The organism is Pseudarthrobacter sp. O4, from assembly GCF_050157025.1.
Classification (GTDB): Bacteria; Actinomycetota; Actinomycetes; order Actinomycetales; family Micrococcaceae; genus Arthrobacter.
On the sequence record NZ_CP189591.1, the window covers coordinates 2,270,161 to 2,325,682 of the forward strand.

At 67.0% G+C, this 55,522-nt stretch carries 54 protein-coding genes (2 of these 54 running past the window's edge); 26 read left to right on the plus strand and 28 right to left on the minus strand.

Annotated features, from left to right (window positions below):
* The 5 genes from ACQCSU_RS10445 to menE form a co-directional block, all read left to right on the plus strand.
* Positions 1-26, plus strand: partial view of an amidohydrolase family protein gene (locus tag ACQCSU_RS10445; protein WP_426979638.1) — the end only. It extends 868 nt beyond the left edge of the window; 26 of the gene's 894 nt are visible here — the last part of the coding sequence; its start codon lies off the left edge, out of view; it ends in the stop codon at positions 24-26.
* A 1-nt stretch (position 27) separates the two neighbouring features.
* Complete coding sequence (locus tag ACQCSU_RS10450; protein ID WP_426979639.1) at positions 28-1,275, plus strand: acyl-CoA dehydrogenase family protein; 1,248 nt, start codon at positions 28-30, stop codon at positions 1,273-1,275.
* A 91-nt stretch (positions 1,276-1,366) separates the two neighbouring features.
* Positions 1,367-1,822 carry a MaoC family dehydratase gene (locus ACQCSU_RS10455; protein WP_426979640.1) on the plus strand — a complete coding sequence of 152 codons (456 nt, stop codon included), beginning with the start codon at positions 1,367-1,369 and terminating at the stop codon, positions 1,820-1,822.
* A 47-nt stretch (positions 1,823-1,869) separates the two neighbouring features.
* On the plus strand, positions 1,870-3,234 hold the full coding sequence (locus ACQCSU_RS10460; RefSeq protein WP_426979641.1) for an MFS transporter: 1,365 nt from the start codon (positions 1,870-1,872) through the stop codon (positions 3,232-3,234).
* A 33-nt stretch (positions 3,235-3,267) separates the two neighbouring features.
* Positions 3,268-4,866, plus strand: coding sequence for an o-succinylbenzoate--CoA ligase (gene menE, locus ACQCSU_RS10465; protein ID WP_426979642.1), 1,599 nt, complete (start codon positions 3,268-3,270; stop codon positions 4,864-4,866).
* On the opposite strand, the gene gluQRS is transcribed toward menE, so the two are convergent.
* Positions 4,852-5,757 (minus strand): tRNA glutamyl-Q(34) synthetase GluQRS, encoded by a 906-nt coding sequence (gene gluQRS, locus ACQCSU_RS10470; RefSeq protein WP_426979643.1) that lies wholly within the window; start codon positions 5,755-5,757, stop codon positions 4,852-4,854. The two genes, menE and gluQRS, sit on opposite strands and share 15 nt — an antisense overlap.
* Before the next feature lie 399 nt (positions 5,758-6,156).
* Here gluQRS and ACQCSU_RS10475 point away from each other — a divergent pair, with 399 nt between their 5' ends.
* On the plus strand, positions 6,157-6,615 hold the full coding sequence (locus ACQCSU_RS10475; protein ID WP_354239288.1) for an Lrp/AsnC family transcriptional regulator: 459 nt from the start codon (positions 6,157-6,159) through the stop codon (positions 6,613-6,615).
* A gap of 25 nt (positions 6,616-6,640) precedes the next feature.
* Here the strand turns inward: ACQCSU_RS10475 and ACQCSU_RS10480 are convergent, their stop codons facing one another.
* Positions 6,641-7,096 carry an Lrp/AsnC family transcriptional regulator gene (locus tag ACQCSU_RS10480; RefSeq protein WP_426979644.1) on the minus strand — a complete coding sequence of 152 codons (456 nt, stop codon included), beginning with the start codon at positions 7,094-7,096 and terminating at the stop codon, positions 6,641-6,643.
* A 104-nt stretch (positions 7,097-7,200) separates the two neighbouring features.
* Between ACQCSU_RS10480 and ACQCSU_RS10485 the strand changes: the two genes are divergently transcribed.
* Positions 7,201-7,857 carry a LysE family translocator gene (locus ACQCSU_RS10485; RefSeq protein ID WP_426979645.1) on the plus strand — a complete coding sequence of 219 codons (657 nt, stop codon included), beginning with the start codon at positions 7,201-7,203 and terminating at the stop codon, positions 7,855-7,857.
* A gap of 11 nt (positions 7,858-7,868) precedes the next feature.
* Here ACQCSU_RS10485 and ACQCSU_RS10490 read toward each other — a convergent pair whose 3' ends face one another.
* The 5 genes from ACQCSU_RS10490 to ACQCSU_RS10510 all read right to left on the minus strand — a co-directional run bounded on the left by ACQCSU_RS10490 (position 7,869) and on the right by ACQCSU_RS10510 (position 12,744).
* A complete protein-coding gene (locus tag ACQCSU_RS10490; RefSeq protein WP_426979646.1) occupies positions 7,869-8,225 on the minus strand; it encodes a nuclear transport factor 2 family protein in 357 nt (118 codons plus the stop codon).
* Positions 8,226-8,341: 116 nt separating this feature from the next.
* Positions 8,342-8,842: a DUF456 domain-containing protein gene (locus tag ACQCSU_RS10495; protein WP_426979647.1), complete on the minus strand. Its 501-nt coding sequence runs from the start codon at positions 8,840-8,842 to the stop codon at positions 8,342-8,344.
* A 146-nt stretch (positions 8,843-8,988) separates the two neighbouring features.
* A complete protein-coding gene (locus ACQCSU_RS10500; protein ID WP_426979648.1) occupies positions 8,989-10,200 on the minus strand; it encodes an NAD(P)-dependent malic enzyme in 1,212 nt (403 codons plus the stop codon).
* 293 nt (positions 10,201-10,493) lie between these two features.
* Positions 10,494-11,228: a helix-turn-helix domain-containing protein gene (locus ACQCSU_RS10505; protein WP_426979649.1), complete on the minus strand. Its 735-nt coding sequence runs from the start codon at positions 11,226-11,228 to the stop codon at positions 10,494-10,496.
* Between the two features lie 151 nt (positions 11,229-11,379).
* On the minus strand, positions 11,380-12,744 hold the full coding sequence (locus tag ACQCSU_RS10510; protein WP_426979650.1) for an MFS transporter: 1,365 nt from the start codon (positions 12,742-12,744) through the stop codon (positions 11,380-11,382).
* Positions 12,745-12,846: 102 nt separating this feature from the next.
* Between ACQCSU_RS10510 and rraA the strand changes: the two genes are divergently transcribed.
* From rraA to ACQCSU_RS10525, 3 genes are all read left to right on the plus strand, one after another.
* Positions 12,847-13,323: a ribonuclease E activity regulator RraA gene (gene rraA / locus ACQCSU_RS10515; RefSeq protein ID WP_426979651.1), complete on the plus strand. Its 477-nt coding sequence runs from the start codon at positions 12,847-12,849 to the stop codon at positions 13,321-13,323.
* A gap of 165 nt (positions 13,324-13,488) precedes the next feature.
* Positions 13,489-15,150, plus strand: coding sequence for an MDR family MFS transporter (locus ACQCSU_RS10520; RefSeq protein WP_426979652.1), 1,662 nt, complete (start codon positions 13,489-13,491; stop codon positions 15,148-15,150).
* Between the two features lie 340 nt (positions 15,151-15,490).
* The gene (locus ACQCSU_RS10525; protein WP_426979653.1) at positions 15,491-16,930 is read left to right on the plus strand and encodes a sugar porter family MFS transporter; all 1,440 of its coding nucleotides are present in this window, start codon (positions 15,491-15,493) and stop codon (positions 16,928-16,930) included.
* A 76-nt stretch (positions 16,931-17,006) separates the two neighbouring features.
* Here the strand turns inward: ACQCSU_RS10525 and ACQCSU_RS10530 are convergent, their stop codons facing one another.
* Complete coding sequence (locus ACQCSU_RS10530) at positions 17,007-17,996, minus strand: NAD(P)-dependent alcohol dehydrogenase (protein WP_426979654.1); 990 nt, start codon at positions 17,994-17,996, stop codon at positions 17,007-17,009.
* Positions 17,993-18,724 (minus strand): DUF4386 domain-containing protein, encoded by a 732-nt coding sequence (locus ACQCSU_RS10535; RefSeq protein ID WP_426979655.1) that lies wholly within the window; start codon positions 18,722-18,724, stop codon positions 17,993-17,995. The genes ACQCSU_RS10530 and ACQCSU_RS10535 overlap by 4 nt, the downstream gene beginning before the upstream one ends.
* Before the next feature lie 129 nt (positions 18,725-18,853).
* Between ACQCSU_RS10535 and ACQCSU_RS10540 the strand changes: the two genes are divergently transcribed.
* Positions 18,854-19,573, plus strand: a complete 720-nt coding sequence (locus ACQCSU_RS10540; protein WP_426979762.1) for a TetR/AcrR family transcriptional regulator — start codon at positions 18,854-18,856, stop codon at positions 19,571-19,573.
* A gap of 246 nt (positions 19,574-19,819) precedes the next feature.
* On the opposite strand, the gene ACQCSU_RS10545 is transcribed toward ACQCSU_RS10540, so the two are convergent.
* Complete coding sequence (locus ACQCSU_RS10545; RefSeq protein WP_426979656.1) at positions 19,820-20,353, minus strand: N-acetyltransferase family protein; 534 nt, start codon at positions 20,351-20,353, stop codon at positions 19,820-19,822.
* Between the two features lie 106 nt (positions 20,354-20,459).
* Here ACQCSU_RS10545 and ACQCSU_RS10550 point away from each other — a divergent pair, with 106 nt between their 5' ends.
* Positions 20,460-20,627, plus strand: coding sequence for a hypothetical protein (locus ACQCSU_RS10550; RefSeq protein WP_426979657.1), 168 nt, complete (start codon positions 20,460-20,462; stop codon positions 20,625-20,627).
* Between the two features lie 90 nt (positions 20,628-20,717).
* Here the strand turns inward: ACQCSU_RS10550 and ACQCSU_RS10555 are convergent, their stop codons facing one another.
* The 3 genes from ACQCSU_RS10555 to ACQCSU_RS10565 are packed head-to-tail and all read right to left on the minus strand — an operon-like array spanning position 20,718 to position 24,689.
* Positions 20,718-21,866, minus strand: coding sequence for a mannitol-1-phosphate 5-dehydrogenase (locus ACQCSU_RS10555; RefSeq protein WP_426979658.1), 1,149 nt, complete (start codon positions 21,864-21,866; stop codon positions 20,718-20,720).
* Positions 21,866-23,902 (minus strand): PTS mannitol transporter subunit IICBA, encoded by a 2,037-nt coding sequence (locus ACQCSU_RS10560; RefSeq protein ID WP_426979659.1) that lies wholly within the window; start codon positions 23,900-23,902, stop codon positions 21,866-21,868. The genes ACQCSU_RS10555 and ACQCSU_RS10560 overlap by 1 nt, the downstream gene beginning before the upstream one ends.
* A gap of 58 nt (positions 23,903-23,960) precedes the next feature.
* The gene (locus tag ACQCSU_RS10565; protein ID WP_426979660.1) at positions 23,961-24,689 is read right to left on the minus strand and encodes a TetR/AcrR family transcriptional regulator; all 729 of its coding nucleotides are present in this window, start codon (positions 24,687-24,689) and stop codon (positions 23,961-23,963) included.
* Positions 24,690-24,862: 173 nt separating this feature from the next.
* Here ACQCSU_RS10565 and ptsP point away from each other — a divergent pair, with 173 nt between their 5' ends.
* The 3 genes from ptsP (at position 24,863) to ACQCSU_RS10580 (ending at position 27,387) form a co-directional block, all read left to right on the plus strand.
* Complete coding sequence (ptsP, locus tag ACQCSU_RS10570; RefSeq protein WP_426979661.1) at positions 24,863-26,548, plus strand: phosphoenolpyruvate--protein phosphotransferase; 1,686 nt, start codon at positions 24,863-24,865, stop codon at positions 26,546-26,548.
* A gap of 57 nt (positions 26,549-26,605) precedes the next feature.
* Positions 26,606-27,028, plus strand: coding sequence for a helix-turn-helix domain-containing protein (locus tag ACQCSU_RS10575; protein WP_426979662.1), 423 nt, complete (start codon positions 26,606-26,608; stop codon positions 27,026-27,028).
* Between the two features lie 74 nt (positions 27,029-27,102).
* The gene (locus ACQCSU_RS10580; protein WP_426979663.1) at positions 27,103-27,387 is read left to right on the plus strand and encodes a hypothetical protein; all 285 of its coding nucleotides are present in this window, start codon (positions 27,103-27,105) and stop codon (positions 27,385-27,387) included.
* A gap of 13 nt (positions 27,388-27,400) precedes the next feature.
* Here the strand turns inward: ACQCSU_RS10580 and ACQCSU_RS10585 are convergent, their stop codons facing one another.
* Entirely contained in the window at positions 27,401-28,621 is a 1,221-nt protein-coding gene (locus ACQCSU_RS10585) for a PucR family transcriptional regulator (protein WP_426979664.1), read from the minus strand.
* A gap of 257 nt (positions 28,622-28,878) precedes the next feature.
* On the opposite strand from ACQCSU_RS10585, the gene ald reads away from it, so the two are divergent.
* Complete coding sequence (gene ald / locus ACQCSU_RS10590; protein WP_426979665.1) at positions 28,879-29,997, plus strand: alanine dehydrogenase; 1,119 nt, start codon at positions 28,879-28,881, stop codon at positions 29,995-29,997.
* 84 nt (positions 29,998-30,081) lie between these two features.
* Here ald and ACQCSU_RS10595 read toward each other — a convergent pair whose 3' ends face one another.
* The 7 genes from ACQCSU_RS10595 to ACQCSU_RS10625 all read right to left on the minus strand — a co-directional run bounded on the left by ACQCSU_RS10595 (position 30,082) and on the right by ACQCSU_RS10625 (position 39,990).
* Positions 30,082-31,593, minus strand: a complete 1,512-nt coding sequence (locus ACQCSU_RS10595) for a S8 family serine peptidase (RefSeq protein ID WP_426979666.1) — start codon at positions 31,591-31,593, stop codon at positions 30,082-30,084.
* 206 nt (positions 31,594-31,799) lie between these two features.
* Complete coding sequence (locus ACQCSU_RS10600; RefSeq protein ID WP_426979667.1) at positions 31,800-32,855, minus strand: Gfo/Idh/MocA family protein; 1,056 nt, start codon at positions 32,853-32,855, stop codon at positions 31,800-31,802.
* Between the two features lie 119 nt (positions 32,856-32,974).
* Entirely contained in the window at positions 32,975-34,690 is a 1,716-nt protein-coding gene (locus ACQCSU_RS10605; RefSeq protein WP_426979669.1) for an ABC transporter family substrate-binding protein, read from the minus strand.
* Positions 34,691-34,742: 52 nt separating this feature from the next.
* Entirely contained in the window at positions 34,743-36,980 is a 2,238-nt protein-coding gene (locus ACQCSU_RS10610) for a dipeptide ABC transporter ATP-binding protein (RefSeq protein ID WP_426979670.1), read from the minus strand.
* Positions 36,977-37,993, minus strand: a complete 1,017-nt coding sequence (locus ACQCSU_RS10615; protein ID WP_426979671.1) for an ABC transporter permease — start codon at positions 37,991-37,993, stop codon at positions 36,977-36,979. The genes ACQCSU_RS10610 and ACQCSU_RS10615 overlap by 4 nt, the downstream gene beginning before the upstream one ends.
* Positions 37,994-37,995: 2 nt before the next feature.
* Positions 37,996-38,982: an ABC transporter permease gene (locus tag ACQCSU_RS10620; RefSeq protein WP_354239109.1), complete on the minus strand. Its 987-nt coding sequence runs from the start codon at positions 38,980-38,982 to the stop codon at positions 37,996-37,998.
* 363 nt (positions 38,983-39,345) lie between these two features.
* Positions 39,346-39,990: a TetR/AcrR family transcriptional regulator gene (locus ACQCSU_RS10625; RefSeq protein WP_426979672.1), complete on the minus strand. Its 645-nt coding sequence runs from the start codon at positions 39,988-39,990 to the stop codon at positions 39,346-39,348.
* A 123-nt stretch (positions 39,991-40,113) separates the two neighbouring features.
* Between ACQCSU_RS10625 and ACQCSU_RS10630 the strand changes: the two genes are divergently transcribed.
* The 3 genes from ACQCSU_RS10630 (at position 40,114) to ACQCSU_RS10640 (ending at position 42,586) form a co-directional block, all read left to right on the plus strand.
* On the plus strand, positions 40,114-40,677 hold the full coding sequence (locus ACQCSU_RS10630) for an NAD(P)H-dependent oxidoreductase (protein ID WP_426979673.1): 564 nt from the start codon (positions 40,114-40,116) through the stop codon (positions 40,675-40,677).
* Positions 40,678-40,804: 127 nt separating this feature from the next.
* Positions 40,805-42,097: a PLP-dependent aminotransferase family protein gene (locus ACQCSU_RS10635; RefSeq protein ID WP_426979674.1), complete on the plus strand. Its 1,293-nt coding sequence runs from the start codon at positions 40,805-40,807 to the stop codon at positions 42,095-42,097.
* A gap of 57 nt (positions 42,098-42,154) precedes the next feature.
* On the plus strand, positions 42,155-42,586 hold the full coding sequence (locus ACQCSU_RS10640) for a universal stress protein (protein ID WP_426979675.1): 432 nt from the start codon (positions 42,155-42,157) through the stop codon (positions 42,584-42,586).
* 26 nt (positions 42,587-42,612) lie between these two features.
* On the opposite strand, the gene ACQCSU_RS10645 is transcribed toward ACQCSU_RS10640, so the two are convergent.
* The 5 genes from ACQCSU_RS10645 to ACQCSU_RS10665 all read right to left on the minus strand — a co-directional run bounded on the left by ACQCSU_RS10645 (position 42,613) and on the right by ACQCSU_RS10665 (position 49,430).
* A complete protein-coding gene (locus tag ACQCSU_RS10645; protein WP_426979676.1) occupies positions 42,613-44,220 on the minus strand; it encodes an AMP-binding protein in 1,608 nt (535 codons plus the stop codon).
* A 142-nt stretch (positions 44,221-44,362) separates the two neighbouring features.
* Positions 44,363-45,868 carry a dihydrolipoamide acetyltransferase family protein gene (locus ACQCSU_RS10650; RefSeq protein WP_426979677.1) on the minus strand — a complete coding sequence of 502 codons (1,506 nt, stop codon included), beginning with the start codon at positions 45,866-45,868 and terminating at the stop codon, positions 44,363-44,365.
* Positions 45,869-45,918: 50 nt separating this feature from the next.
* The gene (locus ACQCSU_RS10655) at positions 45,919-46,899 is read right to left on the minus strand and encodes an alpha-ketoacid dehydrogenase subunit beta (protein ID WP_426979678.1); all 981 of its coding nucleotides are present in this window, start codon (positions 46,897-46,899) and stop codon (positions 45,919-45,921) included.
* Positions 46,899-48,164 (minus strand): pyruvate dehydrogenase (acetyl-transferring) E1 component subunit alpha, encoded by a 1,266-nt coding sequence (gene pdhA / locus ACQCSU_RS10660; RefSeq protein WP_426979679.1) that lies wholly within the window; start codon positions 48,162-48,164, stop codon positions 46,899-46,901. Before pdhA ends, ACQCSU_RS10655 begins: the two co-directional genes overlap by 1 nt.
* Before the next feature lie 147 nt (positions 48,165-48,311).
* The gene (locus ACQCSU_RS10665) at positions 48,312-49,430 is read right to left on the minus strand and encodes a histidinol-phosphate transaminase (RefSeq protein ID WP_426979680.1); all 1,119 of its coding nucleotides are present in this window, start codon (positions 49,428-49,430) and stop codon (positions 48,312-48,314) included.
* A 60-nt stretch (positions 49,431-49,490) separates the two neighbouring features.
* Here ACQCSU_RS10665 and ACQCSU_RS10670 point away from each other — a divergent pair, with 60 nt between their 5' ends.
* A complete protein-coding gene (locus ACQCSU_RS10670) occupies positions 49,491-49,919 on the plus strand; it encodes a phage holin family protein (RefSeq protein ID WP_426979681.1) in 429 nt (142 codons plus the stop codon).
* Between the two features lie 12 nt (positions 49,920-49,931).
* On the opposite strand, the gene ACQCSU_RS10675 is transcribed toward ACQCSU_RS10670, so the two are convergent.
* Together ACQCSU_RS10675 and ACQCSU_RS10680 are read right to left on the minus strand one after the other, a co-directional pair.
* Positions 49,932-51,425 (minus strand): hypothetical protein, encoded by a 1,494-nt coding sequence (locus ACQCSU_RS10675; protein ID WP_426979682.1) that lies wholly within the window; start codon positions 51,423-51,425, stop codon positions 49,932-49,934.
* Positions 51,425-51,721 (minus strand): hypothetical protein, encoded by a 297-nt coding sequence (locus tag ACQCSU_RS10680; RefSeq protein WP_426979683.1) that lies wholly within the window; start codon positions 51,719-51,721, stop codon positions 51,425-51,427. The genes ACQCSU_RS10675 and ACQCSU_RS10680 overlap by 1 nt, the downstream gene beginning before the upstream one ends.
* 188 nt (positions 51,722-51,909) lie before the next feature.
* On the opposite strand from ACQCSU_RS10680, the gene purB reads away from it, so the two are divergent.
* The 6 genes from purB to ACQCSU_RS10710 all read left to right on the plus strand — a co-directional run.
* Positions 51,910-53,352, plus strand: coding sequence for an adenylosuccinate lyase (gene purB, locus ACQCSU_RS10685; RefSeq protein WP_426979684.1), 1,443 nt, complete (start codon positions 51,910-51,912; stop codon positions 53,350-53,352).
* Positions 53,349-54,020 carry a histidine phosphatase family protein gene (locus tag ACQCSU_RS10690; RefSeq protein ID WP_426979685.1) on the plus strand — a complete coding sequence of 224 codons (672 nt, stop codon included), beginning with the start codon at positions 53,349-53,351 and terminating at the stop codon, positions 54,018-54,020. Before purB ends, ACQCSU_RS10690 begins: the two co-directional genes overlap by 4 nt.
* Before the next feature lie 94 nt (positions 54,021-54,114).
* Positions 54,115-54,618 (plus strand): GNAT family N-acetyltransferase, encoded by a 504-nt coding sequence (locus ACQCSU_RS10695; RefSeq protein WP_426979686.1) that lies wholly within the window; start codon positions 54,115-54,117, stop codon positions 54,616-54,618.
* Between the two features lie 102 nt (positions 54,619-54,720).
* On the plus strand, positions 54,721-54,996 hold the full coding sequence (locus tag ACQCSU_RS10700) for a type II toxin-antitoxin system Phd/YefM family antitoxin (RefSeq protein WP_426979687.1): 276 nt from the start codon (positions 54,721-54,723) through the stop codon (positions 54,994-54,996).
* Positions 54,993-55,271 carry a type II toxin-antitoxin system RelE family toxin gene (locus ACQCSU_RS10705; RefSeq protein WP_426979688.1) on the plus strand — a complete coding sequence of 93 codons (279 nt, stop codon included), beginning with the start codon at positions 54,993-54,995 and terminating at the stop codon, positions 55,269-55,271. The genes ACQCSU_RS10700 and ACQCSU_RS10705 overlap by 4 nt, the downstream gene beginning before the upstream one ends.
* Positions 55,272-55,349: 78 nt before the next feature.
* Positions 55,350-55,522: the 5' portion of a hypothetical protein gene (locus ACQCSU_RS10710; protein WP_426979689.1), read on the plus strand. It continues 19 nt past the right edge of the window; 173 of the gene's 192 nt are visible here — the first part of the coding sequence; it begins with the start codon at positions 55,350-55,352; its stop codon lies beyond the right edge, outside the window.

Here is a 55,522-nt window from a genome sequence, read left to right on the forward strand (position 1 = left end):
TCCGCCTGCTCGGGCTGGGTGGCTGAGATGAGCACGGACACCGGGCTCGCGGAGACAACTGACGCCCCGGCTCAGGAGCGGCTCTACGGCGTCTGCGACTACTACGACGCCGAATCCCTGCTCACCGCGGACGAGCGCCGCGTGCTCGGCAGGCTCCGGGCCTTCCTCGATGAGAAGGCTCGGCCGCTGCTGGCCGAGTACTGGGAACGCGGCGAGTTCCCGGGTCAGCTCGCCCAGCCGCTGATCGACCTGGACCTGATGGAACCCGCCGAGCTGAGGGGCCCGGGCCCGGAGAGCAGCCCGGCCCGGGGGATCTATCAGGGCTTCCGGGTCTTCGAACTCGCCCGCACCGACGCCTCCCTGGCCACGTACTACACGGCGCAGGCCGGGCTGTTCCGCACCGCGATCCGGGTGGGCGCCTCGGCAGAACAACAGCGCGAGTGGATGCCGAAGGTCATCGACTTCTCACTCAAGGGCGTCTTTTCCCTGACCGAACCGGACTCCGGCTCGGACATCGCCGGCGGCCTTTCGACTACAGCCCGCAGGGAAAAAGACGGCGAGGGTGACACCTGGATCCTTGACGGTGCCAAGCGCTGGATCGGCGGTGCCTCCACCGCCGACGTGCTGGCTGTTTTCGCCCGCGACGTCGCCGACGGCCAGGTCAAGGCCTTCCTCGTGGACCGCGAGGCTGCCGGCGTGACGCTGGAGAAGATCCACGGCAAAACGGCGCTGCGGATGATGCAGAACGCGCACATCACGCTCGACGGCGTCCGTGTCGATGAGTCCATGCGGCTGCACAACGTGAACTCCTTCCGGGACGTGGCCGCGATGCTGAAGGCCATGCGCTCGGATGTCGCCTGGATCGCGACCGGCATCCAGGCCGGCGCGTTCGAGGCGGCCCTGCGCTACGTCACGGAACGCCAGCAGTTCGGCCGCCCGCTGGGGTCCTTCCAGCTGGTCCAGGAGAAGCTCGCCCGGATGCTCGGCAACGTCACCGCCTCCCTGTCCCTGGTGGTCCGGCTGACCGAGCAGCAGGCCAGGGGCATCTACCGGGACCAGGACTCGGCCCTGGCCAAGATGCAGACGTCCCTGCTGATGCGCGAAACCGTGGCCCTGGCCCGCGAAGTGGTGGGCGGCAACGGCATCACGCTCGCCACCGACGTCGCCCGCTTCCACGCCGACGCCGAAGCCGTCTACTCCTACGAAGGCACCCACGAAATCAACGCCCTGATCATCGGCCGGGCCCTGACCGGCGAAAGCGCCTTCACCCGCTGACTCCCCCACCACCCAACTGAGACAGCACGACCCCGCTCCGGCGCCGCCGTCGGACAGTTCCCTACCTCACCAATCCCTCCAGGAGGACACCATGCCCAATCTCGTCGTCGACTTCGACAAACTGCTCACCCTCGCCGGCACCGACCTCGGTGCCACCGAATACCGCGAAATCACCCAGGAACAGATCAACAAGTTCGCCGATGCCACCGGTGACGACCAGTGGATCCACGTGGACCCGGAACGCGCCAAGGACGGCCCGTTCGGCGCCCCGATCGCCCACGGCTTCCTCACGCTCTCGCTCATCATCCCGTTCTGGGGCGAGCTGTTCGACGTCGACGGCGTCACCACCAAGGTCAACTACGGGCTCGACAAGGTCCGCTTCACCTCCCCGGTCAAGGTCGGTTCGCGGATCCGCATGCAGTCCACCATCGCAGAGGTCACGGAGGTCAAGGGCGGCGCCCAGATCAAGGTGGCCAACGTCATCGAGATCGAAGGCCAGGAACGCCCCGCCGTCGTGGCTGAGTTCCTCGCTCGCTTCTACAAGTAACGCCCCTACCAGCACCCCTTTTTCTCCTCCGATCAAAAGGAACAACCATGTCCGGACTCACCCAGCTTCAAGCCATGGGCACCGCCGAGCGTCGCAAGGAAGCGCGCACCGTCATCGCTTCCAGCTACCTGGGCAGCACCATCGAATTCTACGACTTCCTCCTTTACGCCACCGCGTCGGCCGTGGTCTTCCCAAAGGTCTTCTTCTCCGGCATGGACGACTGGGTGGGCGTTGTGGCCGCCTACGCCACGTTCGCCGCCGGCTACGTGGCCCGCCCGCTCGGCGGGATCATCTTCGGCCACTTCGGCGACCGGATGGGCCGCAAGGGCATGCTGATCATCTCCATGCTGGTCATGGGTGTGGCGTCCACCCTGATCGGCCTGGTACCGGGAGCCTCGGTCATTGGCCCCTGGGGCGCGGTGCTGCTCGTGATTCTGCGCGTCTTCCAGGGCATCGCCGTGGGCGGAGAGTGGGGCGGAGCTGCCCTGATGGCGCTCGAGCACTCGGAATCGGGGAAACGCGGCTTTGCGGCCTCGTTCGTCAATGCCGGCGCCCCCACCGGCGCCGTCCTGGGCACGCTCATCATGGGCACCTTTTCCGCCCTGCCGAACGACCAGTTCCTCGCGTGGGGCTGGCGCGTGCCGTTCCTGCTCTCGTTCGTGCTGCTCGGGGTGGGCATGTTCGTCCGGCTGAAGGTTTCCGAAAGCCCCATCTTCAAAGCTGCCCTGGAACAGGAAAAGGCAGAGCAGGAAAAGGCAGCGCGCGAAACGAGCGGGACCGGCAGAGACAAGCCGGTGATGCCGTTGCTGCAGGTGCTGCGTCGGCCCAAGACCCTCATCTTCACCATGCTCGCCGGCGCCGCGGGTTTCGGACTTCAGGTGGTCCTGGCCACCTTCGCCGTAACTTACACCGTCTCCAAGGGCGCCGACCGGCAGGGCGTACTGTATGCGTTTGCCGCGGCCTCCCTGGTCTCAATCGTGTTCGTGCTCTTGGGCGGCAAGCTGTCCGACAAGGTGGGCCGGCGGCCGGTGATGATCGGCGGACTTGTGCTCTTCGTCATCTACCTCATGCCGATGTTCGCGCTGCTCTCCTCCAACAACATCGTGCTGATCTTCGTGGCCTTCGCCATCGGCCTGATGATCCACTCCACCCTCTTCGGTCCGTTGGCGGCGTTCGTGTCCGAGCAGTTCGGCACCACCTCCCGCTACACCGGCGCATCCCTGGGCTACCAGCTGGCAACCCTGCTGGGTGCCGGATTCACCCCTGGCATCGTGGCGCAGATTTTCAAGGACTCCGGCCAGCAGACGTCGTCCGTGGTCTGGTTCCTGGCAATCATGTCGGCCGTGTCTATCGTGTTCATCCTCCTGACCCGGGAACCGAAGGACAACGACCTCCAGACGGTCCAGGCCTGACCCTTATCAACCTCTTCTTAGAAAGGACTCGCCGTGGAGAATTTTGGCATCGGCTCGTGGCTGCAACGTCGCCGCCCGAAGTCGGGCAGCAAGACTGCGCTGATCAGCGGGAACCACGAACTCAGTTATGACCAGCTCGCGGCCCGAAGCGCCCGCCTGGCCAACGCCCTGCGGGACCGCGGAGTAGCCAAAGGCGACAGGGTTGCGTACCTGGGCGAGAACCACCCCGCTTTCCTGGAAACCCTGTTCGCCTGCGGGAGCCTGGGTGCGGTCTTCGTCCCGCTCAACACCCGGCTGGCGCCGCCGGAAATCCAATTCCAGCTGCAGGACTGCGGGGCCAAGGCCCTGATCCATGCGGACAGCCTCGGCGAGCTGGCAGCCCGCGGTTCGGCCGGAACAGCGGTGGCGAGGCTCGTCGCCGTCGACGATTCCGTTGACGGTTCCCCGGACGGCGCGGACGGCGGCGGGCTGGCCGCCCGCGGGGCAGCCAGCGGCGGAGAGCAGGGGCCGACGGCGGTGGAGGACTTTGAGGATGTGCTGGCCTCCGGCGCGGACCGGCCCATCGATGAATCGGTCACGCTGGACGACGGCGCCATGATCCTTTACACCTCGGGCACCACCGGGCGCCCCAAGGGTGCCCTGCTGACCCACGGGAACATCACCTGGAACTGCATCAACGTGATCGTCGACTTCGATTTTTCCTCCGCGGATGTGGCCCTGATGATTTCGCCGATGTTCCACGTGGCGTCGCTGGACATGGGGGTGCTGCCGACGCTCCTCAAGGGCGGCACCGTGGTTCTCGAGCCGAAGTTCAATGCCGGGCGGACCCTGGAGCTCATCGAAAAGCACCGGGCCACCACCATCAGCGGGGTGCCGACCACATACCAGATGCTGTGCGAGGACCCGGCCTGGGAGACCACAGAGCTGGGCTCCCTGAACAAGCTGACGTGCGGCGGCTCGGCGGTGCCCATGCGGGTCCTGGAAGCGTATGAAGCGCGCGGCCTGCGGTTCTCCAACGGCTACGGAATGACCGAAACAGCCCCCGGGGCTACCACGCTTCCGGCCGCCCGGTCCCGGGAGAAGGCGGGATCCTCAGGGCTCCCGCAGTTCTTCACCGATGTCCGGATAGCCGACTTTGACGGCCACCCGGCGGCGCCGGGCACGGTCGGGGAGATCCAGATCAAGGGTCCCAATGTGATCCCTGAATACTGGAACCGGCCCGAGGCCACGGCCGAATCCTATGCACCCGGCGGCTGGTTCAAGTCGGGCGACATGGGCTACAAGGACGAGGACGGCTTTGTCTTCGTCTCGGACCGGCTCAAGGACATGATCATTTCCGGCGGGGAAAACATCTATCCGGCTGAAATCGAACAGGCAATCGCCGAACTTGAGGCGGTGGGAAGCGTCGCAGTGATTGGCGTTCCCGATGAGAAATGGGGCGAGGTCCCCCGGGCTGTGGTGCTGCTGCGTGAGGGTGCCCAGCTCACCGAAGATCAGCTCCGGACCCATCTGGACGGCCGGCTGGCCCGCTACAAGATCCCCAAGTCGGTGGTGTTCGTCGACGAGATGCCACGGACCGCCAGCGGCAAGATCCGAAAGGCGGAGCTCCGCGCGCGGTCAGGCCAGCTCTGAGCCCGCGCGTTTGAGCCCCGGCCACACCCATGGCTCCCGCGGCAGCGCATCGGGGTCGAAGACGGCGAGCGCGTTCTCCAGCGGTCCGGCCGGGAGTCCGAGGGAGGCCAGCAGGGCGTCCCGCACCTCGTCCGCAGAAATTCCGCTGAGGGCGAGGTCGGCGAGCGTGACGGCGCCGTCGCGCTTGGCCAGCCGGGCGCCGTCGGCGTTCACGACCAGCGGCACATGAACATATTCCGGAACGGGCATATTCAGCAGCGACGCGAGGTAGGCCTGCCGGGGCGTGGACGGCAGCAGGTCATCGCCGCGGACCACCTGGTCGATGCCCTGCGCGGCGTCGTCCACCACCACGGCCAGGTTGTACGCGGTGACGCCGTCGTTGCGCCTGAGCACGAAGTCATCCACGACGCCGGTGTAGCTGCCGTGCAGCACGTCCTGCACCGTGGCTTCGGTGGCGGCGGAACGGAGCCGGACCGCGGCGGGCCGGGCAGCCCGTTTCTCCTCGCGCTCGGCGGCGGTCAGGTTCCGGCAGGTGCCCGGATAGGCGCCCTGCGGGGCATGCGGCGCGGACGGGGCCTCCTGGATCTCGCGTCGCGTGCAGAAGCACTCATACGTCAGGCCCGCCGCACTGAGCCGGGCGATCGCCTCCGCATAGTGGGCACCGCGGTCCGTCTGGCGGACGACGCCGCCATCCCAGCTCACGCCGATCGCCGCCAGATCGCGGAGCTGCTCCGCCTCGGCGCCGGCGCGGGCCCGGTCCAGGTCCTCCACGCGCATCAGGAACCGCCGGCCGGTGGAGCGGGCGAAGAGCCACGCCAGGATGGAAGTCCGGAGGTTTCCCACATGCAGCTCGCCGGAGGGGCTGGGGGCGAAGCGGCCGGCAGACGTCATGGCACCAGCCTAGGCGCAGCAGCCACAAGAGCCCCCCACAGCAACACAAGAGCCCCTCAGCTACCGATGACTTCGGGAAAACCGACGTCGGTGGCTCAGGGGCTCTTGCCGTGCTGGGCCCGGGGCGTTGCTCCGGGCCGTGGCACTGCGAATGCGGAGATTTGTGCGGAGTGACGATGGTGTGAACAAGAGTCAATCAGCGGCGGGTTCCTTGCGGGAAGCCTCATCCAGGGTCCGGGTGGTGTGCCGGGGTGCCCGTAGCCTATTAGGATCCGGCGGTGGCCTTGTCCCTTTGTTGTCACCATTTCAACAGAAGCCCTACAGTTGGTGCAACGGACACCACTCACACTGGTCAGTCTGACCAATGCAGGCCGTGATGACAGACAGGAAGTGGTCACTTTGCAGGAACTCGACGCGACGGACCGGCGCCTCCTGGTCGCCCTCGACGAGGACCCCCGGGTGCCGATCATGGTACTCGCCCAGAAACTGGGCCTGGCGCGCGGAACGGTGCAATCGCGCCTGGAGCGGATGACGGCGTCGGGCGCCCTCCGTCCGAACAGCAGCCGCGTGCTGCCGTCCTCCCTGGGCCGGGGCGTCGCGGCGTCGGTGAGTGCCGAACTGGACCAGAGCCACCTGAACGAGGCGATCGCCGCACTGCGGAACATCCCCGAGGTACTTGAGTGCCACGCGCCGGCCGGTGACACGGACCTGCTGATCCGGGTGGTGGCCCGGAGCCCGGACGATCTGTACCGGGTCTCCGAGGAAATCCGGCTCTGCCCCGGGATTGTGCGGACCTCCACCAGCATGTTCCTCCGTGAGGTCATCCCGTACCGCACCACCGGGCTGCTGGGCGCCTGAGGCCGACCGCATCAGGCCATCAGGACTACACGGGTGGCCCGGTATTTGTTTTCAGGTTCTTCATCACCAGCGTCGAGGTCAGCCGTTCGACGCCGGGCAGCGAGGTCAGTTCGGCGTCGTAGAAGCGCTGGTAGGCGGGCAGGTCCTCGGCGATGACCTTGAGCAGGTAGTCGGGCGAGCCGAACAGCCGCTGGGCCTCCACGATGCTGGGGTTGTCCGCCACGCGGTTCTCGAAAATCTCCATCGTGGCGCGGTCCACCTGCCGCAGGGTGACAAACACGATGGCCTCAAACCCCAGTCCGACGGCGGCCGGGTCAATGTCTGCCCGGTAGCCGCGGATCACGCCGGAGACCTCCAGATCACGAAGCCTCCGGTGGCAGGGCGCCACGGTCAGCCCCACCTTGGCGGCGAGCGCCGTGGCCGTCATGCGCCCGTCCTCTTTGAGGTAGCGCAAAATATTTCTGTCAATGTGGTCCATCACGCAATAATCTTACCGTCTAGGCGCGTTTCGCCGCGAAAAGAGGGAACACTTTCGGCCCGGATTTGCCTAGACTTTCTCCTGTAACCACGCCTCAGGAGTCCCGCATGAATCCCCAGCTATTTCTTGCCTTCATGGTTGTCGCCGGCGCACTCGCCTGCACCCCCGGGGTGGACTGGGCGTATTCCATCACGGCAGGCCTGAGGCAGCGCAGCTTCGTGCCTGCGGTCGCGGGACTCTGCGGCGGCTACCTGCTGCACACGGTCCTCCTGGTGGCGGGCCTGGCCGCCCTGCTCACCGGCATCCCGGGCGTGCTGGGCTGGCTGACCGTGGCCGGGGCTGCCTACCTCCTGTGGCTCGGAGCCACCACCATCCGGTCCTGGCGCGGAGCGAGTTTCGGCGGCGGCGCCGCTGACATGACAGCACCGGCGAACCAGTTCCGGACGTTCCTCCAGGGCATGGGCACCAGCGGCATCAACCCGAAGGGCCTGCTGTTTTATGTGGCGCTGGTGCCGCAGTTCGTCAGCCCCGAAGCGTCCCTGCCGGTGCCGGTACAGTCCGGGCTGCTGGGCCTGACCTTTGTCCTGCTGGTGGCCGTGGTCTACAGCTGCGTGGCGCTGCTGGCACGGAAGCTCCTGCACTCCCGGCCGGGAGCAGCCCGGCGGGTGACCCTCGCCAGCGGAATCATCATGGTGGCGCTGGGCGTCGTCCTGCTCTCCGAACAGCTCGTGCCGATGCTGAGTCACGTCCTGACGCGCGGCTGAGCCACCGCCCGTCACTTGCGCGGCATGTACCACTCGGTGAAGGACGACGCACGGCCGTCCGCGCTGAGCTGGATGATCCAGAGGTTGTCGTAGCTGCGATGGTCCCCCTGGTAGGTGGTGAGGCCCTGCACGAAGGCCCGGCCGCCGTCGACCGCCAGCAGCTTCCACTCGAAGGTCCAGTCGCCGGGCTCGTCCCGGGCAGCAAGCCAGCGCTCCACAATCTGCTCCCGCCCGCGCCACGGCTCCGCCTCATCCGGGCTGGTGAAGTAGACGGCGTCCTCTGTGAACAGTGCCCGGATGTCGTCCGGCTCGTTGGAGCCCCAGGCCGTGATGTAGTGCTGAACCCAGCGGGCGGCGGCGTCTCTCATGCCTTGTTTGTACCCCCTGTTCCCGGGGCCCGCAAGGGTACCGGACACCTGAATATGCGGCCTGAGCTGGGACGGGAGCACGTCAGCGCCAGCCGCCGTCGCTGGCGCCACATCCCTTAGGCGGCGGCCGCCACCCAGAGGCCGATCACCCAGGTGCTCGCCGCGAGGCAGCCGAGGCCGAACTCGACCATCATGCCGAGCCCCGTGGCCGTCAGCGCGGCCCAGCTGGAGGCCACCGCGGTGCCGAAGACGCGGGTGCGGTGCAGCTCGCTGAGCAGAAGCCCGGCGGCGAAGCCCACGAACAGCCCCACGACGGGGATGATGAACATGCCCACCACGCCCAGGACCAGCCCGGCCACGACCGAACGGCTGGGGATGCTGTGCTGTTTGAGCTTGCGTCCGGTCAGGACGGCACTGGCCGCCATCCCGGCCAGGACGAACACCAGGCCGATGCCGAACACTACCCAGCCGGTGGTTCCGGCGCCGCCCCAGATCGCCCAGGCCAGCAGGCTGAGGCCGATCAGAAGACTGCCGGGGAGCACAGGGATGATGGTCCCTGCCACGCCCACCAGAATGGCCAGGCCGCAGAGGATCGTCACAACTGTCTCGGGGTTCATCGCCCCAGTCTACGGTTCAGGCCATGGTGCGGCGACGGCGGCGCCGGCCGCACAGACGACGATGGCAACGACGACGTCGGCGACGGTTCCCCCAAGGAAGCGTCGCCGTCGTCGTCCGGTGTCCGGATGCCCTCTGGTGTGGCTGGTTACTCCGCTTCCACCGCTGCGGCGACGGCGGCCGAAACGGCCGGGGCCACGCGGGGATCCAGCGGGCTGGGCACGATGTAGTCCGCGGAGAGCTCGTCCTCGGCCAGCGCGGCGATGGCGCGTGCCGCGGCCAGCTTCATGGCCGGCGTGATCCGGCGGGCGCCGGCGTCGAGGGCGCCGCGGAAAATCCCGGGGAACGCGAGGACGTTGTTGATCTGGTTCGGGAAGTCGCTGCGTCCGGTGGCGACGACGGCCGCGTACTTCCGCGCGACCTCCGGCAGGACTTCGGGGTCCGGGTTGGACAGGGCGAAGACGATGGAGCTGTGGTTCATGAGTTTCAGGTGCTCCTCGGCCAGCTTGGAGGAGGAGACGCCGATGAAGACGTCCGCACCCAGCAGCGCCTCGCCGGGGCCGCCGGAAATGCCGCGGGGGTTGCTGCGCGCGGCGAGCTGGGCCTTCTTGCTGGCCGGGTCCGCGGCGATGTCGGCGCGGTCCTTGTTGATCACGCCGCGGGAGTCCAGCAGCACCACGTCACCGATGCCGGCGGTGAGCAGGATCTCGGCGACGGCGATTCCGGCCGCACCGGCGCCGGAAATCACGACGCGCAGGCCTTCCAGCTCCCGTCCGGTCACCTTCGCGGCGCCCGTCAGGGCGGCGAGGACGACGACGGCGGTGCCGTGCTGGTCATCGTGCATGACGGGGCAATCCAGGGCCTCGATGAGCTTTTCCTCGAGCTCGAAGCAGCGCGGCGCCGAGACGTCCTCGAGGTTGACGGCGCCGAAGCTCGGGCGCAGCCGGACGAGCGTCTCGACGATCTCGTCAACGTCGGTGGTGTTCAGCACCAGCGGGATGGAGTCGAGCCCGCCGAAGGCCTTGAACAGGGCGGACTTGCCCTCCATCACGGGCAGCGAGGCGCTGGCGCCGATGTCGCCGAGGCCCAGGACGGCTGTGCCGTCGCTGACCACGACCACGAGGCGCTGGGCCCAGGTGAGGGTCTTGGCCAGCTCCGGGTCGGCGGCGATGGCGCGGCTGACCTGCGCGACGCCCGGTGTGTAGGCGATCGAAAGGTCGCGCTTGCTGGCGAGCGGGACGGTGCTGGAAATCGAAAGCTTGCCGCCCTGGTGGGATGCGAAGATTTCCTCGTCGCTGAGCGCGGCTGCCGGCTCGGCGGGGGAAGTGGAATCGGCGGGAATGATCGTTTCAGTGGACACGTCGTTGTCTCCTGGGGCTCACCGTGGGCGCACGGCTCATGGAAGCTCAAGCACAGGGATGCTCAAGATGGGCTGGGGGAACGTCGGTAGCGGCCCAAGGATGGCGGGCCGGCGGTGAAGCTCCGGGAACTGCTGGCGGCGGGGCCGCTCCGGTTCTGCAATGGTAAGCAACGCTGCACGCCGGCAAGGTACCGGGAGACGACCGCGAAGAAATGGTGAAACGTTTCTCCGCGCGCTGCCGTGACATATTTCGCTGAGAAGTGTGACTTTTGGCCGTTACTGGTCTAGACCGGTTACGGGGCCCGGCGGGCTCGCGACAACAGGGAGCAGGCCTTCTTCAGGTCTTCCTCGGCCTCGAAGAGGGACAGGCGGCGGCAGCGGACCGACTGCACCAGGCCGGTGACGGTCTGCAGCAGCACGCGGGAAACGGCGGCGTCGCCGCTGGCTGCGGTGACGGCCTTCTCCGCCAGCGCGTCGATCTCGCGCAGCAGCCGGGTGGTGTCGGTGCCCTTCACGTAGACCACTTTGCTCAGGCACTGCTCGACGGCGGGCTGCATGAGGCGCATGTGGAAGATCTCCATCGCCACGCCGGCCAATGCCTGGGCCGGCACGCTGCCTGCTGCCGGAGCGTCTGCCCGGGTGTCGGACCGGACACCGGCCGGGGCTCCGGCGTCGGGCGTGGCGCCGGCCGGGGCGCCGGCGTCGGGCGTTTGCGCGCGCGGAGCAGTCCGCATTAGCGGGTCAGTCCGTGTCCGCGCGGGGGCCGCCGGCGCCTCCGCCGCGGCGTGCAGTTCCGCCAGTTGCTTGCGGTACAGCGCCAGGACGAGCTGGGTGGCGGAGGGAAAGTAGCGGTAGAGGGTTCCCAGCGGAACGTCGGCCTTCGCCGCGACCTCGGACAGGACCACGGAGTCGAGTCCCTTGCGGACGAATCCGGCGGCGACCTCGAGAATCCGGGTGTAGCGCAGACGCTGCCGGGGCAGTGTGGGCGGAGGGGCCATCGGTGGCAGATCTGAGTGATTTTCAGGCATCAGCAGCGTTCCGGGGGTCGTTTTTCTCGGCAGCCGCAAGGAGTTCCTCCCCAGCGCTGCCGCGGCAATTCCCGTCCACTATACGTCACCGGACCGGGCGCCCGGCCAGCCGGACCGGGCTCCCCGGCCGCAATGTGCCGGGGTTCAGGGTTCAGTCGACGCCCTTGATTTTGACCACAAAGACGGCCCCCAGGAGACCGATCACCGCGGCCGCCACGTAGAGCGAAACGTAGCCTCCCCAGAGCGTCACGAAGGGAAAGGCGATGAGCGGCGCGAGCACCTGGGGCAGCGAGTTGGCGATGTTGATGACGCCCAGGTCCTTGCCGCGGCTCAGCGCCGTGGGCAGCACCTCGGTGATCAGCGCGAAGTCCACCGCCAGGTAGCAGCCGAAGCCGATCCCCAGCACCGAGGCGCCGATCAGGGCCCCGGTCCAGGTCGGCGCGAAGGCCAGAATGAGCGAGGCCACCGCGATGATGACAGAGGAGATGATGACAAGCGGCTTCCGCCTGCCCATCCGGTCGCTCAGCGGGCCGCCGATCACGCTCGTGATGATGACCATGACCGCGTATAGGCCCGTGAGAATCAGCACACCGAATTCCGGTTCGATGCCCTGGGTTTCTTTGACGTGGACGGCGTCTTTGAGGAAGAACAACAGGTAGAGCGTGACCATGTGGTTGCCGATGTTGACCAGCAGCCTTGTCAGCCAGGCCCACGCGAAGTCCGGGTAGAGCGCCGGGGAAATCCAGAAACTCTTGGTGAAGCCGGCCACGCTGAAGGGGGGACGGGCCTGCGCGGGCAGCGGGACGTCGTCGTTCTTGAAGAAATAGAGCACGACGCCGGCGAGCAGCGCCAGCGCGCAGACGAGGTACCCGGCGGCGAAGTTTCCCGTGACGGCGGCGGCAATCACCGCGCCGATGAGGATCCCCACGGTCTGACCCATGGCGGCGAGGCCCCCCACCGTGCCGCGCTGCGGGACCGGCACACGGTCCGGGATGGCGGCCGTGATGGCGGCATAGGCGCCGTTGCAGCCGGCCTGCACGAGGCACCAGAGCAGCGTCATGACGGCGACGTTCGGCGCCCCCGCCAGCGCGATCAGGGCCGCGGCGCCGAGGACCGCCCCGAAGAGCACCCACGGCACCCGGCGGCCCAGCCGGGAGGTAGTGCGGTCGCTGAACGCACCGAACAGGGGGTTGGCCACCAGCGATACCGCGGCACCGGCGCCGGTCACAAGGGCGAGGATGGCCTCCTTGTCCCCTTCACTGAACGCCGCCGCCTGCTGGCCGAGCAGCACCTGGATCGGGCCGAAGAACGCCGCATTGATGCCGAGATTGACCAGGACCACGCCCGCGATCCAGACCGGACGGACGCGCCGCTCGGGCTCGGCGAGCGCCACCGCCGTCGCGCTTCCGGCGGGATGGCCGTTCGGGTTGCCTTTCGGGTGCCCGTTCACGTTGCCGTTGGGAGTGCCGTCGAGGGCAGGATCCGGAGCTGCTCCGGGTATATCGGACAGGCTCATGTGGTTCCCCCCGGAACTGACGACTCAGGCTGAAGATCAGTGTGGAGCCAGACTATCGTGGGGATCAAGATCCGCCGTCCTTTTCCAGTCCAAGGAGCACCAATGGCCGCACCCACCGTCAACACTGCCGACCTCTACGACGAACGGGGTGAGGAGCTCGACTCCGTGGCCCTTCAGTTCCAGTCCCTCGGTGGCCGCTCGCACTTCAGCGGCCCGGCCCGGACCATCCGCTGCTTCGAGGACAACGCCCTGGTCAAGTCGACCCTGGCCACCCCGGGCGGCGGCGCCGTCCTGGTGGTCGACGGCAGCGGCTCGCTGCGCACGGCTCTGATGGGGGACATGATCGCGGCGAGCGCCGTCACCAACGGCTGGGCCGGCGTCGTGGTCAACGGCGCCATCCGCGACCGGACCGCCATCGCGGAACTCCCGCTGGGGGTGAAGGCGTTGGGAAGCAACCCGCGCAAGAGCGCCAAGGCAGGCGCCGGGGATCTCGACGTGGAGCTGGAGATCGATGGCGTGATGATCCGGCCCGGTGCCATGATCTGGTGCGACCCGGACGGCATGCTCGTCGAACGCTGAGAACTGGGGTTGCTGAGCGCGGGCTGAAGACTGAGGCGCTGGCGGAAGCTGGGAGGTGGCCGTCATCTTTGCTGCAACGGTGGTTGCGGGAACAAAGCAGCACCTAAGATAGTTACTGAAAGCAACTTTCATGCTTGAACCCAAAAACTTCCCCCTGGAGCAGCCATGTCCAAAACCAGCTCTGCACGCTCGGCCGGAGAGGTGCTGACCCACCGTCAGACCATCACCGTCATGGTGGGCCTCATGCTCGGCATGTTCCTGTCCTCGCTGGACCAGACCATCGTGTCCACCTCGATCTACACCATCGCCAACGACCTCGACGGTCTCTCGCTGCAGGCCTGGGCCACGACGGCGTACCTCATCACGTCGACGGTGAGCACCCCGCTGTACGGCAAGCTCAGCGACATCTTCGGCCGGCGCCCGCTGTACCTCGCCGCGATCCTGATCTTCCTCGCCGGTTCGCTGTACGCCGGATCCGTCCACTCGATGACCGAACTCGCCATCGCCCGCGGCATCCAGGGCATGGGCGCCGGCGGCCTGCTGGCCCTCGCCCTGACCATCATCGGCGACATCGTGGCCCTGAAGGACCGGGCCAAATACCAGGGCTACTTCATGTCCGTGTTCGGCATCTCCTCGGTGCTGGGCCCGGTGGTGGGCGGTGCCTTCGCCGGTTCCGCGAACATCCTGGGCTTCGACGGCTGGCGCTGGGTGTTCTTCATCAACCTGCCCATCGGCCTCGCCGCCCTGGCCGTGGTGTTCCTGTACCTGCACCTGCCGGCCAAGCACGTGAAGCAGAAGATCGATTACTGGGGCGCCGCTGCCATCACGCTGGCGATCGTGCCGCTGCTGCTGGTGGCCGAGCAGGGCCGCAGCTGGGGCTGGACCTCCGTGAACTCCCTGCTCTGCATCGGCCTGGGCGTTCTGGGCATCGTGGCGTTCCTGCTCGCTGAAAAACGCGCCGGCGACTACGCCCTGATCCCGCTCCGGCTGTTCCAGAACCGCACCTTCGGCCTGTCCTCGCTGCTGAACTTCATCATCGGCATCGGGATGTTCGGGGCCATCGCGATGCTGCCGATGTACCTGCAGCTGGTCAAGGGCCTCACCCCCACCGAGGCCGGCCTGATGATGATCACCTTCACGGTGGGCATCCTGACAGGTTCCATCACGGCGGGCCGGACCATCTCGGCGTCGGGCACCTACCGGGTCTTCCCGATCCTGGGCACGGCCATCCTGACCGGAGCCGCCGCAGTCATGGGCCTATCGCTCGGCGTGGACACCCCGCTCTGGGTCCCGGGCGCCATCGCGGTGTTCTTCGGCCTGGGCCTGGGCTTCTGCATGCAGCCGCTCACCCTGGCCATGCAGGTCTCGGTGCCCGCGAAGGACATGGGAGTGGGCACGTCCTCGGCGGCGTTCTTCCGCTCCATGGGCGGCGCCGTGGGCACGGCCGTGTTCATCTCCATGCTGTTCAGCATGGCCGCGGACAAGGTCGCCAGCGGCATGAAGGACGCCATGCAGAACGCTGACTTCCTCAAGGTCCTGAAGGACCCCGCCGTGGCCGCCGACGCAGCCAACGCCCCGCTCTACGCCTTCTTCAAGAACGGCGCGAGCAACGATTCGCTCAATGACACGAGCTGGCTGCACGCGGCGAACCCCACCCTGACCCGGCCCATCACCGAGGGCTTCGCCCAGTCGATCGACGCCGTCATGCTCACCGCCGCGGTCCTCACCGGCGTCGCGTTCCTGATCAGCTTCGCCCTGCCGAACAAGAAGCTCACGGACCCGAAGGCCGCGGCGAAGGCCGGCGCCGAGTCCGTGGCCGCGCACTAGGGCGGTTCCCTACCCAAGTCACGTCACGGCAGGCAGTCTTTTGGACTGCCTGCCGTTGCGCACCCCCGGAAATCCGGGCCGCCACGGTTCAGCGCCGGGTGAAAGTCTCCGTGATGTGACGGCTCACCAGAAACGTTAGAAACGTACGACGGCGGGTGGCCCCCGCAGCGGCGACGCTCACCAGACGCAGGGCTCGCCGTCGTCGCCCTTGTCCGGAAATGAAGTGGAACCGCCGGCGGTGACGTGCCACACTGTTTAGCGCGTGTGCGCCGGCCAGCAGGGCCGACTTCCGACGACGACGTCCGCACAGCACAAACCCAACCCACCCCCAGGGAGCCCCATGTCCATCGCCAAGGAGCAAACCACCGCCAAGATCCCCCAGCGGGTGGTGTGGCTTGCGCTTGCCGGTGCCGTGGGCGGCTTCCTCTTCGGATTCGACTCCTCGGTGGTGAACGGTGCCGTTGATGCCATCAAGGACGAATTTGCGCTGAGTGAAGCGGTCACCGGCTTCGCCGTGGCCATTGCACTGCTCGGCTGCGCGGCGGGGGCCTACCTGGCCGGCAATGTCGCCGACCGCTACGGCCGGATCCCCGCGATGAAGATCGGCGCGCTGCTGTTCCTCATCAGCGCCATCGGCACCGGCTTCGCCTTCGGCGTCTGGGACCTGATTTTCTGGCGCCTGGTCGGCGGGCTGGGCATCGGCCTGGCCTCCGTGATCGCCCCGGCGTACATCTCTGAGATCTCGCCCCGCCACGTCCGCGGACGTCTGGCCTCCCTGCAGCAGCTGGCCATCACCTCCGGTATCTTCGCCGCTCTCCTCTCCGACGCCCTGTTCGCGAACTCGGCCGGCGGCGCGGACCAGAACCTCTGGTTCGGCATGGAGGCGTGGCGCTGGATGTTCATGGCCGCGGCCGTCCCCGCCGTCGTCTACGGCTGGATCGCCCACACGCTGCCCGAATCACCGCGTTTCCTGGTCTTCCAGGGCAAGGACGAGGAGGCCCTGAAGGTCTTCAAGTCGATCGCCCCGAACGAGGACACGGACCGCCACCTGCGCGATATCAAAAATGCCATCGACGAGGACAAGCTCGCGGGCCAGAAGGGCTCCCTGCGCGGTAAGGCCCTCGGCCTGCAGCCGGTGGTCTGGATCGGCATCATCCTGTCCGTGCTGCAGCAGTTCGTCGGCATCAACGTGATCTTCTACTACTCCACGACGCTGTGGAAGGCCGTGGGCTTCCAGGAAAAGGATTCGCTCACCATCTCCGTGGCCACCGCCGTCACCAATATTTTGGTGACGCTCGTGGCGATCGCCCTGGTGGACCGGATCGGCCGCCGTCCCATCATGCTGGCAGGCTCCATCGGCATGGCCCTCTCGCTGGGCACCATGGCGCTGGCCTTCAGCTCCGCCACCGGATCCGGGGACGCGATCTCCCTGCCCGGCGCCTGGGGCCCGGCCGCGCTGGTCGCCGCCAACGTCTTCGTCATCAGCTTCGGAGCCTCCTGGGGCCCGCTCGTCTGGGTTCTCCTCGGCGAGATCTTCCCGTCCCGCATCCGCGCCCGCGCCCTGGGCCTCGCCGCAGCCGCACAGTGGATCGCCAACTTCGCCATCACCCTGAGCTTCCCGGTGATGGCCGCCGCCTCCCTCCCGCTGACCTACGCCATGTACGCACTGTTCGCGGCGGCGTCGTTCTTCTTCGTGATGTTCAAGGTGCCGGAGACCAACGGCATGTCCCTGGAGCAGGCCGATACCCTGTTCGTCCCGAAGGGCTCCGCCAGGTCCTGACCTTTCCACGACCTCCCGAGCCACCCCTGAAGCGACAATTAGCGCCCATGTTCCTGCGGAGCATGGGCGTTTTCCGTCAGCGTTTTATTGCGCCGGCTGCAACCCTGATGACGACGTTGCCCCTCTTGCGTCCCGCGTCGACAAAGCGATGGGCTTCGACGATGTCGGAAAGCTCGTAGGTCCGGTCGATGACAGCCTGGTACTGGCCCGCTTCCGCGAGGCTGACGAGGAATGCCAAGTCTTCAGCGGTGTACTTGATGTTGCCCGCGGTGACCAGTTTTCCGCTTCGCCGGCTCCGGCCGGACGCGAGAAGGATCGCCCTGAGGTCGGCGATGACGAGCAGCAGAGCCCCGCACCGGTTGATGGACGATTCGACCCGCTCGAAAGTGGCGTTGCCGACACAGTCCATGATCACGTCGTAGGTCTGTGTCCCGGCGGTGAAGTCCTCTGTGGCGTAGTCGATCACCCGTTCTGCGCCCAGTGACGTAACCAGGTCCCGGTTGGCGTCGCTGCATACCGCGGTGACGCGCGCACCCAGGTGTTTGGCGAGCTGTACCGCAGCCGTACCCACGGCACCGGAGGCCCCGTTGACGAGGACGGTGCCGCCGGGCCTGATGGCTGCTCTGGTCAGGAATCCGTGTGCCGTGAGTCCGCCGAAAACCAGTGTCACGGCCTGCTCGAAGCCCATGTTGCGGGGTTTGGACGTGATGGCCCCGTCCTGCGGAACCGACACGTACTCGGCATGGCCGCCGAACCTGGCGCCGAGCATCGCGACCACCTCATCGCCTGGCGTGAATGCGCTCACGCCCGGGCCCACGGCCTCTACTACGCCGGCAACATCCATTCCGAGGACACGGGTCCGGGGCCTGAAGATGCCGAGGGCCAGTGCGGCCAACACCTGAAGTCCTTTGGGAACGCTGCGGCTGCGGGCGCGGCGGTCTGCGGCGCTGAGCGTGCTGGCATGGACCTTGATGAGCACTTCACCGGGGCGCGGTGCGGGTTTGGGGGTCTCCTCGATGCGGACGACCTCCGGAGGGCCGAACTGCCGGTAGGTGGCGGCCCTCATCGTGAAACTCCTGCGACGACGGCGGTACCGGCCCGCGGGGTGCTGATCCCGGCTAGAGCCGAGGGGGAGAAACCTTTCAGAATGAGCCAGATTGCGAGGGAGACCTCCCAGGCGAACACCGGAAGCGCCACCAGGAACCCAAAGGTGGAGAGCTGTTCGTATGCTCCGAACATCACGGCGATTGCCGAGACGGAGACCAGCGTGCCACCGACGAGGCCCAGCACGGCGATGGTGCGGGGCACGAGGCGGGACGTAAACATCAGGGTCGCCAGCAGCAATGTGGCGGTTCCCAGCGCGAAGTTCGGCCCGAACAGGAAGGTCCACTCATGGATGGCCAGGAGTGACCTTCCGACGGTGACGAGCGTGGCTGCATCGGCGTCGGCCGTACCGGCCAGATCCTGTTTCAGAGTCACGACGGTGAGGAGGCTGATGATGCCGACAACGATGACGGCGGCCTCAAGGAGGCGGGCGCCCAGATAGCCCAGGGCGAAGGACTCATTGTGCCGCCTGACGACCGGGTACACCGCAACCGCCGTCCCGACGTTGGAGATGGCCAGGATCACTTCGAAGAATGCACCCAGCAGCACGTTGGTGTCGTTGCCCGTGCTGACGATGTAGTCAGTCCCTGTCAGCAGAGGACCGTAGAGGATCATGCCGGCGATTGCGCCGATCTCGGTGAGGAGGAAGAACACGCCGGTGACGACGGCGGCTCGCCTTGTTGCTTTCATGGGAAACTCCTTAGTTCGCGCCTGAGGTGTACGACGTACACCTAGTGAATATGACACTAAGGTGTATGACGTACACCTGTCAATGGCGTAGATTGGAATCGACGGGAAGTGGGGAAATTGGCTCAGCAGATTGAAGTGGGACGGCGAGTGCGCCTGAACCGGGACCGGGTGCTGCGGGCAGCCGTCTTGCTCGCCGACGAGGTGGGTATCGGCCCGCTCAGCATGCGCAGGCTCGCCCAGGAACTCGACGTCGTACCGATGGCGCTCTACAAGCACGTAGCCAATAAGGAAGAACTTCTCGATGGCATGGTTGAAGTCATCGTCGGCGAGATCGATCCGGCAGTCGGCGGTACAGACTGGAGGAGCGCAGTCCGGCTTAGAGTGCTCTCGGCGAGGTTCATGCTCCAGCGCCACAAATGGGCCCGTCAGGTCCTCGAGACCCGCACCAATCAGACCCCTGCCGTACTTGAGTACATGGACTCGTTCATTGGCATGTTCCTGGCCGGCGGCGTCTCGGTCGATCTCACACACCACGTCATGCATGCCATCGGGAGCCGGATGTGGGGGTTTACGCAGGAACTGTTCGATTCGACAGCCAGTCCGGACGGTGAAGCTCAGGCTGAGATGCCGCCGGATGTGCAGGCCGTCAGGTTCCAGCAGATGTCCGCGCTGTATCCGAACATTCTGCAGATTGCCACGGCCGCCAGGCACGACGATGACTCGGTCGTCGGACACGGCTGCGATGACCAGTTTGAGTTCGAGTTCACTCTCGATCTCCTTCTGGACGGATTCGAGCGACTCCACAGGCAGGCCTGGACGTCGAAGCACGCGAGGCCGGAGCGGGGATAGCCTGTGGTTCCCAGTCTCACGCCTGGAAAACGGTGCGGACTATATCTGCTAGGAGAAGCGATTGAGATGCCGCAAGATGTGCTCCGCGGCCTGATCCGGCGCATGTTCGGGAATCCAGTGGCTGATCCCGCTGAGTACTCCGAGTTGGTAGGGTCCGCTGACGAAGCGTTCGGTTGCTCGTGCCCCGTACTCCCCGAGCGCCCGGTCGAAGATGCCCGAGCCGCCGGGGTCCAAGGGCCAAGGTGCTCAGAGGACCAGCTTCATCCCCTCATGGCTTGCCGTGAAGCCCAGCCGCTCGTAGAACCGGTGGGCGCCCGTGCGGGATTTGTCCGTGGTGAGCTGCATCAGGGAACAGTCGCGGCGCCGGGATTCGTCGATGGCCCACTGCACCATCGCGGCGCCCACGCCGTGGCTCCGCAGCTCCCCCGCAACCCGGACGGCCTCCAGCTGGGCGCGCCACGAGCCCTGCCGGGACAGCCCCGGCAGGAAGCTGAGCTGGAACGTGGCGGCCACGCGGCTGCCGGTCCCGTCCCCGGGCGTCCACTCCCCCACCATCAGCAGGTGGGCCGGATCGGCGTCGATCGCCTCGAACGCGGCCACGTACGGCGTGAGATCGGACGGGTCCTCGCGTCCCGACCCCAAGCGGTCATCCGCCAGCAGCCGGAGAATGGCCGGCAGGTCCTCCCGTTCCGCGGTGCGGAGGCGGAACGTTCCGCCGTCGGCGTCCACGAGCGGGCCGAATGCTAGCAGGGCGGGCCGGTCACTTGAATTTGAAGTCACCTGACCAGCCTGCCATGACGGCCTGGCGAACGACGGCGACGCCCCCAATCTCTTCGGCCGCCTCTCCACCCGCAAGGTCCCGCAGAACGCCCTATTCCTCACCTGCTTGCTGCCCACCCAGCCGGACACCCTCACCGCGCTGCTGGTCACGCCGATCTGGTTCGCCATCCTGGGCGGAGCCTACGCCGTGGTCCGCAAGTCCCCGCTGCACCAGGCCCGCGTGGCCGAGTCGAAGACCATGGCAAAGGCGGAAACCGTGACCGCGTCCTCGTGAAGCGAGCGACTGGCTGGACGACGCACGACGCCGACGCCGGAACTCGGGTGAGTTCCGGCGTCGGCGGCGTGTTCGTCGTTCGGGGAATGCTTAGACGTTTGCCTTGGCTTCCTCCACCAAGGCAGACACTGCCGGGAAGAGCGGGTGGTTCGGCTCCAGCCCGGTGATCTTTTCCGTTGCCTCCTCCGGCGAGGAGACGGCGAGGATCTTCGCCAGCTCCACCGCCTCGGCGTCGGCCGGATCGGTGAAGCGCAGGGCCGCGGCGATCGCACCGAGCAGGGCCTCCGGGACGATCCCGCGTTCGGCCAGCTCGGCCGCCGGGCCGATGAAGCGTTCATGCCGGCCGAGCTTGCGCAACGGCGCCCGGCCCACCCGGTTCACGGTGTCCGGCAGGTGCGGGTTGGAGAAGCGGCCCAGGATCTTCTGGACGTAGGCCTCCTGCTCGTCACGGTTGAAGCCGTGCTTGGCCACCAGCAGCTCTTTGGTCTCGTCCAGGACCGCGCGCACATCCGCGGCGACATCCTGATCGGCCATGGCCTCGGATATCTTCTCGAGGCCGGCCTCGAAGCCGAAGTAGGCTGCCGCGGCGTGTCCAGTGTTCACCGTGAACAGCTTCCGCTCGATGTACGGCTCGAGGTTGTCCACAAAGGTCGCACCCGGAATCACCGGCTCCTTGCCCGCGAACGGGGTCCGGTCGATGACCCATTCGTAGAACGTCTCCACGGTGACGTCCAGGCCCTGCCCTGCCTCCTGGTTGGGCACGATCCGGTCCACCGCCGTGTTCGCGAACACGGCGGCGGCGTCCAGGGAACCACATGCCGGATCCCACTGGGCCGCCACTTCGTCCTTGAGGATGTCCGTGGCGTTGATGGCGTTTTCACACGCCATCACCTGCAGCGGGGCCAGTCCTGCCGGCCGGGCGGCGATCCCCTTGGCGATCACGGGGGCCACGAACTTGAGGATGTGCGGCCCCACCGCGGTGGTGACGACATCCGCCGTCGCGATCTCCGCGATGACGTCCGCCTCCTGGCTGCTGGAGTTCAGCGCACGGAAGTTCTCCACGGTGCGGACGGTGGGGTGCTCCCCCACCTCGTGGACCTGGTAGCTGTCCGCGGCGGCCAGCTGGGTGATCAGGGCGTCCGCAACATCCGCGAACACCACGTCATACCCCGCCTCGTGCAGCAGCAGGCCCACGAATCCGCGCCCGATGTTTCCGGCTCCGAAATGAACAGCCTTCACTAGGAATTGACCTTTCCGAACAGGTCCAGGACTTCCTCGACCGTGGTGGCCGCCTCAAGCTGCGCCACCTGCGCCTTGTTGGTGAAGACCTTGGCGATCGAGGACAGGATGTGCAGGTGTTCATTGTTGATGCCTGCGACGCCGACCACGAACTTCACTTCCTTGCCGTTCCAGTCGATGCCGTCCGGGTAGCGGACCACGGAGACCGCGGACTTCATGATGTGGTCCTTGGCGGCGTTGGTGCCGTGCGGGATGGCGAGGTAGCTGCCCATGTAGGTGGACACGGATTCCTCGCGTTCGTGCATGGCGTCCAGGTAGCCGGTATCGACGGCGCCGCGGTCCAGCAGGAGCCGGCCGGCCTCGTCGATGGCGGCGTCGCGGCTGGTTGCCGTGCCGTTGAGGACCACGCTTTCGGCCACCAGGATCCCGGCGGGGCCGGCCTCGGCTTCCGGCCGGTCTTCCGTGCCGGTGGCCGCCGCGGTTTCTGCGGCGGCGTCCGATGCAGAGGCTGCGGCGACGTGTGCGCCGTGGCCTGCTTCCGCCGATTCCGTGTTGCTGCTCTTGACCAGCTCCACGATCTCGTCGTACCGCGGGCTGTTCATGAAGTTGTCCACGGACACGTGCACGGCGCTGCCGGTCACGGGCTTGGCCCGCTCGGTCAGGTCCTGGTGCGTGATGACGACGTCATACGTGTCATTGAGGTTGGCGATCGCGGAGTTGGTGACCAAGACGTCCGGGAAACCGGCCGCCCTGATCTTGTTCCGCAGCACCGAGGCGCCCATCGCGCTGGAGCCCATTCCGGCGTCGCACGCAAAGACGATGTTCTTGATGGGTCCGGCCATGACGGCGGTGCCTCCGGCGCCCACGAGGGTCGAGGAAACGGAGCTCTTCTTGCCCTTCATGGCTTCCATCCGGGACGTGGCGGCGCCGAGGCTGTCCTCCTCGGTCTCGCCCACGGGGGTCTTGCTGGACTTCAGGATCACCGAGGCGATCAGGAAGGACACTGTTGCGGCGAGCACGACCGCCAGGATCACGCCGATGTAGCTGTCACGGGATGTCTGGGCGAGCACCGCGAAGATGGAGCCCGGAGCCGCCGGCGCCACGAGTCCGGCGTTGGTGACGGACAGTGTCGCGACCCCCGTCATGCCGCCACCGATCGCGGCGAGGATGAGGATTGGCTTCATCAGCACGTAGGGGAAGTAGATCTCGTGGATGCCGCCGAAGAACTGGATAAGGGCGGCTCCGGGCGCCGATGCCTTGGCCAGGCCCTTGCCGAAGAACATGTAGGCGAGCAGAATGCCGATGCCCGGGCCGGGATTAGCCTCGAGAAGGAACAGGATGGACTTGCCCTGCGCAAGCGACTGCTGGATGCCCAGCGGGGTCAGCACGCCGTGGTTGATGGCGTTGTTCAGGAACAGCACCTTGGCAGGTTCAATGAAGATGCTGGTCAGTGGCAGGAGGCCGTTGTTGACCAGGAACTGGACCACGTTGCCCGCGGCCGTGCTGAAGGCCTGGACCAGCGGGGAGATGCCGTAGAAGCCGAGCATGGCCAGCAGGGCGCCCCAGATGCCGGCGGAGAAGTTGTTCACCAGCATCTCGAAGCCGGGCCGGATCTTCCCCTCCCAGATCGAATCGATCTTTTTCATGGTCCAGCCGCCGAGGGGACCCATGATCATGGCGCCGATGAACATCGGGATGCCGGCGCCGACGATGACGCCCATGGTGCCGATGGCGCCAACGACGCCGCCCCGGTGGCCGTAGACCATCTTGCCGCCAGTGAAGGCAATCAGGAGCGGCAGCAGGTACGTGATCATGGGGCCGACGAGGCCCACATTCGGCGCCCCCGCGGCGTTGGTGCCGAAGCCGCCAAGTTGGGGAACGGGTATCCAGCCCTTCTCGATGAAGAGGGCGGTGATGAGGCCCCAGGCGATGAACGCTCCGATGTTGGGCATGATCATTCCGGACAGGAACGTCCCGAACTTCTGGACGCCCACCCGCACGCTGGTACGGGGTTTCGCAACTGTCTCTGTTGCCATGTGATTTCCTAACCGTGATTCCTGCTGCTCCGCAGGATGATCCGATGATTTCGACGAGCTAGCTCGTGGAGCTGGTGGAGATTCGGTGGAGCCATTCGAGGAACAGCTTGAGTTCCGAGCTGGAGAGCTGGTCCGAGTGCGACGACTGGAGAGCTGCGTTCAATGCGATGGCCGCCACGACCACTGACGATTTCCCTGAATCTTCAGGGCCGTTGTCCCGGGCCTGTTCCGTGGAAACCGCAAAGATCATGGCGTCGCGGGTCATGGCGGACAGCTCGAGGTTCCGCTCGGGCGCTTTTTCCGCGATCAGCATGAGCGTCACGCCCACGTTGGCCGCCAGGATGCTCCTGGCCGCTTCCCGGGGCGGAACGTTGAGTTGGCCGGCGACGGCGGCCTTGGTCAGCAGCTCCTCCATGAGCGCCTCGGCATCGGCGACGATGACCGGGCGGCTCTCAGGGCGGATATTGCCGAACATGACCAGGTACAGTTCCGGCTGCTTGAGGCCGAACTGCACGTGCTTGTCCCACATCCGCCGGATATCCTCCAGCGGCTGTCCGGACGGGGCGAAGTCGCGTTCGTCCGCCACGTACTCTTCAAAACCGGCCGCCACGACGGCGTCGAACAGCCCTTCCTTGTCACCGAAGTGGTGGTAAAGGGTGGGGGCCGTCACCCCCGCCAGCTTGGTGATCTGGCGGGTGGAGACCGCCGCCCCGGCGGAGTTGGCCAGCAGCTCGGCGGCTGCACGAAGCAGCCGTGTTTTGGGGGGAAGCTGGCCATCGAAACTCATAACCGCTACCCTAGCACCTATAGCAACGCTATATGAAGTGCATCACATACAATTTTTTCAGGTGCCGCGATCCCGGGGTTGACGTAGCCGTCGGCCGCTTGCGCGGAGGATTCGCCGGATCAGCGGCGGCACTTGGACCGGCCCCCGGCCACGGCAGAGAATGAGGACCTTCAGTGCAGAACTTCCCAGGCGTAGGCGTCAGCCCCGGCCGCATCATCGGCACCATCCGCCAGATGCCCAAACCGATCAGCGAACCCCCGGCCGGCGAGCAACTGCCGGCCGGTGTCACGGCGGAAGCGGCCACGGCGGCGCTGAAGGCCGCGGCCAGGGCGGTCCACGACGAGCTCAAGGCCCGGTCCGTGACCGTCAGCGGCGACGGGAAGGCGGTCTTGGAGGCCACCGCACTGATGGCCACGGACACCATGCTGTTGAAGAGTGCCGCCAAGCTGATCGGCCGCGGCACCTCCGGCCAGCGGGCCATCTGGGAGGCCGGCGCCTCGGTCTCGGAAATGCTGCACAACCTGGGCGGCTACATGGCCGAGCGCGCCACTGACGTCCTGGACGTCCGCGCCCGGATCGTGGCGGAACTGCGCGGCGTGCCCGCCCCGGGCATCCCCACCTCAACTTCCCCGTTCATCCTCATCGCCGAGGACCTGGCGCCCGCGGACACCGCCACCCTGGACCCGGAGAAGGTCCTGGCGCTGCTTACGGCCGGCGGCGGTCCGCAGTCCCACACCGCCATCATTGCCCGCTCGCTCGGCCTGCCCGCCGTCGTGGCGGCGACCGGCGTCGACCAGCTCCCGGACGGCACGGAGGTCTATGTCGACGGCGCCGCCGGCCTCATCACCGTCGATCCGGACGAATCCCAGCGCGCCGCCGCCGCACACTGGGCCGCCACCGCCTCGCTGCTGGCGGACTTTGACGGCACGGGCGCGACGGCGGACGGTCACCTCGTGCCGCTCCTCGCGAACGTCGGCGGGGCCAAGGACGCCGTGGCCGCCGCCAAGCTGAATGCCCAGGGCGTGGGCCTGTTCCGGACCGAGTTCTGCTTCCTGGAACGCGACACAGAGCCCACCGTGGACGAGCAGGCTGCCGCCTACAAGGGCGTCTTCGATGCCTTCCCCGGCAAGAAGGTGGTGCTCCGGACGCTCGACGCCGGAGCGGACAAGCCCCTGCCCTTCCTGACCGACGCCACCGAGCCCAACCCTGCCCTGGGTGTCCGCGGCTACCGGACCGACTTCACCACGCCGGGCGTGCTGGAGCGCCAGCTGCAGGCCATCGCCCGGGCAGAGCAGGAATCCGGGGCGGACGTCTGGGTGATGGCGCCGATGATTTCGACGGCGGAGGAGGCCGCCCGTTTCGCCGCCCTGTGCACCGAGGCCGGGATCAAGACCCCCGGCGTCATGGTGGAGGTCCCCTCCGCTGCCCTCACGGCCGAGGCCATCCTCCGGGAAGTTGGCTTCGCCAGCCTGGGCACCAACGACCTCACCCAGTACGCCATGGCCGCGGACCGCCAGCTCGGTCCGCTCGCGGCCCTGAACACCCCCTGGCAGCCCGCCGTGCTCCGGCTGGTCGGCCTGACGGTCGAAGGCTCTGCCGCGGAGGGCCACAACAAGCCGGTGGGAGTCTGCGGCGAGGCCGCAGCGGACCCGGCCCTCGCCGTCGTCCTCACCGGGCTCGGCGTCTCCACGCTGTCCATGACGGCGCGTTCGCTCGCGGCTGTGGCCGCCGTGCTCAAGACCGTCACCCTCGCCGAAGCGCAGGAGCTTGCCAAGCTGGCGCTCTCGGCGCCGAGCGCCACCAAGGCGCGGGCCTGGGTCCGGGAGAAGCTGCCGGTGCTGGAGGAGCTGGGGCTGTAGCACCGCGGTCAGGCGGAGGCGGTGTGAGCCTCCACCCGGGGCGCTAGGATGCACTCCATGGCACTGATAGCTCCCCGGGTAACGGCCGGCCTTCCGGCCGAGGACGCGCAGAAACTCAAGTACGCCCTGAACGGCAGCCACGACATCACGGTGTTCGTGGACGGCACCGTGCACCGGCTGCCGCCGGAGGCGCGGGACGCCGTCGTCGATCTGCTGGGCAGGTTCAGCCGGGGCGAGGCGGTCACGGTCAGCAGCGTCGAGGAAATGCTCACCACCTCGAAGGCGGCGGAGCTCGCCGGCATCTCGCACACGTACCTGCGGAACATGACGGACCGGGGCGAGATCCCGGTGGAATACCGCGGCACGCACCGCCGGATCAGGCTGGCGGACATCATGGCCTGGCTCGAAACGCAGAAGAAGAACAGTACTGCCGACGGAGCCGCCGGCCCCGAGCATGACGGCGCCGCGGATGCTTCGTGAAGCCGTGATAAGGATCAAGCAACGATCACGGCCCTGCGCGGAAACGCGGAGAAGGCCGGGGTTACGCTTGAATCGTGGGTAAGTTCAGAGGGTGGCACATCGTGGCCGGCATAGCCGCCATGGTGCTCACCGGCATCCTCGGAACCGCGATGGGGCTGAACAACACGGCCACCTTCATGTCCAGTTGTGTCGCGTTCGTGGCAGTCTCCATGTGGATGGACAGCAGGATTTCGCGCCGCCGGCGGGAAACAGCGCGAGAGACAGCGCGGGAGGCGGCGCGCCGCGACGCCGCCCGCCAGTCCGGAGCCGAGCTGACCCTGGACCCCGACAGCCACAAACAGGACGGCCTGGGTCACTAGATCCAACTGCCAGCTAGATCCTGGGCCGCCCGGCCCAGCGCCGCGCCTTGAGCGCCGCATGGAGTTCCAGGCGCACCATCCCCTTGAGCGGATCCACACCCAGGAGCTGGCGGATCCGGCCCAGCCGGTTGTAGATGCTGCTCCGGTGCAGGTGCAGCTTGTTGGCCACTTCCTGGACCGAGCCGTCATTGTCGTAGAACAGCTCGAGCACGGGCAGCAGTTCGCCGTTCCGGTCGTGGTCCTCCAGGATGCGGAAATAGACCGAGCCGGAATCCGCCCAGGCCCCGGCGCCCCCGCCGGCCGAGGCCAGCAGCTGGTAGAGGCCGGTGGCGCGAGAGTCGACCAGTTCGCCCAGCTGGGGGTCCACCGCCGCGGCCTGCGCTGCCTGCCGGGACTGCCGGTAGGCCTCGGCCAGCTCCCGCGGTTTCGCGAAGCCCTCGGAAGTGCCCAGGATGATCCGGCGGACGGGACGGCCGGAACGTTTGGCCAGTTCCAGCTGGTAGTGGACCAGGACCTGGGCGTGGTCGGCCCGGCCGGTGGATTCCTTGAAGAGGACCGCGGCGTGCGTTTCAGTGCCTGCACTGAACAGGGCCGCATCCACGCCGATCGTGGCCTGCAGCGCGGCGGAGCGGTGGATCAGGGTGGCGGCGATCGGGTCCGAACCCTCGGCCCAGCCGTCGGCGTCGAGCACGGTCACCAGCTGCCATGGTCCGCGCCCCTGCACCTCCTTCCAGCCAGCCACGGCCGCTACGGCGTTGGCCTCGCCCCGGCAGGCGGCCAGGAACTCCTGCTCGCGGCGGCGGCGGAACTCTGATTCGGCGGTGTTGGAATCCAGCAACAGGGCGGACAGCTGCTCCACTTCGCGGGCCACCTCCGGCAAGTGGGCGAGGACCGACGTCGCATTGGGCTCTTCGGCGTCCAGCTGGACCCACAGGTATCCCACCCGGAATCCACGCACCAGCAGGGGCACACAGACCCGGCCCAGCATGCCCAGCTCCTCGTTCGCCGGCACGACGACGGGCCGCACCGCCGTCGCGATCCCGTGCGAGAGCTGCCAGGCGCTGACGTCCACCGGCACCCGCTTGCTGAGCAGGAAGTTCACCCGGACCCGGTCTGCGTGCGATTGGTTGGAGCTGTAGGCGAGCAGGAGCCCGTCGAGGTCTTCGAGCGAGAGGCCGCGGCCCAGCCTGAGCGCCACCTGTTCCACGAGCTGTTCCACGTCCGGCTGCTGCATGCTGCCAGACTACTGCCGGTCGCCGCCGCGGAGCGAAAGCCACGACGCTTCCGCTGCGAGCGGACAGCAGGCGACACCTGACGCTTAGTGGTTCGACAAATGTCTATCCGACGAATTCCGGAACCCCGGAAATCCGCGGGCGGACCACGACGGCGGGTATCCGGGCGTGTCACCTGCCTCACAGCAGGATTTATTCTGGAAGTACGACTTCCCCGCACACCCAGGCCAATAAGGCCGTCAGCACTGGAGCCAAAAAAATGATCATCGGTGTCCCCAAAGAGATCAAGAACAACGAATTCCGCGTCGCCATCACCGCTGCCGGCGTCAACGAGTTCCGCACCCACGGCCACTCGGTCCTGGTGGAGCGCGGCGCAGGCCTGGGCTCGGGCATCACGGACGAGGAATACGCCATCGCCGGCGCCGAGATCGTCGCCGAAGCCGACGACGTCTGGGCCCGCGCCGACATGGTCATGAAGGTAAAGGAGCCGGTCAAGGCCGAATACCACCGCTTCCGCAAGGGCCTGATCCTCTTCACCTACCTGCACCTGGCCGCCGAGCCGGAACTGACGCAGGAACTCATCAACAGCGGCGTCACCGCCATCGCCTACGAGACCGTCCAGGAGGGCCGTACGCTGCCGCTGCTGGCCCCGATGTCCGAGGTGGCCGGCCGCCTGTCCGTCCAGGTCGGCGCGACCTCGCTGATGGCTCCGGCCGGGGGCAAGGGTGTGCTGCTCGGCGGCGTCCCGGGCGTTCGCCCGGCCAAGGTGGTTGTCCTGGGCGCCGGAGTCGCCGGCACCAACGCCGCCGCGATGGCGCTGGGACTCGGCGCCGACGTCACCATCCTGGACATCAACATCAACCGCCTGCGCGAACTGGATGCCCAGTACCAGGGCCGCCTGAAGACGGTCGCCTCCAACGCCTACGAGATCGAGAAGTCCGTGGTCGACGCCGACCTCGTGATCGGCTCCGTGCTGATCCCGGGCGCCAAGGCCCCCAAGCTCGTCACGAATGAACTCGTCTCCCGGATGAAGCCCGGCTCCGTGCTGGTGGACATCGCGGTGGACCAGGGCGGCTGCTTCGAGGACACGCACCCCACCACGCACCAGGAGCCGACGTACAAGGTCCACAACACGATCTTCTACTGCGTTGCCAACATGCCCGGCGCCGTCCCGAACACGTCCACCTACGCCCTGACCAACGTCACCCTGCGCTACGCCGTGTCGCTGGCCAACCTGGGCGTCAAGGCCGCCTTCGAGCGCGACGCAGCCCTGGCCGCCGGCCTGAACATCGCCGGCGGCAAGGTGGCGCACCGCTCGGTCTCCGAGGCGCACAACCTGCCCCTCGTGACCGACTGGCACCAGCTGGTCTCCGCGTAAGCTGACCGCTAGACACCGCATCGACTGCTCCGCTACCGCCCTTTGGACACCCAAAACGGCGGTTACGGAGCAGTCGATTGCTGTTTAACCCCCGATGGCGCGGAGGGCGTTCACCTGGCCCTTGCCGTAGAAGCCGTTGTTACCCGTGCCGCCCTGGCAGACCTGCGGTGCACCGTTGGACGCGGACGGGAACGGCGCATACATCGTGGTCTCCGGGCAGGCCATGCCGTCGGCGGTGGTGCTGATCCGGGCTGAAACAGCGCCAGGGTTGCTCACACCGCTGCTGACCACGAGGGCAGCGACCCCGGCGACGTGCGGGGAGGCCATCGAGGTGCCCTGGAGGTAGCAGTACGCGGCACCGGCGTCGACCACCTTGAGCGATGCGGCGCAGGGCGCGGACGACGGCCAGGTGGACAGGACGCGCCCGTTCACGGCGGCGGGAGTGAGCTGCAGACGGCGGTCTCCGCCGGGAGCCACGACGTCGGCAGTGCCGACTCCGTAGCTTGAAAAGTAGGACTTGAAGCCCTTATTGCCGTTGGCCGTCACACCGATGACGCCCGGCAGTTCGACCGGGACCACGGCACAGGCGTTGGTGATCTCACGCGATACCGGCGTGGAGTCGTCCGGACTCATGACATCGCGGGTGGGGTGGGCGAGGTCGTCCGAGAAATTACCCTGGGCAGCAACGACTGTGGTGCCGCTCTGCTGGGCGAAGCGGATGGCGCGGCGTTCGGCCTCCCAGATCGCGCGCTGCTCCGGATCGTTCTTGCAGTTGAAGAGATATGGGTCCGCGAAGTAGCTGTTGTTGGTGACCTGGATGCCCTTGGCGGCCGCCCACATAAAGGAGCAAACGATCGCCTCAGGATAGAAGAAGCCATCGGCGTTGCCGGCCTTGATCCCGGCAATCTTCACGCCGGGCGCCACGCCGACCATGCCGATGCCGTTCTTGGCGGCCGCGATGGTCCCCGCGGTGTGGGTGCCGTGGCCGTTGTCGTCCATCCAGGCGGACGGGGACTGGTTTGTGACGCCGCCGACGCAGGAGACGCTCTTGGCGAAGTCGACGTTGGGTGCCAAGTCAGGGTGGGTGTAGTCGAGGCCAGTGTCGATGTCGCCGACCACCACGGAAGCACTGCCGCCGTTGAGGGCGCGGGCAGCGGGGGCCTGGATCTGGTCCATGTCCCATTGCAGGGCTGACAGGTTATCGTTTCCGGGGGCGGTTGTGCCCGGTGCAACCGGTGACTGGGCGTCGGTACTGTCCGCGGCGCTGTCGCCGATGGCGACCCCGAGGGCAGCTGTGGAGGCCGCGCCCTGCACCGAACCGTCCTGGGCCTTCAGCGCCGAGCCGAAACCGACGCGGTCCGACTTCACGATCGCCACCCCGATTTCCGGATAGCTGTGGACTACGGTTCCGCCGGCTGTCGCGACCGACTTCAGCGACGAATCTGAAACACCGTTGGCCTTGTACAGGACAACGTAGTTCTGCATTGAGCCGGTTGTGGCCTCGGCTGACGCGGCAGGATATGCCGTACCGGCCAACAAGCCCACTGCAAGGCCTACTGTGCTCAGCGGTGCAATGAGCCTTTTGAGTTTTTGCATAGTGCTGCTCCATTTCTGCCAGGGCGGCAGCACACGATAGCGGCCGGCCGCACTGGATTCGCTCTCCAATCGACCGAGGGCGTCTTTGCCGAAGGCCGCTTCCGGGGTTCACCCGACCAAGATTGGTGAAGACCCACGGCTTAGACCATAGTGACGCAAGTTACAGTTGTGAAGCCCTGCGGTAGATGAGCTTGGCCATTCCCCGCCTAAACCAGGGACCGGGCCTGTTCGATCAGCCGCAGGACTTCAACCGGGCCGGCAGGATCCACGGGGACGGGCAGCGCGGAGGCCGCGCCGCCGTCGTTGATCTTTTCCGCCAGGAGCCGGTAGAACTCCGGGTAGGCGCCACGCTCGGTGGGCAGCCGGTCCAGGTGGCCGTCCCGGCCCAGCATCCCGGCCCAGTCGCGGTCCTCGACGCCATAGTCCGGATCCAGCGGGCTGCCGCCGGCCACGATGAAAGGCTCCTGCGGGTCCACGCCGTGCTTGGTGTAGCCGCCCTCGCTGCCGAGCAGCCGGTAGCGCGGCCCCTGCTGCGCGCAGAGCATGTTCATCCACAGGTGGCTGGTGACGCCGGAATCATGCCGCAGGACCAGGAACACGTCATCGTCGACCCTCTCCCCCGGCCGCCGGGCGGCCAGTTCCGCGTGGACCACCGTGGCGGGTCCGAAAAGCTCAAGGGCCTGGTCCAACAGGTGGGTGCCGAGATCGAACAGGACCCCGCCGCCGTCGTCCGCCGTGGCGGACGCCTTCCAGGCCTTGGCGACCGCGGGCGACCAGCGTTCAAAGCGCGATTCAAACCGCGAGACGGCGCCGAGCACGCCGCTGGCCAACAAGCCGCGGACGCTCAGGTAGTCGCCGTCCCAGCGCCGGTTCTGGAAAACCGTGAGGACCCGGCCCAGCCGCTCGGCCAGGGCGATCAGTTCCTCGCCCTCGGCGCTGCGCACCGTGAAGGGTTTATCCACGACGACGTCGAGTCCGGCTTCCAGCGCGGCCTTCGCGAGCGGGTAGTGCGTGGCCGGCGGTGTCCCCAGCACCAGCAGGTCCAGGTCTCCGGCAAGCTCGAGGATCGCCGCCGGGGTGTCCACGATCCTGGCCCCGGGGAAGCTGGCGGATGCCGCGGACTTCCGGCCGGCGTCGGACGTGGAGATGACATCGAGGGAATACGCGGGGTCGGCCGCGATCAGCGGCGCGTGGAAGACGCTGCCGGAGAGACCGAAGCCGGCAATGGCCACACGGATGGTCCGGGGAGAATCTGTTGTCATGGCTCCTACGCTACCCCCGGACGCTCCGTGAATCCGCGGGTAGGACGGCTAAGGCCGGCGCCCTCCGAAGATTCAGGGACGCCGGCCTTTGCTGACCTGACTGGTTCTATTGCTGGGGACTACTTCTTTTCCCAGCCGAGGGTGGTCCAGTCCGGAACCTGGGACAGGCTCTTGAACAGGGACGGGCCGTAGTTGGCCAGGCCAGTGCGCACGAAGGAGATCTGCGGACCGTTCATCACAACACCCATGGAGAAGTACTTCGCCATGTGCTTCTTTTCAACTTCCATGGCCGCCTTGTTCCGCTCGGCGTTGTCGGAAATGGTGGAGAGCTTCTTGATGTCGGCATCCAGCTCGGCGTCGCCCAGTTCGTTCTCGTTGGTCTTGGAATCGTAGAACTGCTTGACGGAGTCGGTGGCGTCCGGGCCCACGGTGTAGCCGGAGACGCTGAGGAAGAAGTCGCGGCTGCCCAGGACCTTACCGAAGTCGGCGGAAGCGCGCTGGTCGATGCCGACATCCATGCCGCCGGCCTTGAGCTGGTTCTGCAGGGTCTGCGCGAAGGCCAGGGTGGTCGGGTCGTCACCGAAGTTGCTGATCTTGAAGGTGGCGGGAACGCCGTCCTTCTCCATGATTCCTGCCGCGTTGGCCTTGTAGCCGGCGTCGGTCAGGACCTTCTTGGCGGCCTCGGGGCCGGTCTCCGTGACGGGGTAGTTGTCCTGGTAGTACTTGGAGAAGGGCAGCAGCATCATCGATCCGGAGCTGGTTTCTTCCCAGTTCAGGCCGTTGAACCGGACCTTGCGCAGGGCTGCGCGGTCGACGGCGGTGAAGATCGCCTTGCGGATCGCGACGTCGGTCAGCGGAGCCTTCTGGGCGTTGAGGTTCAGGCCACCGGCGAACAGTCGCTGGCCGCGGCGGACCTCGGAGTCCTTGGTGCCGTCGAGCTGCTTGTACGGAGTGATGGTGTTGGCGGAGACGCCGTCGATTTCACCGTTCTTGAAAGCGGCGATGGCGGCGCTGGTCTCGAGCTGGCGGAAGATGACCTTGTCCAGGACCGGCTTGTTGCCCCACCACTTGTCGTTCTGGGCGAGGGTGACGGTCTTGGCGGCGCTGTCGTACTGATCCACCTTGAACGGGCCGGCCATCCACTCCGGGTGCAGGTCTCCGGTGAAGCCGTTGTTGAAGATCTCCGGGGTGTTCACGGCCGGGTGGACCAGGCCGGTGAAGAGGGAATCCAGCGGGTAGACCGGTTGGGTGGTGGTGACAATGACTTCCTTGTTGCTGGCACCGGCCTTGACGGAATCAACGAACTCGTACGCACCGGAGGTGACGATGTCGATGTCCTTGTTCTCGCCCTTGAGCATGTTCCAGGTGTTCTCGAAGGTCTTGACATCGATCGGCGTTCCGTCGTTGTAGGTGGCCTTCTCATTCACCTTGATGGTGATGGTCTGCTTGCCGTCCTTGACCTCGCTCTTGACGTCTTCGCAGAAATCCTTGTTCGGCGTGGCGGTGCCGTCGAAGTCGAAGTTCCAGCAGCCCCAGGTTCCGGCCTCGTCGATCGGGCGGTGCAGCGCGGTGTTGTCCGCGCTGTTGCCGTTGTTGGAGAACCCGTTGAAGTCCGGCCCGATGTTGCCCAGCGGCAGGGTGACGGTGCCGCCCTGTTGCAGTTCCTTGGCATCCTTCGCGTTGATGCTGATGAGCTTGGCCAGATCGCTTCCGGCGTCCTGACCCTTGCCGGACTCCGGGCCCGTGGCGCCGCCGCCGCCCCCGCCGCCGCAAGCGGTCAGTGCGAGAGCTGCCACGACGGCGGTAACTCCGCCGATCTTGGTCAGTTTCTTCATGGTGTTCCCTTCATTTTTGGTGCGAGTTGTGATGCGTAGGTGGTTCGGTAGCTCAGGTGGTTTCGTGGACAACAAGCATGTCCGCGTCCAGTTCGCCGTCCGGGTAGAAGCAGGCGAATTGCTGGTCTGTGGGGGCTGGCGGCGCGGTCCTGCGGCCGGTGGAGGCCCCGGGCGCCGCTGCCGTTTCCAGGTGCGGCTCGATGGTCAGGCACTTCTCCTGCTTCGCGGGAGGCAGCGCGGCAAATATCGGGCAGCGGGAGGCGAAGTTGCAGCCCTTGGGCGCATCCAGCGGCGAGGGCAGGTCACCTTGCAGGATGATGCGTTCGCGGGTGCGCTCCAGCTGCGGGTCCGGGACCGGGATCGCGGAGAGCAGTGCCCGCGTGTACGGGTGGCGCGGGTTGTCGAAGACGCTGTCCACATCCCCGATCTCCACGATCTTGCCCAGGTACATCACGGCCACGCGGTTGGAGATGTGGCGCACCACGGAGAGGTCGTGGGCCACCATGAGGTAGCTCAGCCCGAGTTCCGCACGGAGCTGGTCCAGGAGGTTGATGACGCCGGCCTGCACCGACACGTCCAGGGCGGACACCGGTTCGTCCAGCACCACCAGCCTGGGGTTCACGGCCAGGGCGCGGGCAATGCCGATGCGCTGGCGCTGGCCGCCGGAGAACTGGTTGGGGAAGCGGTTGACGTGGTCCGGCTGGAGTCCCACGAGTTCCATCAGCTCCAGGATCCGCTTCCGGGTGGCCTGCCTGGTCATCCCGGCGTTCTCCAGGGGCTCGGCCAGGACTTCGTAGACGGTGAAGCGCGGGTCGAGGGCGCCGGTGGGGTCCTGGAACACCATCTGGAGTTCCTTGCGCATGGCGCTCCTGGTCCTGGCGTCGGAGGCGGCCTTGTTGCTGAGCCCGCCGATGATCACCTCGCCGTCCTGGTCCTTGTGGAATTCCATGATTTCCAGCAGTGTGGTGGTCTTGCCGCAGCCGGACTCGCCCACGATCGAGAAGCACTCGCCCTCGCGGATGTCGAAGCTCAGCCCGTCCACGGCCTTGACCGTGCCGATCCGCCGCTTGATGAGGGCGCCCTTCATCAGCGGGAAGTGCTTCTTGACGTCTTTGAGCTCCAGGACCGCCTTGCGCTCTTCGCGGGGGATGGCGTCGAAGCGCGAGACCGGAACGGCCGGGGCCTGGAAGATCTCATGGACGTCCGCCTCCGCGCCGAGGGAATCGGTCTTGATGCAGGCGGCCTTGTGCTCCATCGCGCCAATTCCGCCGCTTCCGCCGACCGGCCAAAGTTCCGGCTCGCCCTGCAGGCAGGCGTCGCTGGCGAGGGGGCACCGCGGCGCAAAGGAGCACCCGGTGGGAGTGTGGATCAGGTTCGGCGGAATGCCCTCGATCGGCACCAGCGAGGTCTTTTCCGCTGTGTCCACGCGGGGCACCGCGCCCAGCAAGCCCATGGTGTATGGCATCCGCGGGTTGTAGTAGATGTCGTCCACGGTGCCGGTCTCCACCGGCTTGCCCGCGTACATCACCATGATGTCGTCCGCCATGCCGGCGACCACGCCGAGGTCGTGCGTGATCATCACGACGGCGGCGCCGGTTTCCTCCTGTGCGGTGTGCAGCACCTCGAGGACCTGGGCCTGGATGGTGACGTCGAGCGCCGTCGTCGGTTCATCGGCGATGAGGACGCGCGGGTTGTTGGCGATCGCGATGGCGATCATGACGCGCTGGCGCATGCCGCCGGAGAACTCGTGCGGGAAGGCCCTGAGCCGGTCCCTCGGGCTGGGGATGCCCACCATGGCGAGCAGTTCGACGGCGCGGGCCTCCTTGGCCTGCTTGCTCATGGTGGGGTTGTGGACCGTGAGCGCCTCGATGATCTGGTTCCCGACCGTGTAGACCGGGGTCAGGGAGGACAGCGGGTCCTGGAAGACCATGGCAATGTCCTTGCCGCGGAACTGGCACATGGCCTTGTCGCTGAGTCCCAGCAGTTCCTTGCCCTTGAGCCGGACCGAGCCGGTGATCTCCGCCGTAGGGGGCAGCAGGCCCATGATGGCCATCGAGGTGACCGACTTGCCGGAGCCGGATTCGCCCACGATCCCGAGCGTCTTGCCGGGCAGCAGGTCAAAGTCAACGCCGCGGACGGCGTGCACCACACCGTTCTCCGTGTTGAAGCGGACATTCAGGTCGCGGACGGAAAGCACCGCATCCGTAGGGGCATGCAGTCCGGCCACGTGCAGCCGTTCGGCGGGGTTCATGGCGGTCAATTCGGTGTTGGCGGTGATTTCGCGGCTCATTGGTTTTTCTTCTTTGCGGTCTTCTGTGCGCCGTTCGCCTGTGTCTTGCCCGTACGGGCGCTGCTCTTCTTGGCGCGGCCAACGGAGCTGGAGCTGGGATCGAAGGCGTCGCGCAGGCCGTCGTTCATCATGGCCAGGGAACCGGTCAGCAGGAACATGACGGCCAGCGGAACCCAGAACATCCACGGGAACGTGGACACCTGGGACGTGGCCTGGCCGATCAGTACGCCCAGACTGACGTCCGGGACCTTGATGCCGATGCCGATGAAGGAGAACGCGACTTCCGCCAGGATGGCGCCGGTCACGCCGCGGGTGATGTCCAGGACCAGCAGCGAACCGATGTTGGGGACGAGGTGCCGCCAGACGATGCGGCGCGCCGGGATGCCCATGTACTGGGCGGCCTTGACGAAGTCACGCTGCATGAGGGACATCGAGAGGGAGCGGATGAGGCGGGCGGTGCCCATCCAGCTGAAGACCAGCAGCACGACGATCAGCAGCAGCCAGCTGGGTAGCGTTTCCCGCAGGCCGTTTCCGCCGCCGCTTGTGGCCACGGCCACGACGAGCAGCGCCGGCATCATGATCAGGGCTTCGAGGACGAACAGCATGACCTTGTCCACCTTGCCGCCGAAGTAGGCCATGGTGCAGCCATAGACGGCGGCGATCAGCACCGAGACGAGGCCGACGATGAGACCGATCAGGATCGAGACCCTGGTGCCCTCCACGGTCAGGGCATAGAGGTCGATCCCGGCCTGGGAAGTGCCCAGCAGGTGCTCCCCGGACGGCGGCATGCCGATGTTGAAGGGGTCGAGGGTCTCCTTGTCCCAGCCGGAGAAGAAGCCGCCGACAAAGGAGAAGAGCGTCACTGCCAGGAAGATGACCAGGCCCGCTACGGCGGTCCTGTTGCGCAGGAAGCGCCGCAGGATGATGGTGGTCTTGCCGATCACAACGTCGTTGTTCTCGATTTTTGCCTCGTCGGCGATGGCAACCGGGTCGATGGCGTTCAGGTTGGTCATGGTTACTGCACCCGCACTCTCGGGTCGACAAGCGTGGTGGCAAAGTCAGCCAGGATAGCGCCGATCGCGAAGATCACGGAGCCATACGCGAGGGTCGCCGTGGCGGCGTTGACGTCCTGCAGGGCGATCGAGTCGATGGACCAGGCTCCGACGCCGTGCCAGGCAAAGATCTTTTCCGCGAAGAAGCCGCCGGCGAAGATGGCCGGGATGGTGAACGCGATGCTCTGGGCCACGGGGATGAAGGAAACACGCAGGGCGTGCCGGGTGATGGCCTGGTTGCGGGTCAGGCCCTTGGCCCGGGCCGTGCGGACAAAGTCCGCATTGACGTTGTCCAGCAGGTACTGGCGCTGGGCTATCTGGTAGGTGCCCCAGCCGACGATCGTGATGGCGAAGGTAGGCACCGCGTAGTGGGCGAGCATGTCCAGGAACTGGACCCACCCGTTCCCGTCCAGCCCGGGGGTGGAGATGCCGGTGACGAAAAATATCCGTTCGCCCACTGTCTCGTTGACGTTGATGGCGCCCAGCTGGACCAGGAAGTAGGCGATCGGCGCGGGCACGATGTACACAAGGTAGCTGTACGAGGTAATGACGCGGTCCGAGAACTTGTACTGCCGTGCCGCGGTATAGACCCCCAGGGCGACGCCGATGATCAGGGTCAGGATGATCGAGGCCAGGAAGAGCCGGGTTGAGATCCAGACCCGGTCACCGAACTCGGCATTGATAAAGGCGCCGTTGGGGCTGCGCCCCCAGTCCCAGCGGGTGACGATCCCGGTCAGCCAGTCCACGTAGCGCTCCCAGGGGCTGAGCGTCGGATCGAGGCCCTTGAGCCGGAAGGAATTGGTCACCTGCTCGGGAGTGGGCCGCGGGATGCGTTCCTGTTCCAGCAGCGCCGGCTGCAGCGTGCTGACCGCCAGGAAGTACCCGGCCGTGGTGGTCAGGAAGATCATGAAAACGTACGTGACGGCGCGTTTTGCGAGATATCGGAGCATGGCGCCTCTAGTTCTGAATCGCCGTTGTCCGCGCAGGGCCGGAGGCTGCGGGGCGGCCTGCAACGGCCTGCCTGCGCGCCGGATTCCTCACAAGATTCACGACGTTGGTCCTTCCGTAGTCCCCCTTCAGCAGGGGGTTTCCGCTGCCGATCAGGGATCTTGGCCAGCGGGTGTCTGGCCGCCCGCACGCCTTTCGACAATAGTCCTGGTGGACTATGTTGCGGGTCACATTCCAGAGGAAACTACCACATGGACACAGCCACCAGACTCGCTTTGACGGCAGAACCGCAGGTCTACCACCAGATCGTTATGAATAACTCCCGGCACTGGATTGACTGGCAGTGCCGGGAAATCCGGGCTAGTTTACGCCTTGCCGACTACGCGCGAAACAAGCTCGCGCCAGGACTCGGCGAGGCGCTCAGGTGCTATCCCATGCACCCTCACGGCGTGCAGGAGGCGCTCCGGCTCCAGGGTTGCACTCAAGGAAGTGGCCATGAGCCAGGGGTCGGCAGTCACCCCAGCTTCGCGCAGCAACATTTCGAGATGCCGGTGCCAGAGCACGGCGGCCGGCACGTCAAAGCGGTTGTAGGCGGAGACATCCGCGGCCCGTGCCAGTTCGCCGAATTCCAGCACCCAGGCAATGCGTTCGACGCCGAACGCGACGAGCCGTTCCAGCGGTGGGGCGCCGGGGCCCAGCGGCGGCGGGCCGAAAATGAACCGGCCCTGGAAACCGGCTTCAGCATCGCTGAGCAGTGTCATCATGAGCCCGGCGCGGCTGCCGAAGCGCCGGAACACGGTGCCCTTGCCGACGCCGGCACGCTGCGCGAGCGTGCCCATCGTGAGGCCGTCGACTCCGCATTCCTCGATGAACTCCCGGGCGGCACGGAGCAACAGTTCGCGGTTCCGCGCGGCGTCGCTGCGTTCGGATTCGCCGACCGGAACCGCGCCGGGCCCGGTGCCGGGGCGGGCGCCGGGCCGGGCGTCGGGCCGCAGTGGGATTAAGCTCACACCGCTCATTGTAGCCCCGGGAATATTAACCGGACCGCAGTCCGTTTAGCATCAGTGAAGGCCCAAAGCCTCGCATGATCAGCCAGCCGCAGGAACACCGCGGCGCGATACTCAGGAGTTAACATGTCCAAGAACACTGTCCTTACCCTGGTCGGCAGCCTCCGCGCCGGCTCCACCAACCAGAAGCTCGCCGAGGCCATCCAGCTGAACGCGCCGGAGCAGGTTGAGGTCCTCATCCACGACAGCCTCGGCAACATCCCGTTCTACAACGAGGACCTTGACGTCGAGGGCCAGGTGCCCGCCGCGGCAGCCGCCCTGCGCGCCGCAGCCAACGATGCCGACACCCTGCTCCTGGTCACCCCGGAGCACAACGGCACCGTGCCCGCCTCGCTCAAGAACGCCATTGACTGGCTGTCCCGCCCCTTCGGTGCCGGCGCCCTCAGCGGCAAGCCGACCGCCGTCGTCGGCACCGCTTTCGGCCAGTTCGGCGGCGTGTGGGCGCAGGATGAGGCCCGCAAGGCTGTCGGCATCGCCGGCGCCCAGGTCCTGGCGGACGTCAAGCTCGCAGTGCCGGGTTCGATGGTGCGCTTCGCCGAGGTCCACCCGAAGGACGACGCCGAGGTTGTCGAGCAGATCAAGGGCGTCTTCGCAGCGCTGGAAGTCTCCCGCACCGTTTCCGCAGCCTAGTCCGCGGCCCCGCTTCAGCTTTAGTCGCCCCCGGCAGCCTCAGGTTGCCGGGGGCGTCTTGCGTCCGGCCGCTATTTTTGTGAACAAACGTTTCCTGTGTGGCAACAAGGGTTGTATTCTGGAAAATGTGACCCACGAAACACTTGATGCCGCCGCAGAAGTACTTCCGGCCGAGGCAATTGACGCAATCGAACGTGCGGCTACGTCCGCCCACCGCCACGAGGAGCTTTTCTCGGAGCGCGCAGCAAACATCAAGCAGTCGGCCGTCCGTGATGTCTTCGACATCTCGATGCGGCCCGGACTCGTCTCGCTCGCCGGCGGGAGCCCGTACCTGCAATCACTCCCGCTGGAGCGGCTTGGACAGACCGCGGCGAAGATCATCGCCGAACAGGGAATGACCGCCCTGCAGTACGGCGGCGGCCAGGGGACGGAAGAACTCCGGACCCAGGTCTGCGAGGTCATGGCCGCCGAAGGAATCCTCGACGCCAAGCCCGAAAACGTCGTGATCACCGCCGGGTCGCAGTCCGCCCAGGACGTCGCCACCAAAGTGTTCTGCAACCCGGGCGATGTGGTCCTCGTCGAGGACCCCACCTACGTGGGCGCGCTGAACACCTTCGAGGCCTACCAGGTGGAGGTGGCCACGGTCCCGATGGATGAGGACGGCATCATCCCGGACCTGCTGGCGGCCAAGATCGCCGCGCTGCAGACCGCCGGTAAAAACATCAAGTTCCTCTACACGATCCCGAGCTTCAACAACCCCTCCGGCATCACCTTGTCCCAGGAGCGGCGGCAGCAGGTCGTCGATATATGCCGCAGTGCGAATATCTTGGTCCTGGAGGACAACCCCTACGGCCTGCTTCGCTTCGACGGCAAGCCGTTGACTCCTCTCCGCGCCGCCAACCCGGACGATGTCATCTACATGGGCTCCTTCTCCAAGATCTTCGCCCCGGGGCTTCGGATCGGCTGGGCCCTGGTGCCGGCCCATCTCCAGCGCCGCTACTACCTCGCCTCGGAGGCCGTGACTCTCTGCCCGCCGACGCTGAACCAGATGCTTGTCTCCGCCTACCTGCGGGACTACGACTGGCGCGGCCAGATTGAAACGTACCGCGGACTTTACAAGGAACGCTGCGATGCGATGCTCGCGGCCCTCGAGGAATATATGCCCGAGGGCCTGAGCTGGACCCGTCCCGAGGGAGGATTCTTTGTCTGGGTGACCCTGCCCGAGGGTGTGGACAGCTATCCCCTCCTGACGAAGGCGATCGACGCCGGCGTGGTATTCATTCCCGGTGCGGCATTCACGCATTCGGATGAACCGTCCAACAAGATCCGTCTGGCGTTCAGCGCCGTTCCGCCGGACTCCATCCGCGAGGGTGTCCGCCGGCTGGCGCCGGTCCTGCGGGAAGCCGTCGCAGCGTTGTAGCCTGAAGCATCACGGAAGCATGGCCGAAGACGATCGTTGACCTCAAGGAGCATTTTCATGACCGGAATTATTGTTGTCGGCGTCGATGGCAGCGAAACAGCCCTGAAGGCGGCGCAGACCGCCAAGGATCTGGCCGCCACTCTCGGCGCTACCCTCCACGTGGTCAGCGCCTTCGACAGCGACAGGACCGAGGTCTTCGGCAGCGGCAGCGACAAGTGGATTGTCTCCGATGCCGGTGAGGCGGAAAAGGTCGCGAGGAGCGTCGCGGACAGCCTCCGCACGCCTGCGGTCAACGTCACCTACGCCGCGGCCCGGGGAAAGCCCGCCGAAGCCCTGATCAAGGAGGCCGAGCGTGCCGGGGCCCGGATGATCGTGGTCGGCAACAAGCGCATGCGCGGAATCGGCAGGGTGCTCGGGAGCGTTGCGAACAGCGTGGCACACAACGCCCCCTGCGACGTCTACATCGCCAAGACCGACTCCGGCGACTGAGCCGGAGGGGCCGGAACAAGAACGCGTCAGGCCGTCCCGGTGCCCGCCGGGGCGGCCGTCTTCAACATCCGGCGCAGGATCTTGCCTGAGGCGGACTTCGGCACGGCGTCGATGAATTCCACCCGACGGACCTTCTTGAACGGCGCCACGTGGGCTGCCACGAAGTCCATCACGGCGGCCTCGTCAAGCCGGTCACCGTCGTCTCCGGGCTGGCGCACCACAAAGGCCATCGGCACTTCCTGGCCGTCGGCGTCGAGAGTCCCGATCACGGCGGCATCGGCGATGCCGGGGTTCGTGAGCAGCAGCGCCTCAAGCTCCGCGGGGGCGATCTGGTAACCCTTGTACTTGATGAGCTCCTTGAGCCGGTCCACGATCGTCACGACGCCGTCCGCCCGCACCGTTGCGACGTCCCCGGTGTGCAGGAAGCCGTCGGCGTCGAGTGTGTCCGCCGTTTCCCCGGGCCGGTTGAGGTAGCCGAGCATCACGTTCGGGCCGCGGCACAGCAGGTGTCCCGGGGCGCTGGTTCCTTCGGCGGGGACCTCGATCTCCTCCCCCGTGGCCGGGTCCACGAGGCGGCAGTCCATGTTGGGCACGGTGTAGCCCACCGAACTGACCGGCACGCCCGTGGCATCCACCGGGATCAGGTGCGAGACGGGGCTCATCTCGGTCATGCCGTAGCCCTGCAGCACCCGGCAGCCCAGACGCGCGGCAAGGCTGCCGCCGAGTTCGCCGTCGAGCGGAGCGGCACCGGACAGGGCGGTGTGCACCGAACTGAGGTCGTAGTCGGCGACGAGCGGATGCTTGGACAGCGCGACGGCGACCGGCGGGGCGATGAAGAGGTAGCTGCACTTGTGGTCCTGGATCACCCGCAGGAACTCGGACAGCTCGAACTTGGGCATCGTGACCAGGCAGGCGCGCTGCCGGAGCGCCAGGTTCAGCAGCACGGTCAGTCCGTAGATGTGGAAGAAGGGCAGCAGTGCCAGCAGTCGGTCTTCGGGGGCGACCTTCAGCAGGCCGCGCGACTGCTCCGCGTTCGCTACGAGGTTCCGGTGGCTGAGCATGACGCCTTTGGGCCGGCCGGTGGTTCCGGAGGAATAGGGCAGCACGGCCACGTGCGTGGCGGGATCAATGCTGACCTCGGGGGCCGGCGCGCCCGCGCTGAGCAGGTCCCGCAGCGAGGGGTGGCCCTCGGCGCCGTCGAGCACCACGAGCCGCTCGGCCGGGATCCCGGCCCGGGCGGCTGCCTCAAGGGCGCCGGGCAGCAATGCCGAGACGGTGAACAGCCACTCCGCCCCGGCATCGGCGAGCTGCAGGGCGATCTCATCCGCCGTGTAGAGCGAGTTGACCGTGGTCACCGTGGCGCCGGCCCGCAAGAGGCCATGGAACACGACGGCGAAAGCCGGGACATTGGGGCACAGGATTGCCGCCACGCCATGGACGCCGAGCCCCTGGCCCGCGACGGCCCCGGCCAGGGCATCGATCTGCCCGAGCAGCGTGCGGTACGTGGTTTCCGCGCCGCTCGTGCCGTCCACGACGGCGATCCGGTCCAGGTCCTCCTCCCGCAGGCCGCTGAAGAGGTAGTCGTACAGGCTGACGTCGGGAACATCCACGTCGGGGAACGGGCTCGAAAACACGCAGCATCTCCTTTGATCCGCGTCCGCCGGGCCGGCGGCGGCTGGTGCCACTCTAATGCCGTCCGGCGGGCTGGGACAGGAAAGTGCCGATTTGACCCGCGTCACGGCCGGCCGCGCTCCGTCCGCCCGAGTCCTGCCAACGTCAGTCCAGCAGCAGCGCGGGCTCTTCGAGGATCGCGGCGACGTCGGCCATGAAGCGGGCCGAGAGGTCCCCGTCCACCACGCGGTGGTCGAAGGACCCGCCCAGGGTGGTGATCCAGCGCGGAATGACTTCGCCGTCGAGCACCCAGGGCTTCTGCTTGATGGTGCCGAAGGCCACGATGGCCACCTCGCCGGGGTTGATGATCGGCGTGCCGGTGTCGATCCCCAGCGCGCCGATGTTGGTGACGGTGAGGGTTCCGCCCTGCATCTGGGCGGGCTGGGTCTTGCCGGCGCGTGCGGTGGTGGCCAGCTCATTCAGGGCCAGGGCCAGCTCCTTGAGCGAGAGGTCCTGGGCGTTCTTGATGTTCGGCACCATCAGGCCGCGGGGCGTGGCAGCGGCGATGCCGAGGTTCATGAAGTGCTTGACATGGATCTCCGCGGAATCGCTGCCGTCCGGGTTGTCCACCCAGGTGGCGTTCACGCTGGGGTTCCGGGCCGCGGCCCAGATGACGGCCTTGGCCAGGATCAGCAGCGGCGACACCTTGATGCCTTCGAAGTCCCGGGAGGCCTTGAGCCGCTTCACGAATTCCATGGTGCGGCTCGCGTCGACGTCCACGAAGATGCTGACGTGCGGGGCGGCGAAGGCCGACTCGACCATGGCCTTGGCGGTGGCCTTGCGGACGCCCTTGACCGGGATCCGTTCGATCCGTTGTTCCTGCGGAGCGCCGGACTTGCCCCAGAAGGTGTCCGCCTTGTCCACTTCGGCGTCGCGCTGGGCCTGGTAGCTGACCAGGTCCTCGCGGGTCACTTCGCCGCCGGCGCCGGTGGGGACGACGTCGGACAGGTCGATGCCGAGGTCGCGCGCAATCTTGCGCACGGGCGGCTTGGCCAGCACCCTGCCCAAGAGACCTGTGATGGCGCCGCCGAGCGTGGGGCGCTGGTCGATGCCTTCAGTGGGGACGGGGCGTTCCGGGACGGTCCCAGGCTCGACCACCGGGACGGGGGTGACTGAGCTTGTCGAAACCGCCGGCTTGATCGCCGGGCCGGCAACCCGACGGCGGCGCTTTACGGCGTCGGCCTTGGGGCCGGAACCTACCAGCGGACCGCCGGCCGGGCGCCCGGCTGACCCGCCGTCGTCGGAGGCATCCTCCTCAAGTTTCCCGTACATGGGAGCGTCAACTGCCGGCGCCTTACCGGCAGGAGCCGCGGGGGCCGCCGGAGCGGCAGCAGCCGGGGCTGCGGCGGCGGGCGCGGCGTCCGCGGCCGCGGCGTCGGACACGCTGATGATGGGGGTCCCGACGTCGACCGTGACACCCTCCGGGACCAGCAGTTCGGTGACCGTGCCGGCGAACGGCGAAGGCAGCTCGACCAGCGACTTGGCGGTCTCGATCTCGCAGATGACGTCATTGACGGCCACGGTGTCGCCGGCCTTGACCTTCCAGGAGACGATTTCGGCCTCGGTCAGCCCTTCGCCCACGTCGGGGAGGTTGAACTTGTGGAGAGTCATGTTGTCCTTGGTTTGGGAAGGCGTCTCAGTACAAAAGGCGTCAGAAGGAATCAGTAGGAAAGGGCACGGTCGAGTGCCTCAAGGATGCGGTCGATGTCCGGCAGGTAGTCTTCCTCCACCTTGGCCACGGGGTAGGGCATGTGGAACCCGCCCACGCGGATGACCGGCGCCTCGAGCGAGTGGAAGGCCCGCTCGCTGACCCGGGCCGCGATTTCGCCGCCGATGCCGCCGAAGGTGGGGGCCTCGTGGGCCACGATCAGCCGGCCGGTCTTCTTGACGGAGGCCGTGACGGTGTCGAAGTCGATCGGCGAGATGGAGCGCAGGTCGATCACCTCGACGCTGCGGCCGTCCTCGGCGGCGGCGTTGGCCGCGGCGAGGGCCACCGGCACCAGCGGACCGTAGACCACCACGGTGGCATCCGTTCCCTCGCGCAGCACGTGCGCCTTGAAGGGGTCCGCGGACGCTCCGGGGGATTCGGTGTCCACCTCGCCCTTGAGCCAGTAGCGGCGCTTGGGCTCGAAGACGATCACGGGGTCCTGGCAGTCGACGGCCTGCTGGATCATCCAGTAGGCATCGTGCGGGTTGGACGGGGTGATGATGCGCAGGCCGGCCGTGTGGGCGAACAGCGCCTCCGGCGACTCCGAGTGGTGCTCGATCGAGCCGATGCCGCCGCCGTAGGGGATCCGGATGACGACCGGCACGGTCAGGTTGCCGTTGCTGCGCGAGTGCATCTTGGCCAGCTGCGTGGTGATCTGGTTGAACCCGGGGAAGACGAAGCCGTCGAACTGGATCTCGCAGACGGGCAGGTAGCCGCGCAGGGCCAGGCCGATTGCGGTGCCGATGATGCCGGACTCCGCGAGCGGGGTGTCCACCACGCGGTCCGCGCCAAACTCGGCGATGAGACCGTCGGTGACCCTGTAGACGCCGCCCAGGGCTCCGATGTCCTCGCCCATGAGCAGGGCCCGGGGGTTATTCCCCAGGGTCGCGCGGAGGCCCTCGTTGATGGCCTTGGCTATGGTCATGGTGGTCATCAGTGGGCCGCCTCTGTCTCTGCCTGGGCGGGTTCCGCCTGGTCGGCGAACCCCGCGCTGTACTCCTCGAACCAGGCCAGCTCCTCGGCCACCAGCGGGTGCGCCTCCACATAGGCGTTGGCGAACGCGGTCCGGATGTCCGGGGTTTCCAGGTCGTGGGTGGTCTTGCGGACGTAGGCGGCGAGTTCATCGCCGTCGGCCCTGACCTGCTCAAAGAAGGCGTCGTCCGCCAGGCCTTCGGCGCAGAGGTACTTTTCCAGGCGTTCCAGCGGATCCTTGGCCCGCCACAGGGCCTCCTCGGCGGATTCCCGGTACTTGGTGGGGTCATCCGCCGTGGTGTGCGCGCCGACGCGGTAGGTGAAGGCCTCGATCAGCACCGGGCCGTTGCCCTCGCGGGCATGCTCCAGCGCCCACTCCGTCACCGCGTGCACGGCGATCACATCGTTGCCGTCCACCCGGATACCCGGGAAGCCATAGCCCTTGGCGCGGTTGGCCAGCGGGATGCGGGTCTGCACCGAGCTGGGCACGGAGATGGCCCAATGGTTGTTCTGGCAGAAGAACACGACGGGCGCATTGTAGGAGGAGGCGAACACCATGGATTCGTGGACGTCGCCCTCGGAACTGGCGCCGTCACCGAAGTAGACCACGACGGCGGCCTTGGGCTCCGGAGCCTGGCCCGCGGCGTCATTCGGGGTAGCGGCAGCGGCCGCAGCGGCAGCGGCGAGTTTCTGGTCCCGCTGGATGCCCATCGCGTAGCCGACGGCGTGCGGGGTCTGCGCCGCCAGGACCAGCGTGTAGAGGTGGAAATTGGTGTCCTTGGGGTTCCAGCCGCCGTTGGACACGCCGCGGAACTGGCGCAGGAGCTCCGCCAGATCGACGTTGCGCGTCAGCGCCACACCGTGCTCACGGTAGGTGGGGAATATGTAGTCCTGCGGCTGGCTGGCCCGGCCGGAACCGATCTGCGCCGCTTCCTGGCCGGTCAGCGGGACCCACAGCGCAAGCTGCCCCTGCCGTTGAAGAGCCGTGGCCTCGACGTCGAAGCGTCGGATCGTAGCCATGTCGGCATAGAAGCCGCGCAGCTTTTCCGGATCCAGCCGCTCCGCGTATTCCGAGAAGACCGGGTCGGTGCCCAGCGTCCCGTCGGGGGCCAGCAGCTGCACCATCGGCCCGGCCGGGTCGCCGAGTTGGGCTTCGGCCGCCGCCTCGCGCTGGTCGTCCATGTCGGTTCCGTCGAACTCGGTAGAGGGCAGATGTGTGTCGCCCATACCGTCTCCTTGCCTGCCGCATCCGGATGCGCCGCAATCGCTGGGATATATGCCGAACCGGTAATACATTCCAGATCCGGCATATATTTTGGCTTACTCGTCCTTACTTTATCCGCAGGCCCTCGCCCGCGGCCGTCATGTTAAGCGCTAGGAACGCCGTGGCGGTTTTGTATAGATCGCACAGAGTTCCAGGAAGCGGGTGTTGGCCTCGGTCTCACCGATGCTGACCCGAACCCCCTCGTCCCCGAAGGCGCGTACCGAGAGTGCACGCTCCCCCGCAAGGGCGGCGAATTCCGCACTGTTGGAACCCAGGCTGAGCCAGACAAAGTTGCCCTGCGCCTCCGGGACAAACCATCCAAGCTCGCGGAGCCCGGCCGTGACGCGGTCCCGTTCGTCCACCAGGCTTTGTACCCTTTCTACAACCTCCTCGAAATGCTGCAGCGAGGTGACAGCGGCGATTTCGGCGATCTGGGACACCGCGAACGGGGTGGCAGTGACGCGCAGGTGCTGGGTGAGGTCCGGGTTGGACACGCTGTAGCCCACGCGCAGGCCGGCCAGTCCGTGGGCCTTGGAAAAGGTCCGGAGCACCACCACGTTCGGGTACTTGCGGTACATCTCGATGCCGTCAACGGCGCCTTCTGCACGGACGAACTCCTGGTAGGCCTCGTCGATGACGACCACGACGTCGGAGGGAACCGTCTTGAGGAAGCGCTCGGTTTCCGCCGTGGTGAGGATGGGCCCGGTCGGGTTGTTGGGGGTGCACAGCAGGATCATCCTGGTGCGGGCCGTCACCGCTGCCGCCATGGCGTCCAGATCGTGGCGGCCGTCGGCGGTCAGCGGGATCCGGACACTCTCGGCGCCGGCCACGCCGACGCAGATCGGGTACGCCTCGAACGAGCGCCAGGCGTAGATGACCTCGTCCGGCTTGCCGTCGTCATTCTGGCCGGCGAAGGTGGCCAGCAGCTGGTTCAACGCTCCGAGGCTTCCGGCGCCGGTGACGATGTCCTCGGCGGGAACGTCCAGGAACTCCGCGAGCGCGCCGCGCAGCCTGCTGCTCAGCGGATCGGGATAGCGGTTGAAGTCGGTCTGCGCCGCGATGGCCTGCTGCACTGCAGGGATCGGGGGCAGCGGGTTTTCGTTAGAGGAAAGCTTGTAGCTGACCACGCCCTCGACGGGGACGGGCGGTTTGCCGGCCGCGTAGCGGGGAAGGAGGTCTACCACCGGGCGGGGCCGGATTCCCCCGGCCGTGTTCTCTGATGAAGTCATGCCAACTAGCCTACTTCGCGTCCCTGCCGCCGCCGGTGCCAGATATGACAGCATGGGTCCATGCGCTCATTCATCGTTCGGGTCATCATCAACGGGCTTGCCCTGGGAATCGCGGGCTGGATCCTCCCCGGCCTGGACACCTCCACCACGGCCACCACCGCTGCGGTGGGGAACAGCGGCGTCACGGAGGGCACGGACACCATCGGGATCGTCCTGGCGTACCTGTTCATCGGTTTGATCTTCGGCGTGGTCAATGCCCTCGTCAAACCCGTCGTCAGCCTGCTGTCCCTCCCGATCACCATCCTCACCCTGGGCCTTTTCACGATTGTCATCAACGCCGCGATGCTCTACCTGACGTCCTGGCTGAGCGGCTACACCCCGGTGCACTTCACCATCGACACCTTCTTCTGGACCGCGGTGTTCGCGGCCATCATCATCACGGTGATCTCCCTCGTGGCCGGTCGGCTGGCGGGCGCCGGGAGGCGCTGAGGGCCGCTACGCTCAGATCTCAGCTTTCCGCACGCGGTGCCCCGCCGGTCTCCGTCCCGTCTTCCCGTCCGGTGCCCTGTCGGGTTTTCCGTCCGGCTTCCTGTCCGGCCCGCCGCGCCCAGCCTCCACCCTGCGGTCGCCCTGTTGCGCGGGCATCGGGTCGCGCCGGAGCGCGAACCGGGTGACCGTGGCTGCACCGCCACCCCCCACCACGGCCGCGAGCGCTGCGGTGGAGGACTGCAGGGAGGGGTCCTTGCTCGCGGCGATGGCTTCCGCTCCGGCCGTATAGTTGCCGAGGCGGTGCCCGGGGCCAAGGCCGAAATCCGCCAACGGCGGGATGTCCAGCGCGTTGGTCAGTGTCACGGTCACCCGGTCCCTGGTATCAGGGTTTGCCAGCCCGTCGGCCCCCGGCACCCAATCCTGTTCGTGTTCCAGATGCAGGCTGCTGATCCCTGGCCCCGGGCTGATGCCGCCCACCGGTGAACCCGCCGTCAAGACAAATTTCAGATCATATTCGGCCAGGAATGCCTTGTCCTGGCTGAGGTTCATGGCATGGATACCGCCCTGGCTGTAGCCCACGGCAGCAAGCGGCTCCCCTGCCTCCGCGCCCGCCTCCCGCAGGGCCTGCCGGATGGCCGGCGTCGTCTCCGCCGATCCATACCCCAGCCCCTCCGCGATGCCCAGGGTATCGAAGGGGTTCCTGCCGGCGGGCAGTCCGTCCAGCTGCGTCCCCGGGAGGATGACCACCCAGGCCGGCCGGCTGCCCGCATCGAACCGCAAGACTTCAATGTCGCCGCTCCTGCCGCCCACGGTCCCGGCACGGAACAGCAGCCCTGCCGGCGAAGCATCGACGTCCTCAATCCTCGTTTCCGCCCCGGCGATCCGGACCGGACGGGGCCGGAGGAAGCCCAGCCCCGGCGCCGACCCCAGCGCATGGACGGCATCACGGACACCGGGAGAACCGCCGGGCGTCCCCATGCCACGGGCAAGGCCGGCCGGCACTCCCAGCAGGATCGCCAGCCTCCCGGACGCCAGGGATGCCTCATCCTCCACGACGTCACGAACGGTCAGCGCCGGCAGGCCGAACAGGCCCCACAACGGCCCGTAGCCCGGGCCGAACCGGCCGATCCGCAGGAGCAGGCTGTTCCGTGCTTCGGTGAATTCATACTCCCGGTGGCTGGCCCTGACATCCCGGCAGAGTCTCTCTAGGCCATCCCGGACCCGCCCCAGGGCACGGGCTCCCTCCCCGACCGCGATGATGGCGTTGCTGCCGCTGGTGTAGGAATCGTCCTGATAGGGGAACAGGGCCCGCCGCACCGCATCGGTCTCCGCCTCAAGGGACCCGAGCTGGCCCACCAGCGCGTCGAGCGCCCCGGCTCCGGCGAGCAGCTCCTCGAACTGGAAGCTGAGCCCACCGACCCCGCCGCGGATCCGGAGGAACCCGTCGGCTGCGGGAGCGGAGGGCCGGGGCGCTCCCCCGGAACCTGCCGGCGTCGCCTCGGCCATCAGGACCCCCGCCGGCCGGAGGACAGCACCACGTTCTGGGCGTGCCGGAGCAGAACGGCGACGGCGTCCTGCAGGGCATTACGGCTGCGGCGCAGGGATGCAGCCTGCAGGGACAGTGCAGTCCGGTAGGCGCGTCCGGCCGGCGACTGCCAGCCCTGCAGCTCCAGCCGCACCAGCTGGGAGAGCACAGCATCCGCCTGGTCTGCACAGGCAGCCAACCGGGCCGCAAGCTGCTGGACTTCGTAGCTGCGCGAGGCGCACGCCAGGGCATCAGCTGCCGTCAGATTGCTGCTCACTGTGCCAGTCATCCCCGTGATCATGACACTGACGCTAGAGCGGCCGGAAGCCGTGCTGAAGCTCCCCGCCCGGCTATGTGCACAACACAGGTGGCCAAGCCCGCTCCGGGAGCCCGGGACGGACAACACCTGAGTCATACGGAACAGCGCACTTAAGGCACAGTGCCACTTCGTGAAAGAATCGGGACATGCCTGAAACTGCCGCCACAGCCGATACCCGCACGCCGTCCGGACGCCTGGCCCTCGCCGCGTCCTCACAACAGATCGCGCTTGGCCCGCTGGACGGCCGGTACCAGTCCGCCGTCGCGCCGCTGGTCGACTACCTCTCCGAGGCCGCCCTCAACCGCGACCGGGTCGCCGTCGAGGTTGAATGGCTCATCCACCTGACCGGCAACAACGTGCTGCCCGGCGCCGGACCGCTGACCGCGGAGCAGCAGGAGAAGCTGCGCGCCATCGTCACCGAATTCGACGCCGACTCCGTCAGTGAACTGGCCGATATTGAAGCCGTCACTGTGCACGACGTCAAGGCCGTCGAGTACTACATCGGCCGCCGCCTGAACGGCATCGGGATCGAGCACCTGACCGCCATGGTGCACTTCGGCTGCACCTCCGAGGACATCAACAACCTCTCTTACGCCCTCGGCATCAAGGGCGCCGTGGAGGACGTGTGGCTGCCGGCCGCCCGTCAGCTGGTCGCCCAGATCAGCGCCATGGCCGAGGCCAACCGGGCCGTGCCGATGCTCTCCCGCACGCACGGCCAGCCGGCCACCCCCACCACGCTCGGCAAGGAACTGGCCGTCATCGCGCACCGGCTGACCCGTCAGCTGGACCGCATCGCCCGGACCGAATACCTCGGCAAAATCAACGGCGCCACCGGCACCTACGCCGCCCACGTGGCATCGGTCCCCGGCGCCGACTGGCAGCACGTCGCCAAGAGCTTCGTTGAAGGCCTTGGCCTGAGCTGGAACCCGCTGACCACGCAGATCGAAAGCCACGACTGGCAGGCGGAGCTGTATGCCGACGTCGCGCGGTTCAACCGGATCCTGCACAACGTCTGCACAGACGTCTGGAGCTACATTTCCATCGGCTACTTCGTGCAGATCCCGGTCGCAGGTGCCACCGGCTCCTCCACCATGCCGCACAAGGTCAACCCGATCCGCTTCGAGAACGCCGAGGCCAACCTGGAGATCTCCTCCGGGCTCCTGGATGTCCTGGGCTCCACGCTGGTCACCTCCCGCTGGCAGCGCGACCTCACCGACTCTTCCTCGCAGCGCAACATCGGTGTGGCCTTCGGCCACTCGCTCCTGGCCATCTCCAACGTGGCCAAAGGCCTCGACCGCCTGGACGTCGCCGAAGACGTGCTGGCCGCGGACCTGGACACCAACTGGGAGGTCTTGGGCGAGGCGATCCAGATGGTCATGCGCGCCGAGGCCATCGCCGGCGTCGACGGCATGGAGAACCCCTACGAGCGGCTCAAGGATCTCACCCGCGGCCAGCGCGTCGACGCCGCCCGGATGCAGGAGTTCGTCCAGAGCCTCGGCCTCTCCCCCGCCGCCGAAGCCCGGCTGCTGGCGCTCACTCCTGGTAGGTACACCGGCATTGCGGACAAGCTGGTGGACCACCTCAAATGAGGCTTCTGCTCATCCGCCACGGCCAGACGCCCGGCAATGTCCTGGGCCAGCTGGACACCGCCCATCCCGGGCCTGGGCTGACCGAACTCGGTGAGCGGCAGGCCGCCGCCCTGGCACGGTCGCTGGCGAATGAGCAGATCGATCTGATCTTTGCGTCCACCCTGATCCGCACCCAGATCACCGCGGCGCCGCTGGCCACGGCGCGGGGGCTCGGGGTCGAGGTGCTCCCGGGGCTGCGGGAGATTGAAGCCGGGGCGCTGGAAAAGCTGACTGACCGGGAATCGCATATGCGCTACCTCCGGACGGTGTTCGGCTGGGCTGCCGGCGAACTGGACCGCCGGATGCCGGCCGGCCCCACCGGGCACGAATTCTTTGAACGATACGACGCCTCGATCGCGCGGATTGCCGCCGCGGCCGCAGGAGCGGGCAACGCCGGGACGGTGGCCGTGGTCAGCCACGGCGCCGCGATCCGCGTCTGGGCCGGGCTGCGGGCCGCCAACATGGAACCGGACTTCGCCGCCCGGCACGTGCTGGCCAACACCGGGATCGTGGCCCTGGAAGGGGACCCCGACGGCGGCTGGCGGCTCATCCACTGGGACGGCAGTCCGGTGGGCGGACTCAGCCTCGCGGACCCGATGGCGGAGGACCCCACCGGCCGCTCGGTGTAGCGGAGTTCTCCGAAGCCTTACGCGCAGGAAACACAGCCGAAACCGGCGCTGCCTAGCCTTGATCTGCATAACCCTTCGGAGAATCGAGGCAGTCATGCAGACCAACCCGCGGCTGAACATCAGGCAGGTCACCTGGGCCAACCCCGTGGGCGCCGATCTGCGCGCTGCCCAGCAGGCGGAACTGGACGCCCGCTTCGGCACCAGCGACCACGAGCCCGGGCCGCCGCCGTCGGAAGCCGACACCGCAGTGTTCCTCGTGGCGCACGACAAGGCCTCCGGCCAGCCCGTGGGCTGCGGCGGACTGCGAATCCTGGGCGACCACACTGCCGAGATCAAGCGGCTCTACGTGCTGCCGTATACGCGCGGTTCCGGCGTGGCCAGTTCGATTCTGGCCGCGCTGGAAGCCCACGCGCATGCGCTCGGCATCACCTCCATCACGGCAGAGGCGGGCTCGGCCCAGCCCGACGGCCGGCATTTCTACGAGAGTTCGGGCTTTGAACCGGTGCCGAACTTCGGGCCCTACGTCGGGGTGGAGCACTCGTACTGCTACGCCAAGGCCATCGACTCGCACAGCGCCGCACACACCGCCATGGCCTAGCAGGAGTTTCCTAGCTAACGGGTCCACGGTCCAGGAAATGTCGGCCGTTATCGGCTAAATATCAGGCTACCAAGTGGCCTGATATTTAGCTAAACTTTGGGCATGAGAACGGTGCCGCTAAGTGAAGCGAAAGACAAGCTTTCCGCCCTCGTGGAAGAGGCGGACAAGACCCACGAAATCATTCAAATCACCAGACACGGACACCCGTCCGCCGTGCTGATGTCTGCGGATGACCTTGAATCCCTTCAGGAAACGATCCACTGGCTTTCGCAGCCGAACATCCGAGAAGACCTGGAGCAGGCCAAGCGTGACATTGCCGAGGGCAAGACGGTCAGCGGTGACCAATTGCGCCGTGAATTTGGATTGCCGCCGAGGTGACTCAACAGGGACCGTGGAAGGTTGAAGTCACCAGCCCCGCGCTCAAGGGATTCCGCCGGCTGCCGGAGAAAGCCGCCACGGCGATCGTCGAATTCATCACCGGTGTCCTGGCTGACGATCCCTACAGGCTCAGCAAACCGCTGACCAACGAACTGCTGGGCCTGCGCACGGCACGCCGCGGCGACTACCGCGTGCTGTTCACCCTCGATGTCGAAGACCACATCATGTACATCCACCGCATTGACCACCGCGCCGACGCCTATAGGCCACGCTAGCCGCTTGCCTGCTCCTGCTGCGACCCCGTATGGCGCGTTCGATTCCACCTGAATCACAGGGCTGAGGACACTGAGGGCGTGGACGGCGTGTCCAACACCTTCGTCTACACGGTGCTGCTCATGGTCATCACCGGAGTGACGATGTATCTGGTCTACGGCAGAGCCGGCCGGAAGCCTTCCAAAAAGGCGAAGGCCGGCGCCGATGACAAGGAAGGCACGACGCCGGTCCCGGTGGAAGCCGCGCGGGACGA

What these genes read in the sequence shown, in the direction of transcription:
- ACQCSU_RS10450 (WP_426979639.1), top strand. Translation starts at nt 28, where the DNA reads ATGAGCACGGACACCGGGCTCGCGGAGACAACTGACGCCCCGGCTCAG.
- ACQCSU_RS10455 (WP_426979640.1), top strand. Translation starts at nt 1,367, where the DNA reads ATGCCCAATCTCGTCGTCGACTTCGACAAACTGCTCACCCTCGCCGGC.
- ACQCSU_RS10460 (WP_426979641.1), top strand. Translation starts at nt 1,870, where the DNA reads ATGTCCGGACTCACCCAGCTTCAAGCCATGGGCACCGCCGAGCGTCGC.
- gluQRS (WP_426979643.1), bottom strand. Translation starts at nt 5,757, where the DNA reads ATGACGTCTGCCGGCCGCTTCGCCCCCAGCCCCTCCGGCGAGCTGCAT.
- ACQCSU_RS10485 (WP_426979645.1), top strand. Translation starts at nt 7,201, where the DNA reads ATGAATCCCCAGCTATTTCTTGCCTTCATGGTTGTCGCCGGCGCACTC.
- ACQCSU_RS10490 (WP_426979646.1), bottom strand. Translation starts at nt 8,225, where the DNA reads ATGAGAGACGCCGCCGCCCGCTGGGTTCAGCACTACATCACGGCCTGG.
- ACQCSU_RS10495 (WP_426979647.1), bottom strand. Translation starts at nt 8,842, where the DNA reads ATGAACCCCGAGACAGTTGTGACGATCCTCTGCGGCCTGGCCATTCTG.
- ACQCSU_RS10505 (WP_426979649.1), bottom strand. Translation starts at nt 11,228, where the DNA reads ATGCCTGAAAATCACTCAGATCTGCCACCGATGGCCCCTCCGCCCACA.
- ACQCSU_RS10510 (WP_426979650.1), bottom strand. Translation starts at nt 12,744, where the DNA reads ATGAGCCTGTCCGATATACCCGGAGCAGCTCCGGATCCTGCCCTCGAC.
- rraA (WP_426979651.1), top strand. Translation starts at nt 12,847, where the DNA reads ATGGCCGCACCCACCGTCAACACTGCCGACCTCTACGACGAACGGGGT.
- ACQCSU_RS10520 (WP_426979652.1), top strand. Translation starts at nt 13,489, where the DNA reads ATGTCCAAAACCAGCTCTGCACGCTCGGCCGGAGAGGTGCTGACCCAC.
- ACQCSU_RS10525 (WP_426979653.1), top strand. Translation starts at nt 15,491, where the DNA reads ATGTCCATCGCCAAGGAGCAAACCACCGCCAAGATCCCCCAGCGGGTG.
- ACQCSU_RS10530 (WP_426979654.1), bottom strand. Translation starts at nt 17,996, where the DNA reads ATGAGGGCCGCCACCTACCGGCAGTTCGGCCCTCCGGAGGTCGTCCGC.
- ACQCSU_RS10535 (WP_426979655.1), bottom strand. Translation starts at nt 18,724, where the DNA reads ATGAAAGCAACAAGGCGAGCCGCCGTCGTCACCGGCGTGTTCTTCCTC.
- ACQCSU_RS10560 (WP_426979659.1), bottom strand. Translation starts at nt 23,902, where the DNA reads ATGGCAACAGAGACAGTTGCGAAACCCCGTACCAGCGTGCGGGTGGGC.
- ACQCSU_RS10565 (WP_426979660.1), bottom strand. Translation starts at nt 24,689, where the DNA reads ATGAGTTTCGATGGCCAGCTTCCCCCCAAAACACGGCTGCTTCGTGCA.
- ACQCSU_RS10575 (WP_426979662.1), top strand. Translation starts at nt 26,606, where the DNA reads ATGGCACTGATAGCTCCCCGGGTAACGGCCGGCCTTCCGGCCGAGGAC.
- ACQCSU_RS10585 (WP_426979664.1), bottom strand. Translation starts at nt 28,621, where the DNA reads ATGCAGCAGCCGGACGTGGAACAGCTCGTGGAACAGGTGGCGCTCAGG.
- ald (WP_426979665.1), top strand. Translation starts at nt 28,879, where the DNA reads ATGATCATCGGTGTCCCCAAAGAGATCAAGAACAACGAATTCCGCGTC.
- ACQCSU_RS10595 (WP_426979666.1), bottom strand. Translation starts at nt 31,593, where the DNA reads ATGCAAAAACTCAAAAGGCTCATTGCACCGCTGAGCACAGTAGGCCTT.
- ACQCSU_RS10600 (WP_426979667.1), bottom strand. Translation starts at nt 32,855, where the DNA reads ATGACAACAGATTCTCCCCGGACCATCCGTGTGGCCATTGCCGGCTTC.
- ACQCSU_RS10605 (WP_426979669.1), bottom strand. Translation starts at nt 34,690, where the DNA reads ATGAAGAAACTGACCAAGATCGGCGGAGTTACCGCCGTCGTGGCAGCT.
- ACQCSU_RS10610 (WP_426979670.1), bottom strand. Translation starts at nt 36,980, where the DNA reads ATGAGCCGCGAAATCACCGCCAACACCGAATTGACCGCCATGAACCCC.
- ACQCSU_RS10615 (WP_426979671.1), bottom strand. Translation starts at nt 37,993, where the DNA reads ATGACCAACCTGAACGCCATCGACCCGGTTGCCATCGCCGACGAGGCA.
- ACQCSU_RS10620 (WP_354239109.1), bottom strand. Translation starts at nt 38,982, where the DNA reads ATGCTCCGATATCTCGCAAAACGCGCCGTCACGTACGTTTTCATGATC.
- ACQCSU_RS10630 (WP_426979673.1), top strand. Translation starts at nt 40,114, where the DNA reads ATGTCCAAGAACACTGTCCTTACCCTGGTCGGCAGCCTCCGCGCCGGC.
- ACQCSU_RS10640 (WP_426979675.1), top strand. Translation starts at nt 42,155, where the DNA reads ATGACCGGAATTATTGTTGTCGGCGTCGATGGCAGCGAAACAGCCCTG.
- ACQCSU_RS10650 (WP_426979677.1), bottom strand. Translation starts at nt 45,868, where the DNA reads ATGACTCTCCACAAGTTCAACCTCCCCGACGTGGGCGAAGGGCTGACC.
- ACQCSU_RS10655 (WP_426979678.1), bottom strand. Translation starts at nt 46,899, where the DNA reads ATGACCACCATGACCATAGCCAAGGCCATCAACGAGGGCCTCCGCGCG.
- pdhA (WP_426979679.1), bottom strand. Translation starts at nt 48,164, where the DNA reads ATGGGCGACACACATCTGCCCTCTACCGAGTTCGACGGAACCGACATG.
- ACQCSU_RS10665 (WP_426979680.1), bottom strand. Translation starts at nt 49,430, where the DNA reads ATGACTTCATCAGAGAACACGGCCGGGGGAATCCGGCCCCGCCCGGTG.
- ACQCSU_RS10670 (WP_426979681.1), top strand. Translation starts at nt 49,491, where the DNA reads ATGCGCTCATTCATCGTTCGGGTCATCATCAACGGGCTTGCCCTGGGA.
- ACQCSU_RS10675 (WP_426979682.1), bottom strand. Translation starts at nt 51,425, where the DNA reads ATGGCCGAGGCGACGCCGGCAGGTTCCGGGGGAGCGCCCCGGCCCTCC.
- purB (WP_426979684.1), top strand. Translation starts at nt 51,910, where the DNA reads ATGCCTGAAACTGCCGCCACAGCCGATACCCGCACGCCGTCCGGACGC.
- ACQCSU_RS10690 (WP_426979685.1), top strand. Translation starts at nt 53,349, where the DNA reads ATGAGGCTTCTGCTCATCCGCCACGGCCAGACGCCCGGCAATGTCCTG.
- ACQCSU_RS10695 (WP_426979686.1), top strand. Translation starts at nt 54,115, where the DNA reads ATGCAGACCAACCCGCGGCTGAACATCAGGCAGGTCACCTGGGCCAAC.
- ACQCSU_RS10700 (WP_426979687.1), top strand. Translation starts at nt 54,721, where the DNA reads ATGAGAACGGTGCCGCTAAGTGAAGCGAAAGACAAGCTTTCCGCCCTC.